Origin of the sequence: Shewanella sp. SM55 (genome assembly GCF_025654025.1) — a bacterium.
Classification (GTDB): domain Bacteria; phylum Pseudomonadota; class Gammaproteobacteria; order Enterobacterales; family Shewanellaceae; genus Shewanella; species Shewanella oncorhynchi.
The window spans coordinates 115,344-159,362 of the sequence record NZ_JAKKRS010000014.1 but is presented as its reverse complement, the minus strand read 5'-3'; the positions used below and the strand labels follow the sequence as shown (position 1 = coordinate 159,362).

Below are 44,019 nucleotides of genomic sequence, written 5' to 3'. Positions count from 1 at the left end.
AGATGGGTTTTGCTAAGCGAACTTAGACAGAATATAAACACTTAATGAAGTGTGGACTCAAACAAAGCAAATCAGCTTTCCGAATTATTATTAACGTGGTCCAGAGATGGACACGGTAATAAACAGAATTTGCTTGGTGACAATAGCCTTGTGGAACCACCTGATCCCATCCCGAACTCAGAAGTGAAACGCAAACGCGCCGATGGTAGTGTGGGGTCTCCCCATGTGAGAGTAGGTCATCGCCAAGCACCTAATTTAAATAATCTTAATTGATTAGTATAGAATTGCTGATATGGCTCAGTCGGTAGAGCGCATCCTTGGTAAGGATGAGGTCCCCAGTTCGATTCTGGGTATCAGCACCATTACAATCTAGTGTTTAACCCTAGAATAAAGAATTTGCTTGGTGACAATAGCCTTGTGGAACCACCTGATCCCATCCCGAACTCAGAAGTGAAACGCAAACGCGCCAATGGTAGTGTGGGGTCTCCCCATGTGAGAGTAGGTCATCGCCAAGCGCCTAATTATCTCATTGAGATGTAATCAAGCCAGCTGAATAAGCTGGCTTTTTTGCTTTTGTAATCTGAACATTATTTATACTAATAGCAATGCTGCCGACTGTAAGTATTGCTATTAGCTTTGTTGGCGAGTCTTTTCTTCCCCTCAATACACAAGCGTTACTTCCAGATTTTTCACTATTCATCGATAAAAAAAAGCAGCCAGAAGGCTGCTTTGAGGTGGTGCTTTTGCATTAGTTTCGCATTAGGTTGCTTAAGCTTCTTTAAGCCACTGGGCAGCACGTTTAGCGAAGTAAGTTAAAATACCGTCTGCGCCTGCACGTTTAAAGCAAAGTAGGGATTCCATGACGATGGCCTTTTCGGCTAACCATCCATTCTGGATTGCTGCCATATGCATGGCGTATTCACCACTGACTTGATAGGCGAATGTTGGCACTGCAAGTTCAGTTTTAACGCGATGCACTATATCTAAATACGGCATACCTGGCTTAACCATCACCATATCGGCTCCTTCTTGGATATCGAGTGCGACTTCATGCAAAGCTTCGTCACTGTTCGCTGGATCCATTTGATAGCTATGCTTATTGCCACCTTTGAGGTTACCCGCTGAGCCTACGGCATCACGGAATGGACCGTAGTAGTTTGAAGAGTATTTTGCCGAGTAAGCCATGATTTGGGTGTTGACGTGCCCTGCCGCTTCTAATGCTTGGCGAATCGCGCCAATACGGCCATCCATCATGTCCGATGGTGCAATGATGTCAGCTCCAGCATCGGCGTGTGACAGTGCTTGCTTCACTAAAATCTCGGTGGTGATATCGTTAAGGATATAACCCGTTTCGTCTATGATGCCGTCTTGACCGTGAGTGGTGAAAGGATCTAGTGCCACGTCAGTCATGATGCCTAGCTGTGGAAAGGCTTTTTTTAGCTCGCGCACTGCACGTTGCACTAGGGCATCTGCGTTATAGGCTTCTTCTGCCATTAATGTTTTTTTCTCTGCAGGTGTCACAGGGAAAAGTGCGATCAATGGGATACCTAACTCAACCAGTTCTTCAGCTTCTTTCAGTAGCAAGTCTATCGAGTAGCGTTCAACACCGGGCATAGAGGCTATTTTTTCACTGCGATTAGTGCCTTCTAGAATAAACATTGGGTAAATCAAGTCATTGACCGTTAGATGATTTTCGGCCATGAGGCGACGGCTAAAATCATGTTTACGCATGCGGCGCATTCTACGCTGAGGGAAGGCACTGGTAATGATATTCACATTTGACTCCTAATTAGGTACTGGTCTTGCTTGATCCGACAAATACAAGCTGACTTGATTACGTCCACCGTTTTTTGCTTGGTAGAGGGCTTTATCTGCTTGTTCTAGTAATTTAGTACTGTGTTGATCGTGGGTCACTATATCGGCACTGACTCCGATACTGATAGTCAAAGGTATCGCTTCACCTTCCCATTCAAAATGAATAGAGGCAACAGCGTCTCTTATTGTTTCAGCAACTTGGAGCGCACCTTCTGCAGTTGTATTAGGAAGGATGATAGCAAATTCCTCTCCCCCAAAACGTGACACTAGATCCGTTGGCCGTTTTAAATGCTGCTGTAATGTTTGAGCTATTGTACGTAATGCTTGATCGCCTGCAAGATGACCGAATCTGTCGTTGATCAGCTTGAAGCGATCAATATCAAGCATTAACAGTGCTATGGGTGTTTCTTGCCTGCGACTGATCCGGCTTTCAGCGATTAAACGTTTATCAAAGGCACTGCGGTTTTTGACCCCAGTTAAACTGTCGATAGTACTTTGTTCGGTGAGCTTTTGATTCACCTCATGCAATTCTCTGAGGGTGATTTCCAGTTCTAAAGTACGCTCTTGCACCATTTGTTCGAGTTTCTCATTGCTCTCGGCTTCCGCTTTTAGGGCTTCTTCCCGCGCACTACGAATTTTCTGTGCTTGCTTTAAGGCTTCTTGCTGGATACGTAGTTTAGCTTTGCGCTCATCGTTATAGCGGATGGCGAGCACCAGAGACATGAAGATAATTTCAAAAGTCAGCCCAAGCATCACAGGCGTTTGCGGTTTTAAATTTAAGTCGATCACGCTGAGATAAAGCAAGCTACTGATGCAGGCGCCTGTCAGCATACTCACCCAGCCAATAGTGTACATACGTGCCAGTTTATGGCCATTGATAGCCTGAGTAATGGCAAAGACCATCAGGACTAGGCTGAGCACTGCAACGGAAATGATCTCGATATAGAGCGCCGTTCCATATTGTATAAAAGGTGTGGCGAGTCCAACACAGAGGATATACACAGCACTATAGCGACAAGTGAGTAACATACGGCGGTTTAAATATTTGAGCTGTAATATTTTTTCAGTAAACATTAACGCAAATGCCATAACGATTGGCAGTAAAAACGGCACCATAACTTGCTGCAATAGCGGCCAGTCTGGCCAGAGGAATCGGAAGGCAAAACCGTTAATCGTGGCAACGAGTAAGGTCATGCTAAGGACATAGCCAGAGTAATAGCTGTAGCTGAATGAGCCCGATGCTATGGCGATAAAAAGGCTAAAAATGCCAATTGCGGCAAGTACACCAAGTTGGAATCCATGCTCAACGGCGGTAGATTCGGCAATTTGAGCTAAGTCATTAGAAGACCATAGGTTTAATGGTACTGCAGCACTACCTTCCGTTTGAATATGCAGATAGAAAGTATGGGAGTCATCTGTGTTGATCTTGAAAGGATATAGGAAAATATTACTCAAGAATGGTCGATCCTCATAGGGGAATATATCACCCATCAGCACAGTATTCATGAGTTTATTATTGACTAAATGGTAGATAGTTACCTTGTCTAACAAAGGGTTATCTAGCGCTAAAATGCGCGAAAGTGTTTCGTCAGGGCTGGTTAAGCTGAAACTGAGCCAAAAATCATGGCCGCTGAGTTTTTGAATGTCTTTATTGGTAAAGTTATGCCAATCAGTTTTTGGCAAAGCTTGTATTTCGGCCAGTTCTTTTGCTGGTGTAGGGTGGCTGACCATTAACCAAGGCGTAAGGTTTAAAGGCGTCGTGGTTGACTCGTCAATGCTCAATAAGGTTGCCAAGGCCTGTGTTGGGCATATCCATAGCCACAGCAAGAGTATGAGTGGCATGTTTTTGTTAAGCATGGACTCGATCCAAATTAAAAAACGCTAAGCTATTTTGGTAGCAACGTTTTGCAAACTCATCCGCATCTTCTCCGCGTAGGTTTGCAATATAATTTGCGATATAAGGAAGGTATTCGGGCTTGTTTTTGCTCGATTTAGGCTTGGGCCGCATACTACGGGGGAGTAGGTAAGGGCTATCTGTCTCGATTAAAATGCGATTCTGCGGAATAAAGGGAACGAGTTGCGCTAGTTCTTGGCCGCGTCTTTCATCGCAGACCCAACCTGTTATGCCTAAGTGTAAATCGAGGTCAATATAGGCTTCCATCTGTGCGTGAGTGCCTGTGAAACAATGTAAAAGCGCACCATTAAGCTGAGGTCGATATTCACGCAGGATAGCGATAAAGTCTTCGTGGGCATCGCGCTCGTGCATCAGTACGGGCATTTGAAGTTCAATCGCCAATTCTAGTTGCGCAATAAAAGCTTGGCGCTGGATAGGTCTCGGGGAGAAATCACGATTGTAGTCTAAACCACATTCGCCAACGGCAACCACTTGCGGTGCATGGCAGAGTTCAGCTTGTCGAGCGTTTGAGCTATCATGCCAACCACTGGCATGGTGGGGATGCACACCAGCAGTGCAGTAAAGTTGATTAGGATATTGCTCGCATACAGCAATGGCTGCCGCACTTTCAGTTAAATCGCTGCCAATAACAATTAACGGCGAAACCCCTTGGTCCGCCGCCGCTTGTATTATCGATACAGTATCTTGTTCGAGTGCGCTGCCAAGTAAATTGACAGCGATATCTATGTATGAGGGCATTATTTTAGGCGTTTTACCCGAACCTTGGCATTGCGATCATCGGTACCCATTAAAAAAGAACCTAAAGCGGCTTTTTCAATATAGACAGTTTCACCTTGCTTAACATTGTACTTACGGCCATCAGTTTGTTTCCATACCTGACCGTTAGTGAAAGTCACTTTAATGTCTCCGTAGGCATCTTCAGCTATAGATTGAATCTCTAAATAAATCTTATCGACAGTATTTTCTTGAACACGCTTGGCTTCCATCCCAAAGTCATCGGCAATTTTTGCCGCTGGTGCTTGGGAGGCGGTTGCCACTATCGCTGCTGCAGTCGTAGGGACTGCAACTGTTGCTACTGTAGTCGGTATCGTTTGAGTGCGAATGGTGTCAGCTTTTACGCTTTCTGCTAGCTTGTCATAGCAAATCAAGCGGTCGAGTTTATCGGCGGTTGTTGCACATTGGGTTAACTGTTGTTCAATGCTGGCATTTGCTTGGACAGATACAAGCATGATCGCTGCCGTGATAAGAGTTAAGCGCATGAGAATGTTCCTTATTATATTATTCCCCTAACGCCTTCGAGGACGTTAGTCGTTTGTTTGTTCAGTATCTTCGTCTGACTCGTCATCTGGTTTGCTGTAGAAACGAGCCGCTAATAAACCGCCTTCGAACAATAACAGCATTGGTACAGCAAGCATAGTCTGGGAAATCACATCTGGTGGGGTTAATAGCATGCCGACGACAAAGGCGCCCACTATGATATAAGGACGTTTTTGCTTGAGATCTTCAGGTGTAGTGACACCTGACCAGCAGAGTAAAACAACGGCAATGGGGATTTCAAAGGATAGACCGAAGGCAAAGAATAGCTTCAGAATGAAGTTAAGGTAACTGGTAATATCTGTCGCAACTTGAACTCCCTCTGGCGCATTGTTAGCAAAAAAACCAAAAACAACAGGGAATACAAGATAATAAGCAAATGCAATACCGAGATAAAACAATAAGGTACTGCTGAATAGCAGTGGCATCACTAAGCGTTTTTCATGTTTATATAAACCCGGTGCCACAAAGGACCAAATTTGAAATAACACGTAGGGCACTGCCACAAAAAATGATAAAACGAGGGTTAGTTTGAAAGGTGCAAAAAATGGTGCAGCGACATCCGTCGCAATCATGCTGCCACCAAGAGGCAAAGATTGCATTAAAGGTATTGCCATGTAGTGGTAGATATCATTTGCCCAGTACACACTACAAATGAACACTAATAACACACTAGCAATGGATTTTAGCAGCTTGGACCTAAGTTCAAGCAAATGGCTGATAAGTGGCTGCTGTTGCGACATGAATTATCCGTTGGCTTTCGGGTTAGAACTGGTATCCACGCCCTGAGATGGCTCACTTGAAGTAGCGGGAGAAGCCGATGTTTGACTCGCCTCTACAGTGGCTGTTGGATTAGTTTGGCTAGCTTGAACTGGATTCACTTGAGCAGGAGTGTGAATTTGATTCTCAGGCTCAGGGGTGTCTTTTGACGGATCCTGAACTTGATAAGGGCGGTTCACTGACTGTGCCGCTTGCTTTAGTTGCTCAATAGACTCTTTGAGTTCAGGTGAGAGGTTAGATAAACCTTTGCTCTCGGCTTTTTTAAGATCGGCATGCAACTGCTCGATCTTCAGCTCCTGCTCAAGTTCTTCTTTTACCGAGTTCGCCATGCGTTTCATCGCACGGATCCAACTCGTTACCGAACGCACCGCAACCGGTAGACGTTCGGGGCCAAGAACCACTAGCCCCAAAACACCGATCAGCAGCAGCTCCATAAAGCCGATACCGTCAAACATAAAGAGTTACGCCTGTTCTTTGTTAGACTCAGGTTTCTTTTCAGTCGCCTGTTGAGTTGTTTGCGCTGTTTTAGCCGCTTCGGTGTCTTCTAATGCCTTCTTGTCTTCTTCTGAAGACATGGCGTTTTTGAAGCCTTTAACCGCACCACCTAAATCACCACCCAAAGAGCGTAATTTCTTAGTTCCAAACAACAAGACAACGATTAACGCAACGATAAGCAGTTGCCAAATACTAATACCACCCATGAAGGTATCCTCTTAATTGATATCGGTTCTATTATGAACCTCTGATTAATTAGTGCTAGCTAAAATTTGCGATTCTTTGGCCTAGATCGCCATCCTACAAACCACAATATCATGCCTGAAATTAGACAAACATAAGGGGTCCATAGTGTAGCGTCTCTATTAATCAATAACGTGCCACAGATCAATAAAACGGCAGAAGTGATAAGCAAGTAGTTACTCTTGTGTGCCTGCTGCTGATATTTCAAATACTTATCTAGCATTTGTTGCTGAGAACTCAGCAATTTCCTGCCTAACTTAAGATTATCGTAAATTAGTTCAGGGAATTCAGGTAGTTTATCAGCCCAATATGGCAGTTTTGTGGATACCTTTTTAAACATAGCTTTAGGACCGACTTGGTCGGCCATCCACTGCTCTAAAAAGGGTTTGGCGGTTTGCCATAAATCCAACTGTGGATACAGCTGACGGCCTAAGCCTTCGATGTAGAGTAAGGTTTTTTCCAACAATACCAATTGCGGTTGCACTACGATATCGAAGTGGCGCGCAGTGCGGAATAATTCCAGTAACACATGACCAAAGGAAATTTCGTCGAGCGGCTTGTTGAACATAGGTTCACACACCACTTTGATGGCCTGTTCGAAAGCTTGTAGATCGGTTTTTTCCGATACCCAGCCAGACTCAATATAGAGCTGGGCAATTCTGTGATAATCGCGATTAAAGAAGGCGAGGAAATTTTCGGCGAGATAGCGCTTATCGACTTCGCTGAGTGTGCCCATGATGCCGCAGTCGAGCCCAATGTAGTATGGGTTCTCAGGATGATCGCGGGAAATAAAGATATTGCCCGGATGCATGTCGGCGTGGAAAAAGTTATCGCGGAATACTTGGGTAAAAAATAGTTCAACACCCCGCTCGGCCAATAACTTAAAGTTGGTACCTTGCGCTTTAAGGGCGGCAATATCCGAGACAGAAATACCGTAAATACGTTCCATCACCATCAGGCGTGGATAGCAAAACTCTTCATACACATAAGGCACATAGAGCGCATCTGAGTTGAGGAAGTTGTTGCGTAGCTTGACTGCGTTTAAGGCTTCGAGCTTAAGGTTTAACTCGCCTAAAATAGTGACTCGATAATCTTCGATCACTTCAGCAGGGCGCAGGCGGTTACCTTCACCGAGGAGGTATTCAATCAGTTTGGCAGTTTGCGACATCAACTGCAGATCGGCTTGAATCTTGGCTTCTACATTCGGGCGTAGCACCTTAAGTACGACGTCTTTGCCGTTAGATTTTAAGGTCGCGGTATGCACCTGAGAAATAGAGGCTGAGGCCAGTGGCGTTTCATTAAAGTCATCGAATAGCGATTCAATCGGCGCTTTTAGCTCAGCTTCAATCGCTTGGCGGGCAAGTGCACCATCAAAGGGCGGTACTTTGTCCTGTAGCATGGCCAATTCACTGGCCCATTCATCGCTGAGTAAATCGCGGCGGGTTGAGAGCATTTGCCCAAGCTTGATATAAACGGGGCCGAGTTCCTGCATCGCCAGTTTTAAGCGTTCGCCACCGGGCTTATTTTTATGCTTATTGCGGATCCAGAATAGGCTGTTACGGGCGAGCTTAAAGTACCAAGGTGTCATCTTTGGCGGCAATACGTCATCTAACCCGTACTGAAGTAAGGTCTTGATGACGTGGTAACCGCGGCGGATACTGGCAAAGGTCATGGCTTAATTTGGTCTCTTAATTGGGCAATCCGTTGTTCAATCGCGCGAGTGTCGGCAACTAAATCATCCATTTGATCGCGAAAGTGCATTAACTCAATTGGGTGCGGTGCGAGGCGATACTCTTCAACTGCGAGTTGCCCTAAGTGGGAGCGGGTTTTACGCAACACTTCGAGTGCAAAGTCTTTTGCCTGATGGCTAGAACAGATGAGTTTGTGAGTGGGACCATCACCTAAATAACGGGATATTGGCTCGGCAAAGTCAAATTCGATACCGCGTAGATATTGGCTAAAGCTTTGTAATAAATTGAGATCGCCCTCAAGCTTGAGTTTATCTTGCTTGATTAGTTCAGTCAGGTTTGCGCCTTCGGACACGCGATAAAGCGTCGTCGCATCGGCATGTAGACTGACATCGACATCGCCTTCATAGCGGCTCAGTACTTGGATCTCTTTGGCAAACACTAAATAGAATGGCCAGCTGAGCTGCGATAATTGGATACGAAACACTTTGCCATGCAACTGGCGCTGGCGCGAATAATCGTCGCCCGCTTGGGCCTGAAGTTTTTTCAGACCCGTTTCAATTGCGGCGCAGGCAAGCAGCACAACTTCTTGCGGCATCATTAGAATTTATAACCACGGTGCAATGCGACAATGCCGTCGGTCATGTTGGTGTAGTCGACTTGTTCAAAGCCTGCATCAACCATCATTTGTTTTAATGTGTCTTGATCTGGGTGCATGCGGATCGATTCAGCCAGATACTCGTAGCTGTCGGCATCTTTAGTGATGAGCTCACCCATCTTAGGTAAGACTTTGAAGCTATATAAATCATACACTTTACGCATGATTTCATGCTGAGGCTTAGAGAACTCTAGCACTAATAACTTGCCACCGGGCTTAAGCACGCGATTCATTGAACGCAGCGCCGCATCTTTATCGGTCACGTTACGCAGACCAAAGGCGATGGTAATGATGTCGAAGTGGTTATCGGGAAACGGCAGTGCTTCGGCGTTGGCTTGCACATAACTGACATTATTGACTATGCCCTTGTCGCGCAATTTAGTGCGCCCGACTTTTAACATGGAATCGTTAATGTCAGCTAAAACCACTTCACCTTTATCGCCCACTAAGTGAGAGAATTTTGCGGTTAAGTCACCTGTACCGCCAGCCAAATCGAGCACTTTCATGCCAGGGCGGGCGCCAGAGACTTCAATGGTGTAACGTTTCCAAAAACGGTGGATGCCGAAGGACATCACATCGTTCATTATGTCGTACTTAGCGGCAACAGAATGAAACACGCCGGCAACGAGTTCAGCCTTTTTATCGGCCTCTACGGTTTTGTAACCAAAGTGGGTACTTTTAGATTCGCCCTCAGACATCAATGTGTTCCTATTGTTTTGCAATGTATTAGTTGCGAGTGTAAGCCATCGCCTGCATTTGCTGAATCTTTGATCTATCACTCTGTGATCGAGCTAGTAAACTAACTGCAGTGCCTTAGCTTGAGGCACTCCTGAACAGTCGTAGGATTAAGTGCTTAGCGACCACGTAAAATGGACTGGCATTAGACCACAATATCAGGATTTGGTGAATAGCTTAGCGCCCAGTTGGGTGCAACTGGTGATATTCATTGTGCCAAAAATTGCATGCGAGCCTCCACATAAGCGTAGATAAGCTCGCTTATGCTTTGGCCAACATCCCTGAATCCGGCTTCAATCCCAGCTTCGTGGCAACTTGGCGCAGCCTCGGCTAAATGCAAATAAGCACATGTACAGTGGCGAGCGATATAACTGACATAATGCGCCGCATCGAGCAATGGCACACCAGCAACGGTTGAAGCGCTACTGGGCATTTTAGCGATAGCATCGACGTCAAGTTCTAATCCTACGGGTAAACCTGTGTCATTTAGTTTGGCGGCGATTTCAAGTAAAGCTTGGCTAAGGCTGATTTCACGGCGAACCCAAATTTGTTGCAAGCTATGCCAAGTGCCCCCAAATTCGCTGAGTTGGCTTAGGTTTGCTTCGCTGTTTTTTAACTCGTGTAAACCCAGTACATGGTAGCAACCTAAGGCGCCGCGATCGGCTGCATAGCTAAAACCATTGCCGCTGTGACGACCTTCGAGCAGGCGAAAATCCGAATGAGGATCGAGATTCACCGCCGCGACTTGGCGTTGGTAGTGGCCGTAGGTTGCCATCAACAAGCCATAGGCATTGTTGTGGCCGCCGCCGATGAGTATGGGTTCTAAACCCGCTTTTAAAATCGCACTGACGATACGGATCACACGCTCATCGAGTTGTTCCACTGCATCGCGTAATTCATCTAAGGTGACGTCACTGTTAGCTGTTGTATTGCTCGTAGTTTGTTGCTGCAGATCGGCGGTGTTCACTTGGCCTAACACTAGGCATTCGGCGCCAGAAAGAAAACGATTCGATTGTAAATTGAGCCATTGGCGCATACTGGTTGTGAACGCATCGGTTGCACCGCCGCGGCCTAAATTGGCACGTGGGCCTATATCTTCGCCAACGCCGATAATGGCAAAGCATGCACCGTGGGCTTTTGCAGTGGCAAGTATGGTCTCTAACGTGTGTTCGTGATTGGCCAGATGGACGCATTGGCCTAGCTTAGTTTCGCCCGTTCTTGTGCTGACGAGTGAGGCGATATCGGTATGGGTAAAAGGAATAAATTCAGGCATAGATTGATATTCTTATTCGGCCAGAGTCGAGCTATTGTGGCCAGAGTAGGGCGAGGATTCAATGGGGAAACGCTGAAAATAGTGAATAAAAAAGCCAGCTTAGCTGGCTTTCTTGACTGAACAGTGAGATTACTCAATGTCGAGTGGTTCAGGTGATAAAATCACACCTGTGTTATCAGCATAAATGTGATCGCCGGGTAAGAAAGTCACACCGCCAAAATTGACTGGAATTTCCACTTCGCCCACTGAATTGCTATCAGCACCCACTGGAATAGAGGCAAGGGCCTGAATTCCAATGTCTAACTCTTCCAATGCATCCACATCGCGCACAGAACCGTAAACGATAATGCCTTCCCAGTTGTTGCTGACCGCAAGTTCTGCGATAGCGCCATCGATCAGCGCACGGCGTAATGAGCCACCGCCATCAATGAGTAAGACTTTACCTTGGCCATCCTCTTGTAGGACTTCGGTAATTAGGCCGTTGTCTTCAAAGCATTTGATGGTGCTAATAGAACCGCCAAAAGAGCTACAACCACCGTAGTTACTGAACATGGGCTCGACTACATCTACGACATCTAAGTACATGTCACATAGTTCTGAGGTGTTGTATTCCATATTTACACTCCTATTGATCCGCGTTGCGTACAGTTTAGCGAGTTTACGCCAGTATAAAAGGGATTATTGAAAAGAAAAGTGTTATCAATCACGGTATTGTTGCCACTTGGCTGTTAACACATCTGTAGTAAATTTTCGTCACACTATAGAATTTATTCGGTAAAACTTGATATCGGTCATTAAATAACGGTTTTTTATTACAACTCTGTTGCGCGCTTTGGTATTATATCCCAAGTTTAAATTAACTTACTTAACTTAATTTGCTTTAGGGGCATGGACCCCCCGTTACGCTTATGGACGGTAGAGGGCCTTCGAGAGGTGCCTATGGAAGCTGTAAATACGATTGAAATTATTGGTTATTTTGCCTCTATAATGGTGGCGATCTCTCTAATGATGAAGAATATCATTTGGTTGCGATGGTTGAATTTTGTAGGATGCACTCTGTTTGTGGTTTATGGGGTGTTTATTTCTGCTTGGCCTGTGGCCGGCATGAATGCGTTTGTTGCTTGTATTAATATTTACCATTTGACAAAAATTTACCGTGCTAAGGCAAATACTCCCGCCGCAGCCTAAGTTTTATTGGATTGTGTTGCTCTTGAGATTAACGTTTAGAGCAACACAATATCCTGTCTCAGTCCTATCGCTATTCCTAAATAAATCCCTTAGCCCCAGCATAACGTCCCTAGAATCCTTCTAGATCAAAACCTCAGCCATGCTTCTTGTCATAAAACCTTCGAGCAGATGTCACTTAGCCGTCACAGGTCTTTCTTAGTCTCAAGCTATCTAATAGTGCTTTAGCTAATGTTATTTAGGTTTAACCAATAGCAAACAGTAAATTAGCCGTGAGCAGTCAATAACGAATTCAATCGTGAATAGAGCCTTGGTGAGTCGGTTGGTTTCAGACTAAGCACTCTAAGCGTCGTCGAGAGAATGTACAGATGAACATCGCAGTAAAACTCGCTGGTATGCCAGCAAGGAGCCTGTTTTATGTTGAGTTACGTTGCAGACTTAGATAAGCGAATGTTTTGCCATATCGTGAGCTTCACCCAGCACCATGGTTTATATGCCCATGCAAAGCGGGTATCAGCGAGTGGCGATGGGCATGTGTATTTATATTTGTCCGTGGGTTTGATGCTGACGCACGCTCAAGGACAGGCTCTATTTAATTTGATGTTAGCGAGTTTTTTGGTTGAGTTACCTCTGTATTTACTATTGAAAAATAGTATTCGTCGCACACGGCCATGCCATGCATTAGTGGGATTTGAGAGTGGTTTTGAACCATCGGATCGCTTCAGCTTACCGTCTGGTCATACAGCTGCGGCCTTTGTGATGGCAACTAGCGTGGCGCAAATCTATCCAGCGGCGGCTCCTGTGGCGTATTTATGGGCTTTTAGCATAGGGGGCTCACGTATTGCACTTGGCGTGCATTATCCCTTAGATATTCTGGCGGGAGCCTCATTAGGGATTGGGTCGGTATTGCTGGTTCATCCAGTGATTTAATTCAAATATGCGCCTGTTAATCATTTCATTAGTGGGAATTCTCCTTCACTCATCAGTTTAAGGATACGTAATGCGAATACTCTACGGAGTTCAAGGCACAGGGAATGGCCACTTAAGTCGTGCACGCGTCATGGCTAAAGCATTGATGAAACAAGATATTGAAGTTGACTTTCTATTTTCGGGGCGCAAGCCTGATCAGTTTTTCGATATGGAGTGCTTTGGTGATTATCGCGTTCAAGCGGGAATGACGTTTGCGACGCACTCCGGGCGCGTGAATGTGCCACAAACTGTCCGACAAAATTTGTCCTTGTCGTTATTTAAAGATATTAAAGCCTTAGATCTCAGTTGCTATGATTTAGTACTCAACGACTTTGAACCTGTGTCGGCTTGGGCTGCGCGGCGCCAAGGCGTGCCATCCATTGGTATTAGCCATCAGGCGGCGTTAACTCATCCGGTGCCAAAACTCGGTAGCACTTGGTTTAATGAGATGCTGCTCAATTATTTTGCACCAGTGGATGTGGCGCTGGGGTGTCATTGGCATCATTTTGGCTTCCCTATTTTGCCGCCTTTTGTCGAAGTGGATGCCAGCCCATTCGAACACACGCATCAGATTTTAGTTTATTTGCCTTTTGAAGATGCGGATATGATTGCTCATTTTCTGTCTCACTTTAGTGATTATCAGTTTTTGGTATATCACAGCCAACAACCTAAAGGCCAAGTTGCTGAGCACATTAAATGGCACGGTTTTAATCGTGAGGGGTTTAAGCAACATCTTGCCAGCTGCGGTGGTGTGATAGGCAATGCGGGCTTTGAGCTTGCCAGCGAAGCATTAACCTTAGGTAAAAAACTCTTAGTCAAACCACTGATTGGCCAGTTTGAGCAGTTATCGAATGTGGCGGCGTTACAACTTTTAGCGGCTGCAGATAGTATGATGAGTCTCGATGTGAACATAGTTAAGCGCTGGCTTAAAACGGCATCGCCTAATCCAATCGCATATCCAAAGGTGGGGGATACGCTGGTTAAATGGATTAACGGCGGCGACTGGCACAATAGTCAGCCGCTGTGCCAAGAGTTATGGAGCCAAGTCACGCTTCCCGATACTTGGCGTTAAACAGCATTGCTGTTCAGATGAAAAGCAACTTAGGCACTAGCTGGGTTAATGGCGTTAGCGTATAATTTCGTCAATTTTGCTGTTAGTCCCTTTCAGCACGTCTATTTTGGCCTAGCCTGGCCGTTAATTATGTTGTTATAAATGAGCCTGAAAAAGTTTACTCAGTACAAGTTACTGTTTTTAATGTTGTTATTACTTTGCATCCTACTTCCTTTTATTCCAGATCAGGCTTACCACATACCCGGCCCTGATATCGCTAAGCAAAATTTTCATGTGATTGAGTTTAATGATAAAGGTCAGCCCCACGACGAAAGGCAATGGCAAGGTTTAGAGACGCGAATTTTACATCCAGAGCCTGCACAGATCCCTGAATTATTGATTTTTGTTCATGGCTGGCATCATAGCGCCGAGCCTAAGGATGAAAACTTTATTGCCTTTGAGCAGTTTTATCAGCAAATGGCCGCGTCCGATACCCAGCGTAACTTGTTGGGTTTGTATGTTGGCTGGCGGGGCGATAAATATGATCCTTTTTGGATCGATGGCTCAGATGATGCAAAAAGTTGGATTGAACCCTTAGATTTTCCCACTATTTTACAGCGTAAACGGGTTGCTAAACGTATCGGGCAGTTAGGTCTATCACAGCTGCTGGATAAGCTTGATAGCTTAGTAACACAGCATAAACTGCTGCGGTACACTGTGATTGGCCATAGTCTTGGCGGTGCTGTTGTTTTGCATGCGAGTAAAGATCGCATCAAAGCCGCCATTGATAATCAGCAGGATAATCCTAATTTATTCTTACTGTTAAATCCTGCCGTACCTGCTAAAGAGTATCAGCCATTAGATACGTTGGTGAGCTTAGATAGACAAAAACCGAGTATGGTGGTGTTGCAATCGAAGGGGGATTTTGCAGTGAAAGAAGCCTTCAATTACATCAAGGACGGCGAGCGCGCTGTAGGGAACTCTTGGGCTATTACTCACGATATTGACAAATGCTCTGGTGGCAATTGCACTACGCCAATGAAGATGCCTTCGGCCTTGATGGCGCACGATCAAATCCCTGGCTGTATGATGACGCTGCCTCAATCAGGCTGGAAAATTCGTGCTCGCCTGCAGGCTCGTCGTACTGTGCAAACCTGCCCCGATGCCAATATGCAAGCCGTATGGGTACTGGCCGTGTCTGACGAAATCGTCTCTGGGCACAACGGCATTCTCACTCCAGAGCATGGTAAAGCCTTGTCTGAGGTGATGCGTATGATTGATTTATATCGAAATCAATTACCTAAACATGCGGTGGAAAGCCCTGCGAACCAAGATCTTGGCACCTTAGCGCCAGAGTCAGAAGCTGCAACATCTACCGAAGGTGAAACGCCTGTGCCACAAGAGCCAGTGATTATTGTCGAGCCTTTACCTGAAGAGCAGAGTTCACCGACACCTAAGGTTAATGCACCATTGCAGGAGCCAAACGTATCACAGGAACAAGATAAGCCTGCTGCGACTGAGGCGCCACCCGCGCCAATTAAAGCGCCTGAATCAAAGCCAAATGACGGCGCAGAACCTCAACCTAAGGTTGAGACTGAAGGCATAAAGTGATCGGTAGCTGTATGGAGTAAGCAATAGACGATATATCTAGTGTTGTATGTCATTGAAAATATTTAATAAGCTGGTGAATAAACTTTATGAGTCAATATGAGAGCTGAGTTAAGAGCAAAAATCATCGCAGTTTGTCATAAAAAAATTGAGACTCAAGGTGATAATGTCGGCCTCTCATTTTACGCCTTCTTTGCGAACAAAAATGATGATCCAGAGTTGCTTATGGAAGCGGCGACTTGGTGGATACACACTCATCAATTAGATCATTTTGTTAAGGCTCATAAGGTGATAGAGATAATCCAAAAGGAATCGGAAGAATAGACTCCAAAGCTGTTACTGCGGATTTTTGGTTTGCCACCTGCGCCAAGTAAAAGTGATTAGTGCGGCGAGTATCAGGCTGACCATGGCCCATGTGGGGTACTTATGCTGGTGGTAAAACGCCAGCATGGGAGCGATTTCATCGCGGATTAACACTGGGCCTAATCCAAAGAGCGTCACCCAAATGCTGGTGGCGAGAGCATTGCCAATCACAAATTGTTTTAGTGGCATTTTAGCGAGACCGCAGCCGATAAACATAAACTGTTTTAATCCCTCAACAAAACGACTCAGCACTAAAGCGGCAATGCCATATTGACCGATAACGCTGTGGATTTTATTTTCCAATGGCGGCTTTATCCACCCTTTTTTGAGTAATACGTCGCCAAAGCGCCAGCCGATAAAATATCCTAAACAGTTACCGCAGAGTGCTCCGCAAGCAGCGACGATTAATACCAATGGCAGTGACATTTGCTCTGTAGCGGCTAATAAACTGGCGACAATTAATAAGGATTGTCCTGGTGCCGGAATGCCAAAACCCTCGACAGCAATCGCGACAAATAGCAGAACATAACCATATTGCTGCAGCCAAGGCGTGAGTTCGGTGATGATATGTTGTAGCGCTTCTGGCATAGATGAAAGTGATCAAATCAATGGAATGATTGGGCCATCATACTCGCCAACTTCTCTGATTGGATAGATTTATGAGCAAAGTTTCATGCCCGTTTTCATTTGCAGTGATTAGCAGGGCTAAGGCACTGAGGATATCAATTTTGTCTTAAAAATATAAAAGGCCGAACTGAGTTCGGCCTTAATACGCTATTACTGTTGCGATTCGGCGACGATATGATGCCTAGGCGAATGCTGCTTGTAGCTGTGGTACTACTTGTTTCTTACGGCTTAATACGCCGTCTAACCACACTTTGCCATCGACGGTATCTTTACCGTAGGCACGTTGGGTCAGCTCCGCATCGTCAGACACAATCAACAACTCTGAACCTTCTTTCATGATGTCAGTCAGCAGCAATAAAACGCTGTGGCGGTTACCTTCCACTTTCAGTGCTTTGATATCGGCTTCTAGCTCGGCCTTGATATCGTCAAATACTGACAGGTCGATTACTTCTAACTGGCCGATACCGACCAAGTTACCGTTCATGTTGAAGTCTTTAAAGTCACGCATTACTAAGTCACGTGCAGGTGTGCCTTGCACGGCTGATTTCACTTTGAACATTTCCATGCCCAGTTCTTTGAAATCTTCAACGCCAGCGATCTCAGCTAATGCTTCAACGCAGCGAATGTCTGCAGTGGTGCAAGTCGGTGATTTGAAAATCACGGTATCGCTCAAAATGGCGCACATCATGATGCCAGCGATATTTTTAGGGATAGCGACTTGGTAAAAGTCGAACATCATCTTGATCACTGTGTTGCTGCAACCTACTGGGCGGATCCAGCATTCTAGCGGTGTATCTGTGGTGAGATCGCCTAACTTGTGGTGATCAACAATCCCGACGATAGTCGCTTGGGCGATATCATCCGGTGCTTGAGTCAGTTCTGAATGGTCAACGATATACACTTGCTCGCCAGCGTAGCTGGTTTTGTATTCCGGTGCTTCGAAGCCGAAACGTTCCAAAATAAAAGCAGTTTCGGGTGACAATTCACCTAAACGTGCGGCAATGGCTTCTTCACCGATTTGGTTTTTTAAATAGGCTAACGCGATAGCACCGCAGATTGAATCTGAATCGGGGATCTTGTGACCGACAACGTAAATGGGCATTTCAGGGACTCTCCTTTAAATTTGTGACAATTTTAGCAATATTTGGCTTTAATCGGAAATAGCCAAAGCGCATATCACTGCGCTCTTCAGTTGCTATTTCTCTAAAAATCGAACGCTCAGGTTCGGCAAAGATGGCTTAAGGTTTAGATCTTCACTTTTATCACGACTTTACGCACCGCCGTGGCGATATCGCCTGTGCCGGGCATATGCATGTCACCGGGGAAAAATAACGCAAACATGCCTGCTTTGAGTTTGATATAAGAGGCATTGGCTTGGTTTGCCTCGTAATCAAACTCGGCGTAATCGTGTTTTTCAAAATAGGGTTTCGAGGGTGTTTGCTCCGCTAGTGGCAAGTAACCAAACTCTTCTTCACCGCTGAAAACATATTGCACATCGATATATTTTTGATGAACTTCAAAGGGTTCTGTCGACTTATGCTTGGTTTGATAGTCATTCACTATCACAAAAATATTGTCGCCATCGAGGGGATAATTGCCTACGGGTAGCTGACTAAAGTCGGTCGTCGCTAGATGTTCTAATGCAGTCGCAAGCCGAGGGCTTAAGGATTGATAAATATGGCGGTTTTTTAAGGTATCGACGATCATCGGCTACTCGACATGGTGGAAGTGAAATGGGCGAATGGTAAAGATTATAATCCGATCACCACAGTTAGGACATAAGCTTTGTCGATTGGAAGCAGGTCTAAACATGTCGGCATAAAAAACAGGCCATTGAATGACCTGTTTCTACATCAAGTATTATTAAACTTAGCTAAAACGAGTTTAGTAAGTGTATTTGGCTTCTAAAAAGTAGTAGCCACCATTAAAGCCAAAGGGGGTATTGGTTAATGGGTATACAAAAATTCCATTGAAGTTATTGTTATCTGGTCGTTTTTCTGGATACACATCAAACAAGTTTTGCACCCCAGCGGTAAAGCTTAGCGCATCAGTGGCGGCGTATCTTACCGACAGATCCATCACCCACTGATCGCTATAGTTCACATCACCCGTTGAATAACCTTCACTGTAGTCACCAAAGTAGTTTAAGCGGATATTGGTTTTAAAATCCCCGAGTTCATGGGTCAGCCCAATGCTACCCGTGTTATGCGGCGTAGCAGACGTCATGCGGGTTCTTTCTATACTATCAAAGAGTTTCTTGTCTAATCCGCCTAAAATAGAGGGTAGATTGATGTCTTGGATCTCTGTTTTATTATAGGCATAGGCTAAGTTCGCCCGTAAATCGCCCCAAGTGCCAATATCAAAGTCTTGGCTAACAACAAGATCGACTCCGCGAGTTCGGCTATCGACGGCATTGACGAAGAAGCGTGCTGAATCAGCATTGGTACCTGCTAGTGCGGTCGCAACCGCGGGGCTATCAGCAGGTCTTAGAGCGCCAGATAAAATGATGCGGTCATCAATCTCTATTTGGTAAGTATCGAGCGTTACCGCGAGGCCAGTGTTATTGGTATAAACAAGACCGAGACTAAATGATTGAGATATTTCAGGTTCTAGCTCGTTAATCCCAAGTGCCTTTGTTACTGGTGATAAGGTGTTGAAAGTACCTGATTCAATAGGAACCAGTTGCCCCGTCACTGGATCGGGATTAAATAACGTCGAGATATTGCTGAAGTACAGCTGTTGTACGCTCGGCGCTCTAAAGCCTGTATTGATAGTGCCACGCAGGGCTAAGTTGTCGGTAAAATCGTAACGACCCGCGAGTTTCCAGCTCGTGTTGCCGCCAAAGTCAGAGTAGTTTTCGTAGCGTAGCGCTGCCGCCCAGTAAAACTCGTTGGTTAATTGGTTTTCAAGTTCGGCATAAATGCCTGTGTTATCGCGCGTTTCATCAACCTCAGACTCAGGGGTAAAACCGGTGAAACCTTGGCTACCCGCTGCTTTGCCATTATAGCCACCATTGATATACGAATCTTCTTCTCCGGCTTCAATTTCATAGCCGTTTTGGCGCCATGAAACACCGGTCGCAAACAGAATTTCAGAATCGTTTATAAAGGCAAAATAACGGGAAATATCCAAATTGATATTGGCTTCACGGGTCGATAACGTTCCTGCGTCGAACTCGGTAGGAGTTTCTGGGCCTAAGGAAGCATTTAAGGTATTGACGATATTATAGTTAAATGAATTTTTACCATATCCCACTGAGGTATCAATATCCCAGTCACTCAGGTTGAATTCATAGCCTAGGGTAAGAGATGAATCGATAATTTTGGGGTTAATTTGCGGTAAAAAACCGTCGGGATACACTTCGGGTAAGTTACGGGCATCGAGAGCTAAACGGTAAAAAGCACCCGATTTAGTTTCACGTTGGCTAATACCACCAAAGGCATACAGTTTTCCGTCGGTAGATATTGGCTGAGCCGCATTGATAAATAAACCGACATTATCATATTCGGCATCACCAACGTGGTGGCTCTTACGGTTAAATGTGGCTTCGCGGGGATCGGCTGAGCCATCGGGTAATTTTTCATACTGTTGACGAGGGTCCAATCCTGCGCGGTTTGTGCTGTCTTTGTGATGCGCTTCGAGGGCGACATTCACAAAGCCATCATTGCTTAAACTGATCCCATGGTTAACGCCTACACGCCATTGCTCACCGTCACCTTGGTAGGTTTGTCCGGCTTGCGCCGAGACGCTTCCCCCTTGATCGCTGTCCTTGAGTACCACGTTAATCACGCCAGCAATCGCATCTGAACCGTATTGTGCCGAGGCTCCATCTCGGAGAATTTCAATACGTTTTATCGCTGTCATTGGAATCGCATTTAAATCGACGTTAGAGGAGCCTTTTCCCATAGTGCCACTTAAATGTACTAGGGCAGAACCATGGCGACGCTTGCCATTTACGAGTACTAAGGTGTGGTCTGGCGACAGGCCACGTAAGCTCGCGGGGCGCACCGCATCTGAACCGTCAGTCACCGAGGAGAATGGGAAGCTATAGCTTGGCGCCGCAAATTGCAGCGCTTTAGCGGTTTCTGTCATACCTGTTGATTCGAGTTGTTCGGCAGTAATGATATCGACCGGGGCAACACTGTCAGTTGCCGTGCGTAGTGCTATGCGTGAGCCTATGATCTCGATTTTTTCGAAGCCGGTTTGTTGCTCTTCGGCTTGGACTGCTGGAATAACCAGTGTGTATGACACTGCCAATGCGATAACGGCTAGACGCATAAAAACCTCTCAATGATGTTTGTAACCCAATATTCGAACTTAGGTGTGCAGATAAAATAACAATCTGATGCCGAGAAGGTTATCATTGTAACAATTGTTACATTTAGACGTAAATGTGCTAACTCAGAGCCTAGTGTTCTAAATAATATTTAAAATGCAGTTGAATATATTGATGAAAACCTCACTATCGACCTGCGTGCTTTTGAGGCTTCGTACGGCACAATACAGGTTGTCGCATGCACATTGCGGCTGAGTTAACTCGATGATATGAATTGTTTATTGACGTGCGCCATCGTGGTTTAATGCGTTATTTTGCTTTAATGGCATTGATTTGAAGGAACACAGATTTGTCAGCGTTACGATTTCTCGCGGGAGCAACGGCATTTAAGACCTTGGCAGAACAAGGTCTTAAATCTGAGCATTTTACCCAGCTACTTGCCGCCTCTGGTGGACCTAAATGGCTTGGTATCGCTGGGTTAGATAAGTATCTGTTTTCTGAGTTTTTCAAAGACAGACAAACACCGCTTTATACACTCGGCGCTTCTTCAGGGGCGTGGCGTTTAGCGTGTTTGGCGCAGCAAGATCCCCTCGCAGCCTATGGCCGCTTAGAGGATTTTTATATTGGTCAGCGTTACGACAGCATGCCAACCCCGCAGGACGTCAGTGCACAAGTTAAAGGCGTAGTGCAGGGGATTTTAGGCGTCAGTGGTGGTAGTGAGATCGTTAATAACGCTCATATTCACAGTCATTTCGTCGTGTGCCGTGCTAAACATTTAAATCGTTTAACGGCAAAGCTTCCGCTTGCGGCGGGGCTGGCGATGACGGCGGCGACCAACTTAGTGAGCCGTCGGAGTTTAGGTTGGCATTTTGAGCGTGTGGTCTTTAGCCAACAAGCTGCAGCATCTCCCTTTTTGCAACTCAACGATTTACCCAGTCAGCAGGTCGAATTAACTGAGGCTAATGTCGATGCTGTGATGTTAGCAACGGGGTCGATTCCTTTGTTGCTTGCCCCAGTGTCCCAAATTGAAGGCGTTGCCGATGGGCAGTATTACGATGGTGGCATTACCGACTATCATTTTGATTTGCCTTTATCCCGTGCCAAGGGGCTGACGTTGTATCCGCATTTTTATCCGATCATCAGCCCAGGATGGTTCGATAAATCCTTGAAGTGGCGCCAAGGTCGCGCTAATTATCACAATGCGCTAGTGTTGGCGCCATCGGCCGAATTTGTCGTTTCATTGCCCTTTGGCAAAATCCCCGACCGTGAAGATTTTAAGCAACTGGACACTGCGCAGCGGATGCAATATTGGCGTACGTCTGTGGCTTTGAGTGAACGTCTTGCAGAGGAGTTTGCCTCGGTTGTTGCGAGGGGAAATGTGCTGGATCGGCTAGAGCACTTCTAGGTTGAAGTGATTTGGTCTCGAAAACTGGGTTTGACATGACGTGGTCGAAATGCCCTGATTCAAAATAGCGGGGTCGCAAATTTCTTTGTGCGCTCAGCGGCTTTAGGAAGGAAATTCTTTCACCTGCTACACTCTACAATAATAGGAAATACGAATGCATTGAGTTCGTTTCCTTCTATTTGGGGCAGGAGGTTGCTATGCAAACACGAGAAATGGCGTTACTCATGCGCGATGCCTTGTTACTGCCACAGGGACGGGTGGAGGTTCGCGTGGTTGACCCCGGTCATCTGCGCATGGTGGCCGATGTATTCAAGGGAAAGTATGTGCTCGCCTTTGCCACCATTAGACCCAGTGGTAGTCCGCCCTGTTATCCCACTGCCACCCAATGTGACATTATCGATTTTAATCAGCTAGAAGATGATTCACTCAGCATAGTGCTCGAAGGGCGTCAACGCGTCAGCATCCTCTCAGCGGCGCAGGCCAAAGATAAGCTGTGGATGGCACGTACTTTACCTTGCCGTAACTGGCAAGAAGAGCCGATTAAAGGTGAATTTGAGTTGATAAGCGCCGCATTAGAGCAATTTTATGAGGTGAATCCCGATCTGTTTGAGCTCTATTCTCAAGTGCATTTGGAAGACGCCGCTTGGGTGAGCCAACGCTGGCTCGAGGTTTTGCCTATGTATAACAAAGATAAATTAGTGTTAGTGAATCAGCCAGATTGCCATAAAACCTTGGACTTCGTGCTGCAACTCATCAAGTCCCATGTGGACTGAAAAACCACAAAAAGGCTAGAATAGCGGCTTTCTATAGCCGCTTTTTTTGTGATATGACTGCATCTGCCCGCGCCGCCCAACCTTCTTACATAGTGCTTCCTGTGAATGTCACAGATAAACCCACAGTGTTTGCCTTTCTCGCACAACATTTTGCCCGTATAGGTGAAGATGTATGGCGTCAGCGGATCCTCGACGGAAAAGTGCATTGGCGGGATGGCAGTTTGATCGACTTGGACACTGAATATCGCCCTGCGGCGCGGGTGTATTACTACCGTGAAGTGCCGGTGGAAGCGAAAATTCCCTTCGAAGAACAGATCCTATTCCAAGATGACAATGTCATTTTGGCCTACAAGCCGCACTTTTTGCCTGTGACGCCAAGTGGCAACTATGTGAACGAATGTTTGGTACATAGACTAAGATTGCGTACTGGCATTGATACTATCGCGCCCGCTCATAGGCTTGATCGTGAAACCGCTGGAGTGATCCTGATGACGGTCGCGCCTGAAACCCGTGCGCTCTATCATCAACTATTTATCGACGATGCGATTCGTAAAGACTATCAAGCGATTGCCAAGTTGACTCCTGAGATTATTGAACAATATCAACAGGGCTGCTTAACTTTGCCATTGCACTGGACGGTAACAAACCGTATGCAGCCGAGCGACCCGAGTTTTACCATGAAAATCGTGGAAGGCGAGGCAAATACCCATTCCGAAATCAGTTTAGTGGCCATAAAAGGCGATGTCGGTTTATTTCATTTGAGCCCGATTACCGGTAAAACTCACCAACTTCGTGTGCATATGCAAAGCTTAGGTATGCCATTGTTAAACGACAGATTTTATCCAAGCTTATTACCCAAAGGGCCGGATAACTTTGCGACGCCTCTTAAGTTGATGGCACAGCGGTTACGTTTTATTGACCCAGTGAGCGGGATGCACCACGACATGCAATGTCAAGGTTTTGAGTTTTAGTCAGCGGAAAGCATTATTTCCAGTCTGTTTAAAGGAAATAATCGGGTGCAATTGTGTGCTTGGCCCTGTGATGGTATGAATACAATCTGCAGTATCTGAGTCTCTGCCATAGGGAGCCATATTACGATTGTTTAAAGGAAGTCCATTATGACCAAATCTGCGATCTTCTCTATCTTGCTTTGCGCTGCAGTATTAGTGGGGGCCATGTATTTTGGTGACTGGACTAAGCAGCCTTATCTGAATGACATTGCCGCCGAGATCCGTAAGGCGAGTGCGGTGATTGAACCGAAGAAACCAAGTTCGTCTGGCACATCGACAGCAGAAGTCGATGCCCTGCGGGATCAAAGCCCTAAGATCATTTGGGATCAAATGGCGTATGAAAAACCGTCGAATAAGTCGCAGCCAGAAGCACTGATTTTCAATCAGGCTCAGCCAAAACCGGCTAAAACCGATGAGGCGTTATCCAAAAATACGCCTTTGATGGATTCTGGCTCTGGTGCCACTCAGCCTGAAACGGTTAAACATAATAAACCCGTTTAATCTGTTATTCCTGTTTGGGTGGTTCGAACAGAGTTTCGCTCATATCGCCATGTAAAACCGCAATTTTTGTTGGTGCACCATCATCTGCTAATTCCAACATACCTATTCCGCTTTTATTCACTAGACGTTTACTCGGCTCACCATTTGGTCGCCTGCCGCGCAGCAACATACGTTTACGTTTTGTCAGTAAGTTAAGTGGTGAAAAGTGGCCATAAAACCAGCCATTGAGTTTATCGAAAATCGGTAACAGCTTCTCAGGGAAGTGATTTTTAATACCGCTGCAGGTGATTTGGTAGATGTTAGGACTACTGCGTCTAAAACGAATACTGATGTCGTAACTAAAGGAGTAATGCACATCGCCGGAGAGGATCACAAACTCCTCTGGGGTTTTACGGTGCATAAAAATACTTAGCAGTGCATTGGCGGCGCCCGGGTGGGCCATCCAGTTTTCGGCGTCGACTAACAGGGAACCGCCGATCAGAGTGGCTGTACGCTGAACAGCTTCAATCAACTTGACCCCAAACATGGGTGCAGGAGAGACGATAATGACCTTCGACTGGCCGAGTAACTCTTGCTGCAAATCCATTAACGCCTCCCAATCCATCAAGCCGGAAGGTTTTGCAAGATTAGATTCACTGCGCCAGCGGCGGGTACGGGTATCGAGTACGACCAGTTTGGGCGAGGACTCTAAGGTGTAATGCCACTGCTCAAATTTAAGTAATTCGTCGATGAGCAGATCCTGACTTTCGCTTTCTTGTCGCGTAAAAAACGCATCGAGCAGCGGGCGGATATCGGCGGCAAATTTATCAGGCGCGTTGCCAAGTCCTTGGAATAAGGTGTAGCCGATTAAGGCATTACCAATAATGCGTTTCGAAAATGCGTGTTCGTAGGCCGCTTGTTCCCATTTAGCCGTCAGGTTCCAATCATCGGTGACGTCGTGGTCATCAAACATCATATAAACGGGAATGTGCGCCATAAAGCGCCTGACTTGCCCTAGCCCAGCTTTAAAGCCAAGCAAGTGTTGCCACTCATTTTGCCAGCGGGCGGTATTGGTGGGTGATAAGCCGTCAACATCCTTCGAGATATTCACTAATTCCCACAGCTCAGGTGACCAAGTGAGTAAATACAGGGCGATGATTTCATTTAGGCTGACCAAATGATTTACGGCGATGGAGGAGGTAAAAATGGGGTGATTGCGATACCAACGCCACAGCGCGGTTTTGGCCGGATATTGGGTATGAGGCAACAGGTTTTTATGCCGTTGATACAAATATGCGGGCTGATAATGAATGTCTTCGCTAGTGGTGATGCTCGCGCCTTCAAATTGCTCATGTTTAAGACCAAGCAAATCGATGACTTGCCCTATGGCACTTAACATAGGTCCCGCAACATCATCAATATAGACCTGATCACCACTCATTATGATAAGTGCAGGGCGATCATCCTCCGCACCCCTGTTGATTATCTTGGCTAAATGGGTATCGGCGGCGACCAGTGCATCGTCACTGTGGTGATGCGGATTGCGGCAGGAACCGTGGAATACTTGGGTTAATTCAGGGGTAAAACGTACACTTGGCGTTGACGCATCGCCGTAGTTTAGCTGGCTTATCGTGGCAAAAATATCACCATGCTGAGCGGCAGACACTTGGTAAGGTGTGACGATATTGGGCGCGAGCAACTCTGGGCGCGACAGTATTATTAGATATTGATGGGCATGTTGCCCAAGTGGCGCATAGTGTAAATCGGCATCCTGCAATAGGTACTCTTGCTCACCAAGACGCAGCTTAAGTTCAGTTAATGGCTCACGACTTACAAACCACAGGGTAAAGTGTGAGGCATCGCAGTGGCGCAGCATGGGGCCAGCTAATATCAGAGGAAGTGTCGTACTCAAATTCTGCCTATGGGTATTTGGGTTAATCTTGCATGAGTTAACCCTAAGTAAGTTTGGTTTAGAAGAGTAAACAAGTGCGTTGAATATGAAAAGCTTTTAGAATTGTTAGCCATAAATATGCGTTGAAACTGAATGGGGCGATATGGCTAAGATTATGGTAACAGGCGCGACAGGGCTACTCGGCAGAGCTGTCGTAAAACAGCTTGAATTAACAGGACATGAGGTTATCGCCACGGGTTTTAGCCGCGCAAGTGAACGAGTGCATAAACTCGATCTTACCGCCCCTTTGGATGTCGAGGCATTTATCGCCCGCGAGCAACCGCAAGTGATAGTGCACTGCGCCGCCGAGCGTCGCCCCGATGTTTCCGAGCAAAATCCGCAGGCGGCATTGGCGCTTAACTTAACCGCGAGCCAAGCCTTAGCTATGGCAGCTAAGGCCAATAACGCTTGGCTTATCTATATTTCCACTGACTATGTGTTCGATGGCACTCAACCTAAGTACGCTGAAGATGCAGTCACTCATCCGGTTAATTTTTATGGTGAATCTAAGCTAAAGGGCGAAGAAATAGTGCTAGACACTAGCGCTGATTTTGCTGTGCTACGCTTGCCAATCCTTTACGGCCAAGTAGAAAAGCTGAGTGAATCTGCTGTGCTAGTGCTGGTTAACCAATTGATTGAGCGTCACGCTCAGGGTGTTGATCATTGGGCGATACGCAGTCCAACCTCGACCGCCGATATTGCCCAAGCCATAGACAAGATGATTGCACAGCATATTGAACATTCTACCGTGCAGGGGATTTATCATTTTAGCGCCGCAGAGACTATGACTAAGTATCAGATGTTGTTGACCTTAGGGGATATTCTCCAACTCAGTACCGCGCACTTAACGCCTGAGTCTACGCCGACAGATAACGCCAAGCGGCCAAGGGATTGCACCTTAAGCTGTGCGCGTTTAGCTGCGCTGGGGATTAGTTCTGAAATCAATTTTGCCACAGGCGTGTGCCAAGCATTAACACTATCGAGTGGTGCACTTGCCACGCTCGGACTCACTCTGTAGGAATCGCCATGGCTAAGATCTTAGGGACCAGTCTACAGGCTGCCGACCAAGTCGCATTACTGCGAACCTTAGGTTTGCTGCTGCAAATAGGCTTAACCACGTTTGCCGCCGATACTTTTGGTCTTAGCCTGCAAATGGAGCCGTTAGTGCATGTGTTAGTGCTAGAGGTGTTATACCTTTCGCTCACATTGGCGCTACGTAAACCCTTATTTGCTAAGGAGCGCGGCCTCTTTATTGCGCTCAGCTTAGACACATTATTTTGGATATCTTGGTTGCACTTTTCCGGCGGCGCGACCAATGCGTTTATCTCGTTATTACTGTTGCCGATTGCACTTGCGGCTGTGACTTTGCCAATCTGGGCGCCTTGGGCACTGACGGCTATTTCAACCTTTGCCTACAGCCTGATGATCTTTACTGTGCCCGAATCCCCCATGCAGCACCACGGTATGGACATGAGTTCCCACTATTTAGGCATGTGGTTCAACTTTGTGATTTCAGCTTTGGTGATGACAACCAGCGTAGCGTTAATCACTAAGCGTATGCGCCGCCAAGATGCGCAGTTAGCTTATATGCGCGAAGGGCAATTGCGTCAGGAGCAACTCTTAGCCCTAGGTACAGTATCGGCGCAGATGGCGCATCAATTGGCCACGCCGCTCTCGAGTCTGAGGTTATTACTCGATGAAGTAAAAGAAGACATGAGCGATACCTCGATAACGATTGTCGAGATGGAAACTGCGTTAGGTCGCTGTGAACATACCCTTGCCGAGCTGAGATTAGCGACGGAGTCGATCCGCGATCGCCGCCAGCGCCCACTAAAGATCATTGAGCTGGTGGACAGTTTAAAGCAAAAAACCTTGTTGTTAATGCCGCAAACTGAACTGAATTGGTTGATCACTTGTGTGCCTGAACAACTAGCAGAGCAAAGTATTCTGACTGATATGAGCTTAACGCCTGCCATCATGGCCTTGATTGAAAATGCTGCCCGCGCTAGCGCCGAAACCATAGGTGCGCCGCAGGTGGATATCAGTTTAGATAAAGCGCCAAGCGAAGAGCAGATCTACTTGCAGATCCGCGATTATGGCACTGGTATCGCGTCCGATTTATTGCCACAGTTGGGCACCTTACTCATAGAAAGTCCCAAGGGTTTAGGTGTCGCTTTGCTACTCAGTCATGCCAGTTTAGAGCGTTTGGGCGCAGAGTTGATTTTGGCTAATCATCCCCAAGGTGGCACTGTGGCACAAATTCGTTTCACTATTTTAAGGGAGCTGGCGCCGTCTGTATCGCACAAGACTAAGGCTAGTGATGAGGTAAATTCATGAAACGTTTGTTGATTGTAGAGGATGACCTTTCCCTTGCGAGTATTTTAGGCCGCCGATTAACACGCCATGGCTTTGAATGCCGATTAACCCATGATGCCAGCGATGCGCTGCTGGTGGCGCGGGAATTTCGTCCTAGCCATATTCTTTTAGATATGAAGCTTGCCGAAGCCAATGGCCTAGGGTTAATTGTGCCGCTGCGTCATCTGCTGCCCAAGGTGACTATGGTGTTACTCACCGGCTACGCCAGTATCGCTACAGCGGTGGAAGCGATTCGCCTCGGCGCCGATAATTATTTAGCTAAACCTGTGGATACCCAAACCTTGCTCGCCGCACTGGAAATGGATGGGCATTCCCATACTCTTCAAGAAGATGAAGTCGACGATTCGCCACTTAATCCTAAGCGTTTGGAGTGGGAGCATATTCAGCAAGTGCTCAATGCTAACCAAGGCAATGTGTCCGCCACGGCTCGCCAATTGGGAATGCATCGCCGGACGTTGCAACGTAAATTGCTGAAGAAACCAGTGGGTGAAAGTGGACATTTGAAGTAACGATTCATCCACATGTGTGCAAGGGGCAACAGCTTAAGGCAAACCTGATGAGGTGCTGAGGCTGAGCCGTTTGACTATAAAAAATGCCACTCAAAAGGGCTGAGTGGCATTAACAAGAAAACGAGAAGTGAATCGATGAATTAGCGCTAGGATTTTACGCTAGCGCCATTGCACGATTAGGTTATGCGATTAAAAATTAACGGTTTCTTCGTTTGAGCAAGGGCCGTTAGTTTCACACACTTTATAGGTGAAGCTTGCGCCAGCTAGGTCGGTGAAACGGTCAATAAACGATGAGCTGCTTGAAGTACCCACCGCAACACCGTTACGGAAGATAGTGTACTCATCAGCGTTGTGACCTTCCCATTCAAGTGCAACACGAATGCTGCCGCGACGAGATTTGTTAGCGTTTTTCACTGTCATTTCTAACGCCACTTCTGGCACTTCAACTGCAAATTCTTCAGAAGTGCTTGCCGTTGCGCCATCGTTGTCAGTTACAGTCAGTGTGACTGTGTAGCTGCCTGACTGGGCATACTGATGATTGACACTCGCACCTGCGGCATTTGTACCATCACCAAAATCCCAGTTCCATGACGTCAGGTCGCCATCGCTGTCAGTACTGGTGCTTGTGAAGCTGCCGTTACCGTTAGCAAAGCTTGCAGTAAAGCCTGCAGTTGGAGCTTGGTTTGGTGTGTCATCGCCGTCATAAGCACCCACTAGGCTTACACCTGTGTAGCTGCTATAGCCGCTGACCATCACCCAATAAGTTCCCGTTTGAGCAGGATCAATAGCACAGCTTTCGGCATTACCTGACTTGTATGGACGGCAATCATAGCTGCTAGACGTCGGCGCTTGACCAAATTTAACATACATGTCCGCATCACCTGTGCCGCCTGACATATTGAAGCTCAGGTTAGTTGCACCGCTAGCGACATCGAGTTTGTAGTATTTTTTACTACCTGACGCACCCGCTAAACCTGTCACAGCAACACCGTTGGCGAGTTCAGTGGCTTCTGGTGGTGGCGGTGGTGGTGGCGTTTCACAAGGTGTGATACCCACAGCGGCAAACGCAGTAACCACATCGCTAGCATTTAAGCCTAAGTCAGTTGCGGCCGATTTAACACCACAGGCGCCTTGCCAGAATAAGCTGTCCGCCGTCCAATATAATTGGTTAGCGACTACAAATGTTTGGAATGCTTTGCGTGTATCCCAACCCGGTAAGTTAGCTAAAGTGTAGAAAGCTTTATTGAATACACCTGAACTGTGGTGCACGTCGATGCCATCATAGTAATCGTCGATATGACCGATTGAGATACCGTCTAAGGTTGGATCTGCCATGTAGCGCAGTGCACCGCTGCCTTTAAAGATATCGGCGCCGACTAACCAGTCGTTTGTGCCGTGCATGTAAAATTCAGCGGCTTCACCCGCCATATCTGAGAAGGCTTCGTTCATGCCGCCAGATTGATCTGCGTAAACCAGCCCTGAGTTTTGCTCAGTGAAACCGTGGCTCACTTCGTGTGCCGAGACATCTAAGCTCACTAATGGGTGGAAGGTTGTTGCGCCATCACCGAAGGTCATAGCGCTGCCGTCCCAGAAAGCGTTTTCGTAGTTGTTGCTGTAGTGAACTCGCATCGTTAACTGAAAGGTTAACGGTGCAGTGTTGTACCACTCGCTATACATCTTGTAGATCACGTTGCCGAAGTAGTGCGCATCGTTTAATGGCGAGTAAGCACCGTTGATCTCTTTGACTGTATTGCGCGGACAAGTATAAGAGAAGGGTGTGGCGCCTGATGTGGCACCGTTTAGGTTAACGGTTTTCACGTTAGGTGAGTTCATGGTGCAAGTGTCACCGCTCACTTCAACGTCTAAGCTAGAAAAATCAGTACCGTATTCGTATTGGCCAGTCTTAATGTTACCGCCTGGACCTGTGCCGGTTGCAGCATGGTTAATCCCTTCCCAACGCTTAATCACTTCACCTGAGTGCGCGTCAACCATAGTGAATGGGCGGCTTGGCTCATCGCCATATACTACAAATGAAGTCACATAAACGAGGCGAGTTTTAGCGGCATCATCGAGGTAAAGCCATAATTTTGCTTGTTTGTTTTCAGCTTTTAGGCCTGCAACGGCTTTGTCAGACTTGCCACGGATCGCAATATCTAACGCTTTGTTAGCCGTTAGAGTGGGTTTGACAAAATCAGCCGACTTTTCAATATTTTTTAATACGCGGCCAGACATGTCGCTGTAAAAGCCCATGCTCGATTGTGACGTCGCAACAGAGAAACCATAAACAGGTACGCCATGGAAATATTGTTGTAAACGTTGTTTTTGCTTGCCTTGACCTAGGTTGAGTTTTTTCTCGACTTTGAGTTGGCTACCTGCGTCTAAGCTGAACTGAGACACTAAGTTATTGCTTGAAGACGCGCTTCTAAGAGTGCCGACATCGACAACATCAGCAGCAAATGCGGATGTGCCTAAAGTGGCCGACACAGCAATGAAGAGTAGCGACAGTTTTTTGTTTAGCATCATGCTTGAAATCCTTTTTCCGTTTTGTAAATAACGTTGGAATGCCATACAGCTTAACTGGCTCGGGCGAGCGTTTTTTATTGTGATTTCTACAGGGTCGTCGGCATCCCTCTGCCATGGCCGCATAGAATGAGCTGTTGCTCAGGCGGGAATTCTCAGATTTTTATTCTGTGCAAAGCGTGAATAACCGCATGACTCTAGATGTTATTTAAATGTAAAAGTGTTAACAATCGTACAAAGGAACTATCTTCAACGTTCATTTAGACGCTTCTAAATCTGAATTAGGACTTTTGGGTAATAGCGATTTAGCCAAGCGGAAGGGTGATGCACTTGAGTGTTTTGCAGTAATTTAATGATTTATTTCAATTGTTTATTTTTCAGCGTTCTTGAAAAGGCTTGATTAAGGATGGGTTGTGCGTTGGGGTCATCATCCTATCAAGGTGTTGAGACCCTCGGCTTTGATTTATTCACTTAGAAAGACTCCATCGGAGTTGCCGCTGCTTGACTTGCTCTTCAGCTTATTTCACCAAGGTAACTCTGTGCCATCGTAGGCAAAAAAACGCCCTGTTTGTGCGGGTGTAGCATTGGCAATGATGGGCAGTAAGCTGTTGGCGACATACTCAGGTGTAAACAGTTTGTCTTTAGGGACACTCTGTTGAAATGGCTGAGATAATGGCGTGTCTGTCGTGCCCGGATGCAGAGACAACACCACGCCGTGTTTTATGGTGCGTTGCCATTCAATAGACAGTGTTTTGAGAAACATATTCAGCGCGGCTTTTGAGGCGCGATAGCTGTACCAGCCTCCTAATTTATTATCGGCAATGCTGCCGACTCTCGCCGATATCACCGCAAACCTTGCCGAGTGACTTTGTGTTAATGCCTTAGCAAAGTGCTTTGCCAACATGATGCTGGGTAGGGTATTGAGCGTTAAATTGTGCTGGAAAAAGTCGATATCCAGTGACTGTAGGCTTTTTTCTGGCCCTTTATCTTGGGTGTGTAAGATGCCGACACAGTTAATAATCCAATCTAATTCAGTGAGCTGTTCGCTTAGCTGTTTAATCTCAGCTTCATTGGTCACATCTAATGCATGCCATTGGATTTTCTCCTGCCTGTCTTGGGGAAGATGATGCCTGTAGGTGGCGTGCACGGTGGCGTCGGGATAGCTTTCTTGAATTAGCTTAACCATGGCTTTGCCAATACCCCCACTCCCGCCGACGATAAGTACTTTCATCACAAACTCTCCCTATCCAAATATCTATATCAAGCTATTTATATCAATGAGTTACGCTTAGCATTACTTCGCTACAAACGGTTTAGGTGAACGAGGTTGTGCTCGGCTGTGGCTAATATGGCGCTTCTTACGGACTCGTCCATTTTGTCCCAAGTCTGGTATAGCATGCCGATCCTAGGATTTTGCGACAATCGCGCGCGGTGTTTTTCCATAAAATGCCAATAAAAGCTATTGAACGGACAGGCAAGTGCACCGCTGCGCTCTTTTATCTTGTAATGACACCCGCTGCAGTAGTCACTCATTTTATTAATGTAAGAGCCGCTGGCGGCGTAGGGTTTAGTGCCGACAATGCCGCCGTCGGCAAACAAGGCCATGCCGCGGGTGTTGGGCATTTCAACCCATTCGATGGCATCAACATACACGCCTAAATACCACTCATCGACTTGATTTGGCTCGATTTCGGTTAATAAGCAGAAATTGCCGATCACCATTAAGCGCTGAATATGATGGGCGTAGGCAAAATCTAATGATTGGGATAAGGCTTGTCGCATGCAGCTCATCTTAGTGTCGCCATGCCAAAAATAATCGGGCAGTGTTTCATGGGCATCAAGCGCGTTAGTGCTGGCGTACTGTGGCATATTCGCCCAGTAAATGCCGCGAACGTATTCTCGCCAACCTAATATCTGCCGCACAAATCCTTCGACTTGGGCGATATCAATCTCAGCATTCGTTTGATAACTGTCGATGGCCGCATTGATGACTTCTAACGGGCTGATTAATTTACTGTTAAGGCTGAATGATAGTCGACTATGGTACAAGCTCCACTTGGCAGGATGTTGCGCTGTCATGGCATCTTGAAAACGGCCAAAGGAAGGCAAGCAAACCTGACAAAAATACGTTAATAATTCGAGGCTTTGCGCACGGTTTATCGGCCACAGCAATGGCGCATCAATACGACCCATGGTCGGAATTTGATGACGTTCAAGACGTGCGAGAATTTCCGTCACATCGAAGCTAAACATTAATGGCGCTGGCAAGACTTTTATATCTTGAGTTTTAAGTTTCTGACGGTTGCTGACATCAAAGTTCCATTGCCCGCCGAGTGGTTTTGCGTCTTGCATCAAGATGTTGTAACGCTTACGCATGCGGCGATAAAAGTGCTCCATCATAATGTGTTTGCCGACGGGGAACTGCGCATCGATTTCGTCAAAGGGCAAGATAAAGTGCTCTGTATCGACACAGTTCACCACGGCTGTGTTGAGTTTAAGCTGACTTAATTGCTCAAGTAGGCGGTATTCATCAGGCCTTTGGTATTCAAACTTGATCGCGCCAACCTGTGTTACCTGATGTTGAATGAGCCCCAGTAGATCGCTATAGCCCTGAGTGTTATTGAAGGTGTCATCAAGGGTGAGATAGAGCACTTGATGCCCTTGCGCACGCAGCTCTTTGGCAAATTGCGCCATTGCTGCAAAGAAGGCACATATCTTTTGCACATGATGGGTCACATAAGTGTTTTCTTGGTGCAGTTCTGCAATCACATACAGCACTTGATCATCAACGCGGTTAAACCAAGAATGCTGGGCATTGAGTTGATCGCCTAAAATTAACCTGACGGTATGGAATTGCATTAAGTGGACTCTGATGAATGACTTTCGCGGTTAAACATTTCGCGATGGGATATTGCAGGACATTACGAATTGGGTTGCTGTGAGGATCACAAGGCTGGGTATTTGTCGTGATTTCGACAAGGAGGTTTATCTAAACTTGGTTTGATAGCTTTTAAAGCAAAGTCAAAGTCGGCGGCTTCACCCCTTGATTTTCAATCAAGAGTCCTTGCCGAACAACGTCGATGTCTGACTGCCAGTTCGCCATCCTTGGCTTTCGTTCGTACCGCTGTTTCGCAGTACTCACCCTAGCGAAGTTACATGTATTAACTCTTTATTTATAAGCAGGGCTTCGTGTTTATTCAAAATTGCTAACGCTTACGGTGGTAAATCCCTATTAATTAAATAAAGAATCCGAAAGCTAACTCGGCATCCATGCCTCGCTCACGCGATTTTCTTCAACGCCCTTTAGCAACTTCGCAGGGGAAGGTGAACTTCTGAAGTTTTAGTGTTGTTTGTTAGTATTTAAAAAGAGTACTAACACTCCATTTTTAAAATTTAACAATGGGAGTCTAAATAACACGAGCTAATTCATATAATAAGGCTGGTGGAGCACGTTTTATAATACAAAAATGAGATTGGTATCCTTAGATATAAAAACATCGGCCTAGACCGATGTTTTGGGGTTGTCTGATGCAATAAAATTCACATAAACAGTGAGATAGCTAACCACTAATCCCAATATACAGTATAGACATGATAGCCAGCATACGGCTTAGGAGATAGTTGATGCTCGCCATAGGGCCAGCCTGTCCCCATTCCATCTGCCGCGATTCCTTCAATCCATTCTTCCACTTCCGCCAGAGGCGCACAGGTAAGAATATGAATGTTCTCAGCTGCAGGCCATAGCTCATCATCCTCAAGTGCTTCGGACCATTCATCGTGCATCCCAACATAAACACCTTGCACATCTGACCTATGTTCGATTTCTTTCAAGCAACGATAGATTTCTTTGATGGATGGTCGACCATAACCCCAATTATTGGGTGCGATAGACTCTTCATCTTCGTTTTCTAAAAAGTACTCATTTAATGTCACTACCGGACAGTGCTCTGGATCGGCGGTCGATAAGGCGCTTAATTTATTGAGTAATTCCGTTCTCGTTGTCACTGACAATACTCCATTTCTAAGATTTGTTTCCAGCGAAGGTTTAACTGTTTTATCACATATGCAGGGCTAATAATAAATCTGGCCATCCATTTTAGAGCAACAATATAATGCACTTTCAGGTTGCCTACAAAGAAGCTGTTTTCAAGACACCCAGTTTAAATGGCGTGGTAGTTAACCTCCGACTATAAGCATTAAACAAGGAGGTTTATATGCCGCGTCCTCTCAGAACTCAGATAAGCCTTGAAGACACTCCCTGTTACCATTGCTATAGCTGCGTTGTGCGGCGTGCTTTTTTATGTGGCGATGATGCCTATTCTGGGAAAAATTATGGCCATCGCTGTAGTTGGGTTGAGTCACTACTGTTTGAACTTGAAGCCGTTTTTGCTATCGATGTTGCAGCCTTTGCGGTGATGTCGAATCATCTACATGTGGTGCTGCGGGTCGATATCGACAGTGCCAATCGTTGGACTGACTGAGAAGTGCTGGAGCAGTGGCATAAGTTGTTTAAAGGCGATGAATTAACACAAAAATCCGTTTAAGGAGAGTTAGTTGAGGCGCATGAGGTCAACCGATTAAAGCATTCAATTGCAATTTACCGCAGCCGATTATGCGATATTTCATGCCTAAGTTTTCAAAAGAGTGCGATGTTTGAATGAGCTAATAGCAAGACAAGCAAATCAAGAAAATCAAGAAAATAACTGTACAGGCCGCTTTTAGGAGGGATGGTTTAAATCACAGGCCTTACTTGATGAAGTTGCTGATTTAAAATGGTAGGCCTGATAATTTTCATTCCATTATCCTTGATCATGTGATCGCGGTGTTCGCGCTTCCTTATGCTGCAAATGGCGCCATCAAGCGCTTAGGGATAACTCATTTTTAAATCAAAGTCGGCGAGTCACTGACGTAATAGTCTTAATCGTTGAGTGCATTGCTCGAAAAGTTATTATTTTATAGTATGTTAATCAATTTTAATGCGTCACTTAACGCAGCAGGAGCTTAGTTCGTATGCGGGAATATGATGGGATTGAAAAGCGTTACCAAAGGCCTGATGCCGATTTAGCTAAAAGTTTGATGATTATCGAAAATTTATTGGGTTTTACGCCGCTAGAGGATAGGTTGGAATTTGATTTGTCTTTTTGGGCTGGCGGCTCAGGTGTATTCGATAAGTTGGCGGTTTCATGTTCTGTGACTCCCGAGCAAATGGTACTCGCGCAAGATAAGTTGAGACTCTATTCCCCAGAGGCGGCGATAGCATTGGATGAATGGCGTGATGATTTTATTTGGCTAGTGGAGGATGAAGACGTTTGTACCGATGTGCTGGTTAGGTCGGCGCATTTTATTAATCAGAATAAAGCGCCATTTCAAGATGTTTGTCTTAAAACGCAATCCATTTATTTCGCTTACATGAGTGATGTGAATGGCTGGACTGCGGTATGGGGTCAGCAAGATAGGCTCAATTATGCTTATTTCTGCCAAGGATAGCCTTTATCTTTAAGTGATTACCGACAATCGCCAGTTAAGTGTTATTTACCAGTCCGTAATCAAGGGCGTAGCTTTCAAGCTTGGCATCGAGATCATCTAGATCTTTATAAAACTCGTCATCGAGCTTATCGAGTACGCTGTACAGGTCTTGGTTATCGGTTGCGGCTAAACGACGATCTCTGTCTATTGGTACTGGCTTTTCGCCAAACACGGCCTGTTTTGCTTGGTGCAATAAGTTTAACGAGTGGCTTGCTCCCATTTGGATAAGTCCACGTTCAGCGAAGGCGTAATGCTCACCTGAAGAGTTGTCGAAATACTGAATAAATCCACCATTATAGACTTCGCCAGATAAGCAGTTCACCGCATAGTAGTTTTGTTCCTCTGGTCTAAGCGTATAAAAACCTTGTTCTTTGTTATGTACCCTTACAACAAGATCTCGCCAAAAGGCTCGAAAGGGACAGGTTTTATCGAGTTCACGCTCTTGTTGGTAGTATTCCTTCGCACGCTCGAGATTTGCACGTATGCCATTTTTGCAGGGCATGCATAAACCCTCATTTTTCTCGGCGGTACTCGGAAGGATTAAGGTGTTACATTCTTGGCAGGGGATTTTTTCCGACATGGTCTTTCCTTTGATACTCAAGTCAGTAAGAGAAGTCACAGCTTCACAAGCTACCCATTGTTAAATTCTCTGTTTCTAGAGTTTACATCGCACAATTAAGCGTCTATTTACCTAACGTACTAGTTGTACTTTATATTCATCGCAATCAGCGGTTCGCGTGAGGCTTTTTCTGCGCGTAGGCGGGCGAGGTATTTTTCCCATAGGTCCACCTGGTGGGTGGCGAGATCGTAGAGCACTTTCCACGAGAATAGGCCTGTGTCGTGGCCGTCATCGAAGACGATTTTCACTGCGTAGTTACCGACGGGTTCTATGGCACTGATGTTGACGTTTTTCTTGTGGGTGACCAGTTTTGGATTACCGTGACCATGCACTTCGGCCGAGGGCGAGTAGACTCTGAGCATCTCGCAGCTGAGCTGATATTGCTCACCATTATCGAAACTGATTTCTAGAATGCGTGATTTACGTTTCAGTTTAAGATCGGTGACATTGGGCGTTGCTGTGGTCATAGGTTGGCTACCAAGAAAATGCTAAGGATAGGATAACGACTCATTAAAATAACACCTGACTAATGTAACCACTCGCGGCCAAGGATACAAAGGGTAAGCGAGAGCCTTGCTCAGGCTTTTTCGTTTGAGTCACACTTTTGCATTTGAGTCGTCGTTTACCGCCAAGTCGTTTGAGCTTGGCGGTGAACAGTTTAGTACTAGAGGATAAAGCGGCTGAGATCTTCGTCTTGGACTAAGTTATCTAAGTGGGCGCTGACATAGTCGGCGTCGATAACAAAGGCGGAGCCCGATTTTTCCGATGCCTCGTAGGAGATATCTTCCATCAGCCTTTCCATCACAGTGTGTAAACGACGGGCGCCGATATTTTCGGTGCGCTCGTTCACTTGCCATGCGGCTTTCGCAATGCTGTCGATACCCGATTCGCTGAATTCAACTTTCACGCCTTCTGTGCCCATCAGCGCGATATATTGCTCGGTTAGCGAGGCGTGTGGCTCCGTCAGAATGCGTTTAAAATCATTGGCTGATAATGCATCTAGCTCGACACGGATCGGTAACCGACCCTGTAATTCAGGAATTAAATCCGACGGTTTAGACATCTGGAATGCGCCAGAGGCGATAAACAGTATGTGGTCGGTTTTTACCATGCCGTGTTTTGTGGTGACAGTGCAGCCTTCGATGAGCGGCAGTAAGTCACGTTGCACACCTTCACGGGAAACATCTGGGCCTGAGGTTTCACCACGCTTACAGATTTTGTCGATTTCGTCGAGGAACACTATGCCGTGTTGCTCAACCATTTCAATGGCTTGCTCTTTTAAATCTTCTTGATTAACCAGTTTTGCCGCTTCTTCTTCGATCAATAGCTTAAAGGCTTCTTTGATCTTCATCTTGCGACGTTTTGCTGGTGCTTGGCCCATGTTTTTAAACAGACTTTGCAGCTGGTTGGTCATTTCTTCCATGCCTGGAGGCGACATGATTTCGACGCCGATCTGTGGCTGTGCCACATCGATATCGATTTCTTTATCGTCTAATTGGCCTTCGCGTAGCTTTTTGCGGAAGACTTGACGGGTATTTGAGTTGGAATCGGTTTCAGTGCTTTCCCAGTCGTTTTTCGGCTTAGGCAACAGGGTATCGAGAATGCGCTCTTCGGCATTTTCTTCAGCGCGTTGGCGACACTTACCCATTTGCTGTTCACGGGTCAGCTTGATGGCGATATCGGTCAAGTCGCGGATGATTTGCTCGACTTCCTTACCGACATAACCCACTTCTGTGTATTTAGTCGCTTCGACCTTGATAAAAGGCGCGTTCGCCAGCTTGGCTAAACGGCGGGCAATTTCAGTTTTACCAACGCCCGTTGGGCCAATCATCAGAATATTTTTTGGGGTGACTTCTTGACGGAAATCCGCGTCAAGTTGCATCCGGCGCCAGCGGTTGCGCAGGGCGACAGCAACAGAACGTTTGGCCTTTTGTTGGCCAATAATGTGTGCATCCAGCTCGTGGACAATCTCACGGGGGGTCATTTCAGACATAATATTCCTCACGGGCTGTTTAGTAATTGAGTTCTTCAATCGTTTTGAATTGATTGGTGAATACGCAGATATCCGCAGCAATAGTCAGGGATTTTTCGGCGATTTCTAAGGCTGACAGCTCAGTATTTTGCAATAGTGCAAGGGCCGCCGCTTGGGCATAGTTGCCGCCTGAACCAATGGCGACTAAGTCGTGTTCTGGCTGAACGACATCACCATTACCTGTGATGATCAGCGAGGTTTCCGCATCGGCCACGACTAACAGGGCTTCGAGTTTACGCAGCATACGGTCGGTACGCCAATCTTTGGCGAGCTCAACGGCCGAGCGCAATAAATGGCCTTGGTGCATTTCGAGTTTGGCTTCGAAACGCTCGAATAGGGTGAAAGCATCGGCAGTGCCGCCTGCAAAACCTGCCAGTACCTTGTTGTGATATAAGCGACGCACTTTTTTGGCGTTACCTTTCATGACGGTATTGCCTAGGGAGACTTGGCCATCGCCGGCGATGACAACTTGATTATTACGGCGTACTGATACGATAGTGGTCACAATGAATCCTCTTCTGGCCCGCAGCAAAAGTTGCGGTGGATGATGGGATATATATGGGGATGGATGACAATAATTCAAGTAATCGCGGCAAATGCCAAAGGAGTTTGCGATCTTTCGCGCTCCTTTAGCAATAAAAATAAGCGCTTATTGGGAAAGGGTGGATCGACCTACAATAGTGCGGCCATCGAAGGGATAGTATTTAAGATCCCAGTTTTCACTGCCGAAGCTGCGATCGTCAGAGACATAGTTGAAAATGCAGTAAGCATTGGGAGCGGTAATGTCGACGGCACCATACCAGTAAACAATGTCGACATTGGGAACTGTGCGCCAAGAGTATTGATCGGCAATGACAAATTCATTATTAGCCAAAAGACCTTGCCATAACTGACCACAATAATCGCCCTGCAATTTAGCACCGGCATCAGCGGTTGCAGTCTCTATTCCCAGTGGAAATCCTGTGGTGGTCGAGTCGAGTTTTCCGTCACCATAACAGGCGAGATCTTGGGTATAACCAGAGTGACCGCCCGCAAGCCAGCAACTGTGATAAAGCTTAACACCAGAGGTAAAGGCCGCAAATGCGGTTTTGGCTCTGGCATCGTGAGCATCTTGGCCTAGGTTTAAAAACCGTGGTGCTGCGACGACGGCCAAGATCCCAAGGATGATAATGACCACAACCAGCTCAATTAATGTAAAACCCTTCGATGACTGCAAACGACTCATATTGCTCACCTATTTGTTAGAGGACAATATTCTAACGGAACTTTGATTTGCAATCAGTAAGCCATTGATAATATTTAGTTGTTTAACATTGCTGTTACATGGTTATGCAGCAAGATGGCAAGCCATCACTTCACCCTTCAATGCAATCAGCCGAATGTAAACGGCTTATAAAGCCATTTTGTCTATAACACGATAGCGGGTTTGTACGTAGCCATTGTCATATTGCTGCGTGTGAATTGGCATTAATTGAATCGCTTGAGCTAAGTCGCCAAAGAGGGGAATACCTTTACCCAGTAAAGTGGGGATGCGAGTGAGCGTGAGTTCCTGAATTAGCCCCGCCGCTAAAAAGCCTTGGATTGTTTGGCCACCATCGATATAGAGATGTTTGAAGCCACGGGTTTTGAGTTGTTCGCTAATGCTTGCCGCATCGCCATTTAGCACTTGTACGTGCTCACTTAACGCCGACGGTACTGTTACGCCGCTGCGACTTAATACAAACACTGGGATATTTACATAGGGCCAATCACAATCGAAGGAGAGGACTTTTTCAAAGCTTTTTCGTCCCATTACAATCGCATCAATAGTGTCGATAAAGGCATGATAACCAAAGTCTTCATCGGGATTAGTACTGGGGTGCTGATTTAAAAAGTCGATATCCCCATCGGGCGTTGCGATATAACAGTCGAGGGTCGCGGCAATAAAAATGGAGGCTTTCATTCATCTTCCTTAATGCTATTTTCGAGCGTGTTTCTCTAATGATTCTTTCAGTGCTTGTTGTTGAGCGAGGCAGTCTTGTTTTGCTTTGCCCGACATATCGTTACACGTTTGACCTTTATCTGGGCCTTCCAATATGGCGGCTGCAACATAAACTGCGGCGTCGGCTGCATTGCATTCTTGTTTGCTGTAGGGGGAATTTGTATCACATTTTGAATTAAGTGGCCCAACGCAGCCACTCATACAGGTTAAGACTAAGGTGCTAAAGCTAAGTAATATTAAAGGTTTGAACATTCGCTCTTCCATGATTCATATTATTTGAGACGGTTGGAAAGTATATAACTGCTTTGCAGACGGAACTAGAATTGGATCGTTCCATTTCCACTTTAGTTGTTATCTTGGAGGAAGGCATTCGCGGATGGAAGCAAAAAATCCCCGAGGGTATAGTTACCCTCGGGTGGAGGTTCAAAAAGCAGTGGATTTCTTGAGCGCCTGCGGGGCACAAAGGAAGGAACCTATGGCGTGATTGTGCGGGCTGATACGATATTTCACAAAGCCAAATGCGCAAACTGCGACAGCTTGTCGCAGGTTGGATGAAAACTGTGTAGTTACGGTATCTTGAATGGTCGGGGTAAAAAGGGTTTAACGGTTAAATCCTTATGCGTGGCGAGAAGGCTTAACGATTGTTTAGTGACCACGGGTGATTGACTTATAAGACAGAATTCAGATTGCCTAAGTGTTGCACTAGCTCTGCCATATTGTTCACTTCGAGCTTTTTCATGATTTTTGCGCGGTGTACTTCAATCGTGCGCAGGGATAAAAACATCGCCTCCGATATTTGCTTGTTAGTCATGCCTTGGATCACATGGGCTAACACTTGCTGTTCGCGCTCGGTCAGTTGGTCAAATTTATGTTGCAGACTTTGCTGCTCGAAGGCCGCTTGGCTTTCACGCTGCGCCTTTTCAATCGCTTGTACTAATGCCTTGCCGGACACTGGTTTTTGAAAAAAATCGCAGGCTCCCTTACGAAAGGCGCTTAACGCCATAGGTAAATCACCATGGCCAGTGAGAAATATCACGCCTAGCGGGCTGTGGGTTTCCAGTAATTTTTGCTGCACTTCTTGGCCGGTGATTTCTGGCATTCGACTATCTAAAATCACGCAGCCCGCCTGTGATAATGCACAGTGCTCAAGGAAGTCGCGGCCGCTGTTGAAGGTTTGCACTTGATAGCCAAATTGTCCGAGCATAAAGCCCAGTGAATCCAGAATCGCTTCATCGTCATCGACTAGATAGAGTGGCAATTTTATCGACATGGTGTTCCTTGTGGCGCGGTAAGCATGCTATCAGCTTAAGCTGGGTGCGGAGTGGGCTCAATTTTAAGCCTAGGTCTTGGGAGATACATCACTAAATTAGCCAATTCCCTCTGGGCATAAATCAGAGTTTGGCGACATTTCACAGCTTGATTTTTATCTGCGAGCTAAAGTCGTTCCATGACAATGGCATATAAGAGTGGGTAATAGAGGCGATGACGATTGACTCTTGGTGTAAAGCGATATTGATGGGATTCTTGCTGAGTGTCATTGGGCTTAATCCGTCCTATGCCAACGAAGCGACAGAAGTGAACCATTTTAGAGTCGGAGTGCTGGCAAATCATGGCGTGTTACAGGCCAAGCAGCGTTGGCAACCTATGATGGATTACCTCAGTGAGCAAGTGCCTAATAGTCATTTTGAAGTCGTGCCTGTGGATTTTAATGGCATGCGTAGTCAGTTACTTGAGCATGATTTGCAGTTTATCGTCACTAACCCTGGGCAATATCTGCATCTAAGTAACAATTTCCCGCTGTCTTGGCTTGCGACAATGAAGAGTCGTAAGCATCAAGGCAGC

General features: G+C 46.2%; 43 protein-coding genes, 1 tRNA gene, 2 rRNA genes and 1 pseudogene (1 of these 47 cut by a window edge). 18 read left to right on the top strand and 29 right to left on the bottom strand.

Going from position 1 to position 44,019, the window contains the following annotated elements; genetic code table 11:
• Positions 1 to 132: 132 nt before the first annotated feature.
• The 3 genes from rrf (L5L91_RS17085) (at position 133) to rrf (L5L91_RS17075) (ending at position 515) form a co-directional block, all read left to right on the top strand.
• A 5S ribosomal RNA gene (rrf, locus tag L5L91_RS17085) occupies positions 133 to 248 on the top strand.
• Between the two features lie 38 nt (positions 249 to 286).
• Positions 287 to 362 (top strand) — tRNA-Thr (locus L5L91_RS17080).
• A gap of 37 nt (positions 363 to 399) precedes the next feature.
• A 5S ribosomal RNA gene (gene rrf / locus L5L91_RS17075) occupies positions 400 to 515 on the top strand.
• Positions 516 to 768: 253 nt separating this feature from the next.
• Here rrf (L5L91_RS17075) and hemB read toward each other — a convergent pair.
• From hemB to rraA, 12 genes are all read right to left on the bottom strand, one after another.
• Positions 769 to 1,776: a porphobilinogen synthase gene (hemB, locus tag L5L91_RS17070; protein WP_105251204.1), complete on the bottom strand. Its 1,008-nt coding sequence runs from the start codon at positions 1,774 to 1,776 to the stop codon at positions 769 to 771.
• Between the two features lie 9 nt (positions 1,777 to 1,785).
• The gene (locus L5L91_RS17065; RefSeq protein WP_173247338.1) at positions 1,786 to 3,672 is read right to left on the bottom strand and encodes a diguanylate cyclase; all 1,887 of its coding nucleotides are present in this window, start codon (positions 3,670 to 3,672) and stop codon (positions 1,786 to 1,788) included.
• Complete coding sequence (locus L5L91_RS17060) at positions 3,665 to 4,468, bottom strand: TatD family hydrolase (RefSeq protein WP_263164263.1); 804 nt, start codon at positions 4,466 to 4,468, stop codon at positions 3,665 to 3,667. The genes L5L91_RS17065 and L5L91_RS17060 overlap by 8 nt, the downstream gene beginning before the upstream one ends.
• Positions 4,468 to 4,989: a hypothetical protein gene (locus L5L91_RS17055; protein WP_263164264.1), complete on the bottom strand. Its 522-nt coding sequence runs from the start codon at positions 4,987 to 4,989 to the stop codon at positions 4,468 to 4,470. The genes L5L91_RS17060 and L5L91_RS17055 overlap by 1 nt, the downstream gene beginning before the upstream one ends.
• Positions 4,990 to 5,034: 45 nt before the next feature.
• The gene (gene tatC, locus L5L91_RS17050) at positions 5,035 to 5,787 is read right to left on the bottom strand and encodes a twin-arginine translocase subunit TatC (protein WP_113940134.1); all 753 of its coding nucleotides are present in this window, start codon (positions 5,785 to 5,787) and stop codon (positions 5,035 to 5,037) included.
• A 3-nt stretch (positions 5,788 to 5,790) separates the two neighbouring features.
• Entirely contained in the window at positions 5,791 to 6,279 is a 489-nt protein-coding gene (gene tatB, locus L5L91_RS17045) for a Sec-independent protein translocase protein TatB (protein WP_168825776.1), read from the bottom strand.
• 6 nt (positions 6,280 to 6,285) lie between these two features.
• On the bottom strand, positions 6,286 to 6,525 hold the full coding sequence (gene tatA / locus L5L91_RS17040; protein ID WP_006083329.1) for a Sec-independent protein translocase subunit TatA: 240 nt from the start codon (positions 6,523 to 6,525) through the stop codon (positions 6,286 to 6,288).
• A 59-nt stretch (positions 6,526 to 6,584) separates the two neighbouring features.
• Entirely contained in the window at positions 6,585 to 8,234 is a 1,650-nt protein-coding gene (gene ubiB / locus L5L91_RS17035) for a ubiquinone biosynthesis regulatory protein kinase UbiB (RefSeq protein ID WP_131523492.1), read from the bottom strand.
• Positions 8,231 to 8,851 carry an SCP2 domain-containing protein gene (locus tag L5L91_RS17030; protein ID WP_168825772.1) on the bottom strand — a complete coding sequence of 207 codons (621 nt, stop codon included), beginning with the start codon at positions 8,849 to 8,851 and terminating at the stop codon, positions 8,231 to 8,233. Before L5L91_RS17030 ends, ubiB begins: the two co-directional genes overlap by 4 nt.
• Positions 8,851 to 9,606 carry a bifunctional demethylmenaquinone methyltransferase/2-methoxy-6-polyprenyl-1,4-benzoquinol methylase UbiE gene (ubiE, locus tag L5L91_RS17025; RefSeq protein ID WP_006083326.1) on the bottom strand — a complete coding sequence of 252 codons (756 nt, stop codon included), beginning with the start codon at positions 9,604 to 9,606 and terminating at the stop codon, positions 8,851 to 8,853. Before ubiE ends, L5L91_RS17030 begins: the two co-directional genes overlap by 1 nt.
• 245 nt (positions 9,607 to 9,851) lie before the next feature.
• Complete coding sequence (locus L5L91_RS17020; protein ID WP_263164268.1) at positions 9,852 to 10,916, bottom strand: formimidoylglutamase; 1,065 nt, start codon at positions 10,914 to 10,916, stop codon at positions 9,852 to 9,854.
• 129 nt (positions 10,917 to 11,045) lie between these two features.
• Complete coding sequence (gene rraA, locus L5L91_RS17015; RefSeq protein ID WP_263164270.1) at positions 11,046 to 11,531, bottom strand: ribonuclease E activity regulator RraA; 486 nt, start codon at positions 11,529 to 11,531, stop codon at positions 11,046 to 11,048.
• Positions 11,532 to 11,855: 324 nt separating this feature from the next.
• Between rraA and L5L91_RS17010 the strand changes: the two genes are divergently transcribed.
• The 5 genes from L5L91_RS17010 to L5L91_RS16990 all read left to right on the top strand — a co-directional run bounded on the left by L5L91_RS17010 (position 11,856) and on the right by L5L91_RS16990 (position 16,053).
• The gene (locus tag L5L91_RS17010) at positions 11,856 to 12,104 is read left to right on the top strand and encodes a YgjV family protein (RefSeq protein ID WP_113940145.1); all 249 of its coding nucleotides are present in this window, start codon (positions 11,856 to 11,858) and stop codon (positions 12,102 to 12,104) included.
• 414 nt (positions 12,105 to 12,518) lie between these two features.
• The gene (locus L5L91_RS17005) at positions 12,519 to 13,031 is read left to right on the top strand and encodes a phosphatase PAP2 family protein (protein WP_105251216.1); all 513 of its coding nucleotides are present in this window, start codon (positions 12,519 to 12,521) and stop codon (positions 13,029 to 13,031) included.
• A gap of 70 nt (positions 13,032 to 13,101) precedes the next feature.
• Positions 13,102 to 14,142: an MJ1255/VC2487 family glycosyltransferase gene (locus L5L91_RS17000; protein WP_105251217.1), complete on the top strand. Its 1,041-nt coding sequence runs from the start codon at positions 13,102 to 13,104 to the stop codon at positions 14,140 to 14,142.
• 141 nt (positions 14,143 to 14,283) lie between these two features.
• Entirely contained in the window at positions 14,284 to 15,732 is a 1,449-nt protein-coding gene (locus L5L91_RS16995) for a lipase family protein (protein ID WP_263237234.1), read from the top strand.
• A 96-nt stretch (positions 15,733 to 15,828) separates the two neighbouring features.
• A complete protein-coding gene (locus L5L91_RS16990) occupies positions 15,829 to 16,053 on the top strand; it encodes a DUF6500 family protein (protein WP_263237233.1) in 225 nt (74 codons plus the stop codon).
• Between the two features lie 12 nt (positions 16,054 to 16,065).
• Here L5L91_RS16990 and L5L91_RS16985 read toward each other — a convergent pair whose 3' ends face one another.
• From L5L91_RS16985 to L5L91_RS16970, 4 genes are all read right to left on the bottom strand, one after another.
• On the bottom strand, positions 16,066 to 16,680 hold the full coding sequence (locus L5L91_RS16985) for a DedA family protein (RefSeq protein ID WP_263237232.1): 615 nt from the start codon (positions 16,678 to 16,680) through the stop codon (positions 16,066 to 16,068).
• Between the two features lie 220 nt (positions 16,681 to 16,900).
• On the bottom strand, positions 16,901 to 17,821 hold the full coding sequence (locus L5L91_RS16980; protein WP_212600488.1) for a manganese-dependent inorganic pyrophosphatase: 921 nt from the start codon (positions 17,819 to 17,821) through the stop codon (positions 16,901 to 16,903).
• Positions 17,822 to 17,964: 143 nt separating this feature from the next.
• Positions 17,965 to 18,426 carry a YhcH/YjgK/YiaL family protein gene (locus L5L91_RS16975; protein WP_105251222.1) on the bottom strand — a complete coding sequence of 154 codons (462 nt, stop codon included), beginning with the start codon at positions 18,424 to 18,426 and terminating at the stop codon, positions 17,965 to 17,967.
• A 177-nt stretch (positions 18,427 to 18,603) separates the two neighbouring features.
• Entirely contained in the window at positions 18,604 to 20,997 is a 2,394-nt protein-coding gene (locus L5L91_RS16970; RefSeq protein WP_263237231.1) for a TonB-dependent receptor plug domain-containing protein, read from the bottom strand.
• Between the two features lie 347 nt (positions 20,998 to 21,344).
• Between L5L91_RS16970 and L5L91_RS16965 the strand changes: the two genes are divergently transcribed.
• The 4 genes from L5L91_RS16965 to L5L91_RS16950 all read left to right on the top strand — a co-directional run bounded on the left by L5L91_RS16965 (position 21,345) and on the right by L5L91_RS16950 (position 24,684).
• Positions 21,345 to 22,400, top strand: coding sequence for an alpha/beta hydrolase (locus L5L91_RS16965; RefSeq protein ID WP_263237230.1), 1,056 nt, complete (start codon positions 21,345 to 21,347; stop codon positions 22,398 to 22,400).
• A 197-nt stretch (positions 22,401 to 22,597) separates the two neighbouring features.
• Complete coding sequence (locus L5L91_RS16960) at positions 22,598 to 23,173, top strand: LON peptidase substrate-binding domain-containing protein (RefSeq protein ID WP_105251225.1); 576 nt, start codon at positions 22,598 to 22,600, stop codon at positions 23,171 to 23,173.
• A gap of 53 nt (positions 23,174 to 23,226) precedes the next feature.
• Positions 23,227 to 24,144, top strand: coding sequence for a pseudouridine synthase (locus tag L5L91_RS16955; protein WP_263237229.1), 918 nt, complete (start codon positions 23,227 to 23,229; stop codon positions 24,142 to 24,144).
• A gap of 147 nt (positions 24,145 to 24,291) precedes the next feature.
• Positions 24,292 to 24,684 (top strand): hypothetical protein, encoded by a 393-nt coding sequence (locus tag L5L91_RS16950; protein WP_263237227.1) that lies wholly within the window; start codon positions 24,292 to 24,294, stop codon positions 24,682 to 24,684.
• Between the two features lie 4 nt (positions 24,685 to 24,688).
• Here the strand turns inward: L5L91_RS16950 and L5L91_RS16945 are convergent, their stop codons facing one another.
• Positions 24,689 to 26,539 (bottom strand): alkaline phosphatase D family protein, encoded by a 1,851-nt coding sequence (locus tag L5L91_RS16945; protein ID WP_263237242.1) that lies wholly within the window; start codon positions 26,537 to 26,539, stop codon positions 24,689 to 24,691.
• 178 nt (positions 26,540 to 26,717) lie between these two features.
• Between L5L91_RS16945 and L5L91_RS16940 the strand changes: the two genes are divergently transcribed.
• From L5L91_RS16940 to L5L91_RS16930, 3 genes are read left to right on the top strand one after another with little or no spacing between them, the layout of a single operon-like run.
• Positions 26,718 to 27,632, top strand: coding sequence for a dTDP-4-dehydrorhamnose reductase family protein (locus tag L5L91_RS16940; protein WP_263237226.1), 915 nt, complete (start codon positions 26,718 to 26,720; stop codon positions 27,630 to 27,632).
• Between the two features lie 8 nt (positions 27,633 to 27,640).
• Positions 27,641 to 28,951 carry a sensor histidine kinase gene (locus tag L5L91_RS16935; protein WP_263237225.1) on the top strand — a complete coding sequence of 437 codons (1,311 nt, stop codon included), beginning with the start codon at positions 27,641 to 27,643 and terminating at the stop codon, positions 28,949 to 28,951.
• Positions 28,948 to 29,499: a response regulator transcription factor gene (locus tag L5L91_RS16930; protein ID WP_105251231.1), complete on the top strand. Its 552-nt coding sequence runs from the start codon at positions 28,948 to 28,950 to the stop codon at positions 29,497 to 29,499. The genes L5L91_RS16935 and L5L91_RS16930 overlap by 4 nt, the downstream gene beginning before the upstream one ends.
• A gap of 189 nt (positions 29,500 to 29,688) precedes the next feature.
• Here L5L91_RS16930 and L5L91_RS16925 read toward each other — a convergent pair whose 3' ends face one another.
• The 4 genes from L5L91_RS16925 to L5L91_RS16910 all read right to left on the bottom strand — a co-directional run bounded on the left by L5L91_RS16925 (position 29,689) and on the right by L5L91_RS16910 (position 36,024).
• Positions 29,689 to 32,022 (bottom strand): M4 family metallopeptidase, encoded by a 2,334-nt coding sequence (locus L5L91_RS16925; protein ID WP_263237224.1) that lies wholly within the window; start codon positions 32,020 to 32,022, stop codon positions 29,689 to 29,691.
• A 520-nt stretch (positions 32,023 to 32,542) separates the two neighbouring features.
• Positions 32,543 to 33,250, bottom strand: coding sequence for an SDR family oxidoreductase (locus L5L91_RS16920; protein ID WP_263237241.1), 708 nt, complete (start codon positions 33,248 to 33,250; stop codon positions 32,543 to 32,545).
• A gap of 71 nt (positions 33,251 to 33,321) precedes the next feature.
• Positions 33,322 to 34,878: a cryptochrome/photolyase family protein gene (locus tag L5L91_RS16915; RefSeq protein WP_263237222.1), complete on the bottom strand. Its 1,557-nt coding sequence runs from the start codon at positions 34,876 to 34,878 to the stop codon at positions 33,322 to 33,324.
• A gap of 708 nt (positions 34,879 to 35,586) precedes the next feature.
• Positions 35,587 to 36,024, bottom strand: a complete 438-nt coding sequence (locus L5L91_RS16910) for a hypothetical protein (protein WP_113940113.1) — start codon at positions 36,022 to 36,024, stop codon at positions 35,587 to 35,589.
• A gap of 209 nt (positions 36,025 to 36,233) precedes the next feature.
• Here L5L91_RS16910 and L5L91_RS16905 point away from each other — a divergent pair.
• Positions 36,234 to 36,738: pseudogene (locus L5L91_RS16905) on the top strand (transposase); the annotation flags it as partial.
• A 291-nt stretch (positions 36,739 to 37,029) separates the two neighbouring features.
• On the top strand, positions 37,030 to 37,506 hold the full coding sequence (locus L5L91_RS16900) for a hypothetical protein (RefSeq protein ID WP_263206915.1): 477 nt from the start codon (positions 37,030 to 37,032) through the stop codon (positions 37,504 to 37,506).
• Between the two features lie 34 nt (positions 37,507 to 37,540).
• On the opposite strand, the gene L5L91_RS16895 is transcribed toward L5L91_RS16900, so the two are convergent.
• From L5L91_RS16895 to L5L91_RS16860, 8 genes are all read right to left on the bottom strand, one after another.
• Positions 37,541 to 38,125 carry a DMP19 family protein gene (locus tag L5L91_RS16895; RefSeq protein ID WP_263206913.1) on the bottom strand — a complete coding sequence of 195 codons (585 nt, stop codon included), beginning with the start codon at positions 38,123 to 38,125 and terminating at the stop codon, positions 37,541 to 37,543.
• Between the two features lie 119 nt (positions 38,126 to 38,244).
• A complete protein-coding gene (locus L5L91_RS16890; protein ID WP_063883307.1) occupies positions 38,245 to 38,631 on the bottom strand; it encodes a gamma-butyrobetaine hydroxylase-like domain-containing protein in 387 nt (128 codons plus the stop codon).
• 197 nt (positions 38,632 to 38,828) lie between these two features.
• Positions 38,829 to 40,157: an HslU--HslV peptidase ATPase subunit gene (hslU, locus tag L5L91_RS16885; RefSeq protein WP_263237221.1), complete on the bottom strand. Its 1,329-nt coding sequence runs from the start codon at positions 40,155 to 40,157 to the stop codon at positions 38,829 to 38,831.
• 19 nt (positions 40,158 to 40,176) lie between these two features.
• Positions 40,177 to 40,701 carry an ATP-dependent protease subunit HslV gene (hslV, locus tag L5L91_RS16880; protein ID WP_006083300.1) on the bottom strand — a complete coding sequence of 175 codons (525 nt, stop codon included), beginning with the start codon at positions 40,699 to 40,701 and terminating at the stop codon, positions 40,177 to 40,179.
• 144 nt (positions 40,702 to 40,845) lie between these two features.
• Positions 40,846 to 41,421 carry a type II secretion system protein gene (locus L5L91_RS16875; protein WP_263237220.1) on the bottom strand — a complete coding sequence of 192 codons (576 nt, stop codon included), beginning with the start codon at positions 41,419 to 41,421 and terminating at the stop codon, positions 40,846 to 40,848.
• A gap of 165 nt (positions 41,422 to 41,586) precedes the next feature.
• Positions 41,587 to 42,138 carry a dihydrofolate reductase family protein gene (locus tag L5L91_RS16870; protein ID WP_263237218.1) on the bottom strand — a complete coding sequence of 184 codons (552 nt, stop codon included), beginning with the start codon at positions 42,136 to 42,138 and terminating at the stop codon, positions 41,587 to 41,589.
• A gap of 15 nt (positions 42,139 to 42,153) precedes the next feature.
• Positions 42,154 to 42,429, bottom strand: coding sequence for a hypothetical protein (locus L5L91_RS16865; protein WP_173247249.1), 276 nt, complete (start codon positions 42,427 to 42,429; stop codon positions 42,154 to 42,156).
• Positions 42,430 to 42,844: 415 nt separating this feature from the next.
• Positions 42,845 to 43,447: a response regulator transcription factor gene (locus L5L91_RS16860; RefSeq protein WP_105251242.1), complete on the bottom strand. Its 603-nt coding sequence runs from the start codon at positions 43,445 to 43,447 to the stop codon at positions 42,845 to 42,847.
• A gap of 212 nt (positions 43,448 to 43,659) precedes the next feature.
• Between L5L91_RS16860 and L5L91_RS16855 the strand changes: the two genes are divergently transcribed.
• Positions 43,660 to 44,019 carry the 5' end (the start) of a PhnD/SsuA/transferrin family substrate-binding protein gene (locus L5L91_RS16855; RefSeq protein ID WP_198573041.1) on the top strand. Its footprint extends 1,452 nt past the window's final position, so 360 of the gene's 1,812 nt are visible here — the first part of the coding sequence; the start codon lies at positions 43,660 to 43,662; the stop codon falls past the right edge of the window.

Coding starts and splice junctions, on each gene's coding strand:
- ubiE (WP_006083326.1), bottom strand. CDS start 9,606: ATGTCTGAGGGCGAATCTAAAAGTACCCACTTTGGTTACAAAACCGTA.
- L5L91_RS16980 (WP_212600488.1), bottom strand. CDS start 17,821: ATGCCCATTTACGTTGTCGGTCACAAGATCCCCGATTCAGATTCAATC.
- L5L91_RS17000 (WP_105251217.1), top strand. CDS start 13,102: ATGCGAATACTCTACGGAGTTCAAGGCACAGGGAATGGCCACTTAAGT.
- L5L91_RS16890 (WP_063883307.1), bottom strand. CDS start 38,631: ATGACCACAGCAACGCCCAATGTCACCGATCTTAAACTGAAACGTAAA.
- L5L91_RS16930 (WP_105251231.1), top strand. CDS start 28,948: ATGAAACGTTTGTTGATTGTAGAGGATGACCTTTCCCTTGCGAGTATT.
- L5L91_RS16950 (WP_263237227.1), top strand. CDS start 24,292: ATGACCAAATCTGCGATCTTCTCTATCTTGCTTTGCGCTGCAGTATTA.
- L5L91_RS16935 (WP_263237225.1), top strand. CDS start 27,641: ATGGCTAAGATCTTAGGGACCAGTCTACAGGCTGCCGACCAAGTCGCA.
- L5L91_RS16915 (WP_263237222.1), bottom strand. CDS start 34,878: ATGCAATTCCATACCGTCAGGTTAATTTTAGGCGATCAACTCAATGCC.
- L5L91_RS16925 (WP_263237224.1), bottom strand. CDS start 32,022: ATGATGCTAAACAAAAAACTGTCGCTACTCTTCATTGCTGTGTCGGCC.
- L5L91_RS16940 (WP_263237226.1), top strand. CDS start 26,718: ATGGCTAAGATTATGGTAACAGGCGCGACAGGGCTACTCGGCAGAGCT.
- L5L91_RS17020 (WP_263164268.1), bottom strand. CDS start 10,916: ATGCCTGAATTTATTCCTTTTACCCATACCGATATCGCCTCACTCGTC.
- L5L91_RS17030 (WP_168825772.1), bottom strand. CDS start 8,851: ATGATGCCGCAAGAAGTTGTGCTGCTTGCCTGCGCCGCAATTGAAACG.
- L5L91_RS17065 (WP_173247338.1), bottom strand. CDS start 3,672: ATGCTTAACAAAAACATGCCACTCATACTCTTGCTGTGGCTATGGATA.
- L5L91_RS16875 (WP_263237220.1), bottom strand. CDS start 41,421: ATGAGTCGTTTGCAGTCATCGAAGGGTTTTACATTAATTGAGCTGGTT.
- L5L91_RS16995 (WP_263237234.1), top strand. CDS start 14,284: ATGAGCCTGAAAAAGTTTACTCAGTACAAGTTACTGTTTTTAATGTTG.
- L5L91_RS16870 (WP_263237218.1), bottom strand. CDS start 42,138: ATGAAAGCCTCCATTTTTATTGCCGCGACCCTCGACTGTTATATCGCA.
- L5L91_RS16960 (WP_105251225.1), top strand. CDS start 22,598: ATGCAAACACGAGAAATGGCGTTACTCATGCGCGATGCCTTGTTACTG.
- L5L91_RS16975 (WP_105251222.1), bottom strand. CDS start 18,426: ATGATCGTCGATACCTTAAAAAACCGCCATATTTATCAATCCTTAAGC.
- L5L91_RS16990 (WP_263237233.1), top strand. CDS start 15,829: ATGAGAGCTGAGTTAAGAGCAAAAATCATCGCAGTTTGTCATAAAAAA.
- rraA (WP_263164270.1), bottom strand. CDS start 11,531: ATGGAATACAACACCTCAGAACTATGTGACATGTACTTAGATGTCGTA.
- L5L91_RS17055 (WP_263164264.1), bottom strand. CDS start 4,989: ATGCGCTTAACTCTTATCACGGCAGCGATCATGCTTGTATCTGTCCAA.
- L5L91_RS16970 (WP_263237231.1), bottom strand. CDS start 20,997: ATGCGTCTAGCCGTTATCGCATTGGCAGTGTCATACACACTGGTTATT.
- L5L91_RS16920 (WP_263237241.1), bottom strand. CDS start 33,250: ATGAAAGTACTTATCGTCGGCGGGAGTGGGGGTATTGGCAAAGCCATG.
- L5L91_RS16900 (WP_263206915.1), top strand. CDS start 37,030: ATGCGGGAATATGATGGGATTGAAAAGCGTTACCAAAGGCCTGATGCC.
- hslU (WP_263237221.1), bottom strand. CDS start 40,157: ATGTCTGAAATGACCCCCCGTGAGATTGTCCACGAGCTGGATGCACAC.
- tatB (WP_168825776.1), bottom strand. CDS start 6,279: ATGTTTGACGGTATCGGCTTTATGGAGCTGCTGCTGATCGGTGTTTTG.
- L5L91_RS16955 (WP_263237229.1), top strand. CDS start 23,227: ATGACTGCATCTGCCCGCGCCGCCCAACCTTCTTACATAGTGCTTCCT.
- L5L91_RS16985 (WP_263237232.1), bottom strand. CDS start 16,680: ATGCCAGAAGCGCTACAACATATCATCACCGAACTCACGCCTTGGCTG.
- L5L91_RS16945 (WP_263237242.1), bottom strand. CDS start 26,539: ATGCTGCGCCACTGCGATGCCTCACACTTTACCCTGTGGTTTGTAAGT.
- tatA (WP_006083329.1), bottom strand. CDS start 6,525: ATGGGTGGTATTAGTATTTGGCAACTGCTTATCGTTGCGTTAATCGTT.
- L5L91_RS17010 (WP_113940145.1), top strand. CDS start 11,856: ATGGAAGCTGTAAATACGATTGAAATTATTGGTTATTTTGCCTCTATA.
- L5L91_RS16895 (WP_263206913.1), bottom strand. CDS start 38,125: ATGTCGGAAAAAATCCCCTGCCAAGAATGTAACACCTTAATCCTTCCG.
- L5L91_RS16865 (WP_173247249.1), bottom strand. CDS start 42,429: ATGTTCAAACCTTTAATATTACTTAGCTTTAGCACCTTAGTCTTAACC.
- tatC (WP_113940134.1), bottom strand. CDS start 5,787: ATGTCGCAACAGCAGCCACTTATCAGCCATTTGCTTGAACTTAGGTCC.
- ubiB (WP_131523492.1), bottom strand. CDS start 8,234: ATGACCTTTGCCAGTATCCGCCGCGGTTACCACGTCATCAAGACCTTA.
- L5L91_RS16860 (WP_105251242.1), bottom strand. CDS start 43,447: ATGTCGATAAAATTGCCACTCTATCTAGTCGATGACGATGAAGCGATT.
- L5L91_RS17005 (WP_105251216.1), top strand. CDS start 12,519: ATGTTGAGTTACGTTGCAGACTTAGATAAGCGAATGTTTTGCCATATC.
- L5L91_RS17060 (WP_263164263.1), bottom strand. CDS start 4,468: ATGCCCTCATACATAGATATCGCTGTCAATTTACTTGGCAGCGCACTC.